Raw genomic sequence first — 53,220 nt, forward strand, 5'->3', positions numbered from 1 at the left:
TGGCCGCAGGCGTGCCGGAGGGCATCTGCAAGGTCGCGCTGACGGTCGACGCGGACGATGCGACGCTCGACGACATCCTGCGCCAAGTGCCGCTGGACATGCTGCAGCTCCACGGTGGCGAAACGCCCGAGCGGGTGGCCGAGGTCAAGGCGCGTTTCGGGTTGCCGGTGATGAAGGCGATCGGCGTGGCCGAGGCCGAGGACCTGGCCCTGATCGACACCTATTCCGACGTCGCCGACCAGCTTCTGATCGACGCCAAGCCGCCCCGCAACGCGCCGCTACCGGGCGGCAACGGGCTGTCCTTCGACTGGCGCCTGCTGGCCGGGCGCAAGTACTGGCGCAAGCCCTGGATGCTGGCGGGTGGCCTGACCCCCGAAAATGTGGCCGAGGCGGTCGCCATGACGGGCGCGCGGCAGGTCGATGTGTCCTCCGGCGTCGAAACCGTCCCCGGGGTGAAGGATGCCGCGCTGATCCACGCCTTTCTCGACGCTTTGCACGCACACGCGACCTGACGCCGCAACACGGGCGCGTGAACGCGTTGCAACACCCCGCGCCATTCTGATCCGCCTGCCGGGGCCTCCCGTAATTACCGGTATCTGAACATACAGGAGGACAACATGTTTCGTCGCAATTTTCTGAGCGTCATCGGCGCTGCCCTGATCGCGGGCGCCAGCACCGCCCCGGCCCAGGCCGCAGACATGGACATCGTCGATACCGCGGTGGCCAATGGCTCGTTCAACACGCTGGTCGCGGCTGTTCAGGCGGCAGGCCTGGTCGACACGCTCAAGGGCCCGGGTCCGTTCACCGTGTTCGCCCCGACCGACGAAGCCTTTGCGGCGCTGCCTGCAGGCACCGTCGACACCCTGCTGAAGCCGGAAAACAAGGACCAGCTCGTTGCCGTTCTGACCTACCATGTCGTCCCCGGCAAGGTGATGGCGGCTGACGTGTCCGGCAAGCAGATGGGCGTCAAGACCGTCAACGGTCAGGAAGCCGAGGTCAACGGCTTGAGCGGCGTCACCATCGACGGTGCCACGGTTGTCGCAGCCGATGTCGAAGCCACCAACGGTGTCATCCACGTGATCGACGCGGTCATCCTTCCCGACTGAGACCGCCTCACATGATCTATCAGAACGCCGCGCACCCTCGCGCGGCGTTCGCGTTTTTCAGGCCCAAGCTCGGCGAGGGGCGCCTACTTTTGCCATGGCAATTCGGGCCGCTGCCCCATATGAACAAGCCTGTGACAGAACGGGGACGCACCATGGCCAACGATCTTTTCAACTCCTTCATGACCGGCCCGGATGAAAACGGCCGTTTCGGCAAGTTCGGCGGGCGGTTCGTCAGTGAAACGCTGATGCCGCTGATCCTGTCGCTGGAAGAGGAATACGAAAAGGCCAAGACCGATGACAGTTTCTGGGCCGAGATGCACGATCTCTGGACCCACTATGTCGGGCGCCCCAGCCCTCTCTACTACGCCGAACGGCTGACGCAGCATCTCGGGGGGGCGAAAATCTACCTCAAGCGCGACGAGCTGAACCACACCGGCGCGCACAAGATCAACAACGTGCTGGGCCAGATCATCCTGGCGCGGCGCATGGGCAAGACCCGCATCATCGCCGAAACCGGGGCCGGGCAGCATGGCGTGGCCACCGCCACGGTCTGTGCCAAGTTCGGGCTGAAATGTGTGGTCTACATGGGTGCGCATGACGTCAAGCGCCAGGCGCCCAACGTGTTCCGCATGCGCCTGCTGGGCGCCGAGGTGATCCCCGTGACGTCCGGGCGCGGCACGCTCAAGGACGCGATGAACGACGCGCTGCGCGACTGGGTGACCAATGTGCGCGACACCTTCTACTGCATCGGCACGGTGGCCGGACCGCACCCCTATCCGGCGATGGTACGGGACTTCCAGAGCATCATCGGCAAGGAAGCCAAGGAGCAGATGCAGGCTGCCGAGGGCCGTCTGCCCGACACGATCATCGCCGCCATCGGCGGTGGCTCCAACGCGATGGGCCTGTTCTACCCGTTCCTCGACGACACGTCGGTCAACATCATCGGCGTCGAAGCCGGCGGCAAGGGTGTCGATGATCGGATGGAGCATTGCGCCTCGCTCACCGGCGGCCGGCCGGGCGTGCTGCACGGCAACCGAACCTATCTGTTGCAGGATGATGACGGGCAGATCCTCGAAGGCTTCAGCATCTCGGCCGGACTCGACTATCCCGGTATCGGCCCCGAGCATTCCTGGCTGCACGAGATCGGCCGCGCGAAATATGTCAGCATCACCGATGTCGAGGCGCTGGAAGCGTTCCAATTGTGTTGCGAGCAGGAAGGCATCATTCCCGCGCTCGAACCCAGTCACGCGCTGGCCCATGTGATGAAGATCGCTCCCGAACTGCCGGCGGATCACCTGATCTGCATGAACATGTGCGGACGTGGGGACAAGGACATCTTCACCGTCGCCCGCGCGCTTGGCTTTGACATGTCCGACGCGGACTGATCCGTCAGGCGGTGGCCGGTCGCCGCCGCCGCGCCCGTCCGAGGCCGAGCGTCAGGATCAAGGCACTGGCCAGCAGACCGAGTGCGGGCGGCACAGGCACCGCTGCTACGGGCGAGATCGACAGGATGGTCGCGTCAATGGATTGCGGTCGGTTGCCCTCGTCCGTCTTGTAAACCTCGAGATAGGCATATTCGAACGTATCGGGGAAGGTCAGCGGCAGGTCGGTGCGGCCCTTGAACCAGTCCTTCGCCGCTATGTTCAATGCCAGGTGCCAGCCGTTGGGATCTTCGGACAGGAAACTCTGTGCATAGAGGATGTCCGTTCCGCCCGTGCTCGCGATGCCGGTCACCCGATTGTCGAAGGTCCGACGGTAGCCCTGATCCGTCCAGATGGTGAAACTCTCCAGCCCCGGATCGAAGAGGTGGTCGCCTCCAAAGCGTTGCGAGGGCGTCAGCGAATAGGTCATGCGCCCGTGGAGCGTGCCGCCGACCGGCACCTTGGCGCTCTGCGCTGCGGGACGCAGAGTGGCGAAGTCGATGCGAGCCGTGAAGTCGAACGCCAGCGACGCGGCGGCGACCATCTGTGCCCAGCCCAGCCAAAGACCCAGAACAAGTGCCAGTCTGACCATCACGCCCTCCCGAAAGCTGGGATTCTAGCGTGGGAGGGCCGTAAAGTCACTCTGCAAGGTGGGACAGTCCGCAACCGTGCAGGCGGACGCAGGGGGCCGATCCCCGCTTGACCCGTGCGCGCATGCCGCTACGATTTTTCTCACGAAAGGAACCTGCATGCGGCGACTGATACTGTCCCTGTGTCTGATCTGGGCGGCGCTGCCCGCCGCCGCGCAAACGCCCGAGGACACCGTCCGCTGGATCTATACGTCGATGGCGCAGACCGGCGCGCCGCAGGAGCGCGGGCTGTGGTACCTGTCCCGCCCCGAGCGGCGCGAGCAGTTCTTCACCCGCCGACAGGTCGCGTTCATCATCGCCAATGACAGCCACGGCGACGATCTCGCGACCGCCTGCATCGATTTCGACCCGGCCATTCCCGGCAACGACTATGACGGCGCCGAGATCCTGCGCACGCTCAGCCTCAGCAGTACGGGCGACGCCACGCGGCAGACCGTGACGGCGCAGTTCACGACGTTCGGCCAGCCCGCGCAGATCGTTTATGATTTCATCGTGGAGGAGGGGTTCTGGAAAATCGACGACATCGCCGGGCCGGGCTGGCGGGTGTCGCAAATGCCCTGTGCGCCCAAGTCGGCCGCGGCCCCCGCGGCGCGAAGCGCGTTCTGTTACCTGAATGGCTCGGACACGCTGCGGCTCGAACTGCTGGCCGATGGCGCGGCGCGGGTCGACATGCAGAGCTGGCAGGCCAACGGACATTCCTGTTCGGTCAATGGCCGGGCCGACGCGACGGAGGGCGGTTGGATGATGCAGGCCGAGGAGGGCTGCCGGCTTTTCGTGACCGTCACGCAGGAGCAGGGTATCCGCCTGTCCGACCCGGAGTGGTATTGCAAGCGCTGGATGTGTGGACAGCGCGCCGTGATCGACGGGCTGACCTTTCCGCGCAGCAGCCAGATCGATTGTGCACAGATGCCGCCGATGAACTGATCGGCAAAGGTTCTAGTTCGCGTGCAGTGCGTGGCTCTGCAGCACGTCCAGCGGCACGATGTCCAGCGCCCGCTGATGTGTCGCGGCGAGGTTCACACGCGGCGCGCAACCTTCGTCATGGGCCTGCAGGAAGCGCGCGGCACAGAGGCACCAGTGATCCCCCGCCTTCAGTCCCGCGAAATTGAACTCGGGCCGGGGCGTGGACAGGTCGTTGCCGACATATTTGGAAAACGCCAGGAACTCGTCGGTCATCACCGCGCAGACCGTGTGGCTGCCGTGATCGGCGGCGCAGGTGTTGCAATGGCCATCCCGGAAGAAGCCCGTCACCGGGTCGGTCGAACAGGGCGCCAGCGGCGCGCCCAGGACGTTGATGCTATCTTCCGGTTCCATCTCTCCCCACTTTCTAAAGACTCTGCGCGATCCGGCGGAACATCGCGGTGTTGGCGTCGTCCACCCCATCGTCGCGGAACCGGCGATCGGCGGCTGTGACGACGATCACCACGTCGCTCGCCTGATCAATATAGATGTATTGTCCGTAGATGCCACGGGCGAGGAACTCGCCGTCATGCGCGCCCTTGGGGATCCACCACTGGTAGCCATAGGCGATCCGCCCCGGTTCGGTCGGGGCGCTGGCAGCGGTGGACTCGGCGATCCACGCGGATGGCACCACCTGCCGCCCGCCATATGCGCCGTCCTGCAGGATCATCTGCCCGAACCGCGCATAGTCGCGCGTGGTGAAGTTCAGCCCACCGAGCACGAAGGCGGTTCCGGTGCCGTCGGTCAGGTAGAAGCCGTCATGGTCCTGCCCGAGCGGCGCGATGATCTTCTCGGCCAGCAAGTCGGCCACCGGCCGTCCGGTTGCGCCGCGGATCACCATCCCGATCACATGGGTGTCGATCGAGACGTATTTCCAGGCCTCCCCGGGCGCGGCGAAGGTTTCGGTGAAGCTGGCGGTGAAGTCATCCAGCGTGCCACCCAGCGCGACGACCCGGCCCATCCGGTTGATGTCGGAAGACTTGTCCAGGTAATCCTCGTCGAACACGACGCCGCTGGCCATGTTCAGCACGTTGCGGATGCTGGCGCCGTCATAGGCTGAGCCTACCAGCGTGGGCGCGTAGCGCGTCACCGGGTCGTCCAGCGACTCGATCGCGCCCTCCTCCAGCAACACGCCGAACAGCGCCGACAGGTAGCTCTTGGCCAGCGACCACGAAATCCGCCGGTCATCCGGGCCGGTGCCGAGGAAGTATTCCTCGTAGCGGATCTCTCCGTCCTTCATCACCAACAGCGAGGTCATCGCGCGCGCCTCGATCCATTGCGCCGTGCCCTCGGGCAACTCGGTTTCCGGCCCGTAGGACAACTCGCTGGTGGCCAGCGGACCGCGCGGCACCGGCACGGTCAGGAAGGCGCGGTCCATGTGCGAGAAATTCTGCACGATCTTCTCGGCGGAGAACAACGAGTTCACCGCCATCAGCCGGGTCAGTTCCTCGCGTTTCCAGACGCCGATGGCCACCGCTGCCAGAACCAGCGCCAGCAGGATCCGCCCCAGCCATTTTCCGACATTTCGCATTCGTGGTCTCCATTACTGTCGGGCACGACAATGCCCGTCATCGGCTTCGGGGCAACCCCATACGTCACGGTAGGTTCGGCGCGTTCCATTTGACCCAGCGACCGTGGAAATCGATCCGCCCGAGAGACAAGCGCAGATCGCCCGGCCAGAGCCTGAGCGACAGCGCCGCGCCCTCGCCGCCGTCGTTCTCCATCCCCAGCCAGGCCAGCGGGGTTTCGGCGGTAGCGCGTGCCCCGGCGGCTTCGATCAGCGCGGTGCCCCGCGCCTGGGCCAGGGGTGGGAAATACTGCCAGGCGACGGTGTGATAGATCAGGTGCAGCTGGCCCGGGCGATCCGTCGCAAGCCGCCGCTCCAGCCAGTCGGCCGCATCACCCTTGTCGACCTCAGCGTCCTGCACCGCGATCGCGGCGCGGGTCAGGGCCACGCGCTCGGGCTGGTCAGGCCAGAGATAGGCCGCGAGTCGCAGCGCTTGCGCCGGGTCGCGCAGGTCGAGCGGGTTGAGGTCGACACCGCGCCGTTCGTCCACCCTCAGCGCGGACTGGGCTGGCGCTGCGCCCTGCCATTGTGGCGTGAGCGTCAGCGCCGCGTCGGGCGGCCCCAGCCGCGTTGTCCCCGCCGTCAGGGCAAAGCGGTCGAACATCAGGTTCAGCCCGCCGCTCGCGCCCAGTTCCGACAGCACGAAAGGCAGCGGGTGGCGCGCGGCGAGCAGGTGGGCCGCCGGAATCAGCGCCGCGCTGCGGCGGACCTCGTTGGTCTGGGGCGCGCGCTGCATCCAGTCGATCAGAAACGCTTCATGCGTGGCCAGCGCCTCCAGCACTGTGGCGCGGAATATCGGATCCGGCGCTGTTGCCGAAGGATAGACCGCTGCCAGGTCCGGCGCGCGTCCGGTCAGGACAAGTGCATGCAGCCCGCCGGCGATGCGCAGCGGCAGCGAGGCTCCGCCCGGCCCGACATCGCCCTTCCAGCCGGCGCAGAGCCGCCCCAGGGCGCTGTCGTCGGGCCAATCCTCGGCCAGCGCGGTCATCAGCATTTCCATGAAGGGCGAGCCGAGCGCGGCGCAACTGCGCGCTTGCTGCAGCAGCGCTGCGCGCAGGGTCATCGGAACCGGTCGACCAGCCGCTGGAGGGCGGATTTGGGTTCGGACTCCGGCTCGGGTTCGGGTTCGGGGGCGGGGGCGGGCGCAGGTTTGAGCTGTTCGGCCTTGGCTCCGCCCGAGGAGCGCGGCGGTGCAACGCGCAGGCTGACCGCGTTCATGAACCGCCCGGTATCGCCCCGGGCGAGGTCGGCAGCGCCCTCCGAAATGCCGCGCAGCAGATCGTCGAGCCAGTCGGCATCGGCCTTGTGAAAATCGTGCAGCACGTAATGCGAAACCAGGTCCTTGCGACCGGGATGCCCGATCCCCAGCCGCACCCGCTGATACGCCTCGCCGATATGGGCATGCAGCGAGCGCAGCCCGTTATGCCCGGCATGACCACCGCCGGTCTTGACGCGCAGCTTGCCGGGGGCGAGGTCCAACTCGTCATGCAACACGATCACGTCCTCGGGCGTCAGCTTGTAAAAGCGCATCGCTTCGCCGACGGACTGGCCGGAATTGTTCATGTAGGTTTCGGGCTTCAGCAGCAGCACTTTCTCGGCACCCAGCCTTCCTTCCGCCAACTGGCCCTGGAACTTGCCTTTCCACGGCGGAAATCCGTGGTCCGCTGCGATGCGGTCTACCGCCATGAAGCCGATATTGTGCCGGTTGCCGGCGTATTTCGCACCAGGATTGCCCAGTCCGACGATCAGTTTCATCTCGCGCCCCGCTGCTGCCTTGCCCGTTCATGCCCAAAAAGCCGCGTCACATCCAGACCCGACATTACGGATCCGAAGGCCAAAAACGAAAAACGGGGCCGCAGAGGGCCCCGTCGTGTTTTCGTCGTCTCGGCAGACAATCACTCTTCGACGTTGATCGCCTCGACCTCGTCCGCGGCGACTTCTTCGCCGTCATCCTCGCTCTCGGCTGCGCGCAGACCCGAGGGGGCGGACACGTTGGCGATCACGAAATCGCGGTCGATCGTGGGCTTGGAGCCCTCGGGCAGGTTCACCGACGAGATCGTCACGCTGTCACCGATGTTCAGGTCGGAGACGTCGATGGTGACGTGATCGGGAATGTCGCCCGCAGTCACGATCAGTTCGACCTCGGGACGGACCAGGGTCAGCACGCCGCCCTTCTTGAGCCCCGGCGACACCTCTTCACCGACCACTTCGACCGGGATGAACAGGTTGATCTTGGTGGTGCGGCGCAGGCGCATCAGGTCGAGATGCGTCGGCAGATCCTTGACCACATCGCGCTGCACGTCGCGGCAGATCACGCGCACGTCGTCATGGCCTTCGACCTTGAGGTTGAACAGGGTCGACTTGAAGCGCCCCTGCTTGAGGCGCGCGAACAGCGCGTTGAACGGGATGTTGATCGGCAGCGGGTCAACGTCGCCACCAAAAACGATTCCGGGAACCTTGCCGTCGCGGCGTGCCTGACGAGCGGCGCCCTTGCCTGTCCCCGTCCGTTCCTCGGCGTGAAGATCTGGGATCTCTCCGGCCATTGTATCTCTCCAAATGTAGGGGCGGGGATCCTCCAAGGCTGTATCCCCGCGTGAAGCCGCGCGTATAGACCGGAAAACCAGGCTTGAAAAGGCCGAATCGCTTGGAGTGATCGGCCTGATCCCGGACTGGCAGATACTGCGCCGCGCCCGGATGTTCGACCGTGTTCGTGCGGCCCAATGCCATTTGGGTTCGTTGAATCGCCTTTCCGTGCGAACATGCGGAACATGCTGAAGTTCGACGAAGAAACGACACGACTCCTCGAAGTCGCCTATCAGGGCGGTGACGTCAGCCGCCGCCGAAGACTGGCGTTGGATGCGTTGCACCTGTCAGAGGGAGATGTCGTCGCCGATATCGGATGCGGAAACGGGCTGCTGACTGAAGAGATCGCGCGCGCCGTCGGATCGTCGGGCCGGGTCGTCGGTATCGACCCCAGCGCGGATATGCGCGCGCCGGCCTCCCATCGGTGTGCGGCGTTTCCGACCGCCCGGGTTGTGGATGGTTCGGCGGATGCGCTCCCGTTTCAGAACGGTGAAGTGGACAAGGCCGTCGCGGTTCAAGTCCTTGAGTATCTTCCGGATATTCCGGCAGCGATTGCGGAGGTGCATCGCGTTCTTCGGACAGGCGGGCGGTTCGTCGCCATCGATGCCGGCTGCAAGACACTCGACTGGTTCTCCGAGGACGCAGACCGGATGCGCCGCGTTCAGGAGGCTTGGGATCATCACTATATCGAACCACGGGTTGCGGCGCTGTGGCCCCGGCTTGCGCGCAATGCCGGTTTCATCGCCGTCGACGTCGAGCCCTTGACCTTTTGCGACGTGACCCTGCGTCCTGACGGCATAGCGTTCATGCTCCTGAACCTGATGTCGAAATACGCTTTGCAGAACGGCCACCTGAGCGCCGAAGAGACCGCGGCGTGGTTCGACGAGCAGATCGCGCTCGCAAGGCAAGGACGGTTCTTTTTTTCGCTGACGTTCTACCTGATGAGTGCAGTCAGGGCGTAGCCACCGAAACGCCACGTCCGCGTTTCCGGCACATCCGATCCCTTTCTACCGTGCCGTTTCTGGGAGGACCCGTTGGTGCGGGCGCGGCGAATGCACGGTCAGTTCGCAAATCGGGCACCATTGCCCAAGGCGACGATCTGAACCCCCAATTGGCCGGTGCAGCAATCCCCGGACATGGGAAAGCCACCCGCTTGGGTATTTTGAAGACGGAAGAACCGTGTTCCAGGACGTGTACAAATCGGAAGAAACCGGTCGTCTCGTCACGCCCAGCGGCCGGCAAAATCCTCGGGGATCAGCAGATGCTCGCGTCCGAGTTTCTGCACATCGGTGACCCCACAGAGACCCATCGACAGGTCCAGTTCGTTGTGGATCACTTCCAGCGCCTTGGTCACGCCGGCCTCGCCCATCGCGCCGAGGCCGTAGACATAGGCGCGGCCGATATAGGTGCCCTTGGCCCCCATCGCGAGCGCCTTGAGCACGTCCTGGCCCGAGCGGATGCCGCTGTCCAGGTGCACCTCGATCTTGTCGCCGACGGCGTCGACGATCTCTTCCAGCACCCGGATCGAGCTGAGCGCGCCATCCAGTTGCCGGCCGCCATGGTTGGAGACGATGATCGCGTCGGCACCGACGTTCAGCGCCTCGCGCGCGTCGCGCACGTCGAGGATGCCCTTGATGATGAGCGGCCCGTCCCACATCTTGCGGAATTCGCGGATGCGGTCCCAGTCCAGCGCCTGGTCGAAGGATTCGTTGGTCCAGTTGCCCAGCGAGGAGGGATCCTTCACGCCCTTGGCATGGCCGACGATGTTGCCGAAGAAGCGCCGCTTGGTGCCCAGCATGCCAAGGCCCCACTGCACCTTGGTCATCATGTTGGCGACCGATTTGACGGTCAGTTTCGGCGGTGCGGACAGCCCGTTCTTGAGGTCCTTGTGGCGCTGGCCCAGCAGTTGCAGGTCGACCGTGATGACCGCGGCCGAGCACCTGGCGGCCTTGGCCCGGTCGAACAGGCGCTGCATGAAATCGTCGTCCTTGAGCGTATAGACCTGCAGCCAGAACGGCTTGGTCGTATGTTCGGCGACATCTTCGATCGAGCAGATCGACATGGTGGACAGCGTGAAGGGCACGCCGAATTTCTCGGCTGCCTTCGCTGCCTTGATCTCGCCATCGGCGCATTGCATGCCTGTCAGGCCGACAGGTGCAAGGGCCACGGGCATCGACACCTCCTGACCGATCATCCGGCTTTTGGTGCTGCGTCCCGTCATGTCGATGGCGACCCGCTGGCGCAGGCGGATATCGGCGAAATCGCTGCTGTTGTCACGGAAGGTCTGCTCGGTCCAGCTGCCGCTTTCGGCGTAGTCGTAGAACATCTTGGGCACCCGGCGACGGTAGATGCGCTTGAGGTCGTCGATATTGGTGATCACGGTCATGGTCGAAGGCTTTCCAATCAGAAGTCAGTGCAGAGTGCCAATTCGCCACGGTGCGCGCAACATGACAGTTGTCGCGGTCAGCTTTCGACGAAGGTGACGGACAGGCCCGGAAGCACGACGCCGGAGATGTGCGTGCTCCAGGTTTCGCCCGCGTGGATCGGCACGGCATCCGTCAGGGTGCCGGTCGTCACGATGTCGCCCGCTGCAAGTGGCGAGGTGGTCGGAGAGGCGGCGAGTTCATCGAGCAGGAAGCGCAACGCCTGCAACGGCCCGCCAAGGACATCGCTGCCCCGGCCTTGCAAGGAGCAGTCGCCGCCGGTCAGCGTGATTTCGAGCTGCGAGAGCGCCGCGCCGTCGTCGTGCAGCAGCGGCGCCGCGTTCTGGAACGGGCCGTGCAAAAGGGCCGCGTGCAGCCCGAAGGCGGCGGCCGTGTCCGGGGCGCGAAAGCGCCAGCCGGGGAATGGCGAGAATACCAGTTCAAAGCCATGCGCGATGCCGCTGACGCAGGACGCGAGCTCGGCAAGATTCATCTGCGCGGTGGGGGTCGTCCCGAACCGGAAGACGATTTCCGGTTCGATTCTGAGTTCGGGCAGGTCCGGCAACGCGATGCTGCCGGTGCTGTCCGGAAGCTCGTGGACACCGGCGCGATAAACCCAGCCCCAGATCGGGGCGTTGACGTTGTAGATGTCCCAGATCGTCCGGTTCGTGAAGCCGATCTTGCGACCGACCGGTTTCTCGCCACGCGCGAGGCGCATATCATGAAGATGCGCTGCGATCTCGTAACCGCGCGCGAGCGTCAGGTCGGACGCGCTGTCACTCAGCGGGGCGATCTGGCTGCCGGCGTCGAAAGCGTCAAGCAGCTGCCGCGCGGTGCCGGACGGGGCAGCACTCATGCGGAATGGGCGCCGTCCGCGAGGCTCTTGACGAAGCGGAGCACCTCTTCGGGCGACTTGCCGGCCGCGATCTGGCCGACGATGGCGGAGCCGACCACGGCGCCGTCCGCGACGCTTGCGATGGCGCGGGATTTCTCGGGCGTGTTGATGCCGAAGCCGACGATGATCGGCAGGTCGGTCTGGGCCTTGATGCGCGCGACCTCGGGTCCGACATCGTCGGCGACGGCCTCGGCCGCGCCGGTTATGCCGGTGATCGAAACGTAGTAGACGAAGCCCGACGTGTTGGTCAGCACCTTCGGCAGGCGCTTGTCGTCCGTCGTGGGGGTGGCCAGACGGATGAAGTTCAACCCTGCCGCCTGCGCCGGCAGGCAGAGTTCGGCGTCTTCCTCGGGAGGCAGGTCGACCACGATCAGCCCGTCGATCCCGGCGGCCTTGGCATCTTCGAGGAAACGGTCGACGCCACGGCTGTAGATCGGATTGTAGTATCCCATCAGCACGATCGGGGTGGTGTCGTCGCCCTTTCGGAACTCGGTGGCGAGTTCGAGCGTGCGCGCCAGGGTCATTCCGGCCTCGAGCGCGCGCTGCCCGGCGAGCTGGATCGTCGGGCCGTCGGCCATCGGGTCGGTGAAGGGCAGACCGAGTTCGATGATGTCGACACCGGCGGCGGGCAGGCCTTTCACGATGGCGAGGGAGGTGTCGTAGTCCGGATCGCCCGCCATGACATAGGAGACGAAGGCCTTGCGACCGTCGGCGGCGAGCGCGGCGAATTTGGCGTCGATACGAGACATGTTGGGGTTTCCTTCTGGCTGCGACCTGCCATGCCAAAAGCGCGACGGGAAATCAATGCGCCACGTGGGCGGAACGATCGCAAGGCAGGCCGGGGCTCTGCCCCGGACCCCGGAGTATTTGGACAAAGATGAAGCACCGGCGAGTCCGGCTTGCACGGGGCGGCATCGGCAACTAGAAGCGGCGCGAACTCTGATCGGAGGCCGGCATGGGCTTTAAAATGGGAATCGTGGGGTTGCCCAACGTGGGCAAGTCCACTCTCTTCAACGCGCTGACGCGGACCGCCGCGGCGCAGGCGGCGAACTTCCCCTTCTGCACCATCGAACCCAACGTGGGCGAGGTTGCCGTGCCGGATGCGCGGCTGGACAAGCTGGCCGGGATCGCCGGGTCGCGGCAGATCATCCCGACGCGGATGACCTTCGTCGATATCGCCGGACTTGTCCGGGGGGCTTCGAAGGGGGAAGGGTTGGGCAACCAGTTCCTTGCCAATATCCGGGAGGTCGACGCGATCGCCCATGTGCTGCGCTGCTTCGAGGATGGTGACGTGACCCATGTGGAGGGCCGGGTGGATCCGGTCGCCGATGCCGATACGATCGAGACCGAGTTGATGTTGGCGGATATCGAGAGCATCGAGAAGCGCCTGCAAGGGCTGGTGCGCAAGGTGCGTGGCGGCGACAAGGAGGCGGTGCAGCAGGAGCGGTTGCTGAAGCAGGCATTGGAGATGCTGGAGGAGGGACGCCCGGCGCGTCTGGTTCAGGTGGATGCCGAGGATGCGAAGGCCTGGAAGATGCTGCAACTGTTGACGACCAAGCCGGTTCTCTACGTGTGCAACGTGGCCGAAGAGGACGCGGCGAACGGCAACGCGCATTCGGCGCGGGTGGCGCAGATGGCGGCCGACCAGGGCAATGCACATGTGATCATCAGCGCGCGGATCGAGGAAGAGATCAGCCAGCTCGAGCCGGAGGAGGCGGAGATGTTCCTGGCGGAGATGGGGTTGGAGGAAGCCGGGCTCGACCGGCTGATCCGCGCCGGGTACGAATTGCTGCACCTTGAGACGTATTTCACGGTCGGTCCGAAGGAAGCGCGGGCCTGGACGATTCGCACCGGCACCTCGGCGCCGAAGGCGGCGGGTGTGATCCATGGCGATTTCGAGCGCGGCTTCATCCGGGCGGAGACCATCGCCTATGACGATTTCGTCGCCTGCGGGGGCGAGCAGGGCGCCAAGGAAGCGGGCAAGATGCGGGCCGAAGGCAAGGGATATGTGGTGAAGGACGGGGATGTGTTGCATTTCCTGTTCAACACCTGATCGCTGCGCGCTTCTGGAGTATGCGCTGAAATCCGCCGAAACCTGCCTTGCCGTCGCGTCTGGCCGCGGGCCGTATCCGTCGCACATGGCGCGATTTTTCCAATTTAATCAGATTTTTAGGGAGAACTCTCTTGACTGGAGGGTAACGCGGCTTCACGCGCACGTTAAGTGCCTGTTAAGGTTTTGTTAATAGAAAGAGAACATCACCTAGACCGGGGAGAGGCACACAGATCAAAGGCGAATCGTGCCCGGATGAAATTATGAATGTGCTCATTGTAGAAAGCAGGCCTGAACTCGGTACTCTGTGGCAGCGCCACCTCGTGCGCCAGGGGGCCGATGTCACCCTCGTCCACAGCCAGGAAGCGGCGATCATGGCTCTCTATTCCGAGAGTTTCGAGATCATCGTTCTCGATCTCGTTCTGGAACGCGGAAGCGCCTTGGCGGTTGCTGACTTCGCCAGCTACCGCCGCCCCGAGGCGCGGGTGATCTTCGTCACGAACACCAGCTTCTTCTCCGACGGATCCATCTTCGCGCATTCACCGAATGCCTGTGCCTATCTGCAGAGCGAAACGCCGCCCGAGGATCTGGCCGCTATGGTGGAACACTACGCGGCGCTGCGCTGATCGCGCTTGTGCGGCGCGGTCCAGTCGGGCCTTGGGTTGATCGGGATGATCCGATGCGGATTAATGCTGTCGTGGCTGTAGTGATAGTGGCGCACGATATGGTTCATGTCGACCGTTTCGGCCACGCCCGGCCACTGGTATAGTTCCCGCGTATAGCCCCAGAGATTGGGGTAGTCGACCAACCGGTTCCGGTTGCATTTGAAATGCGTGTGATAGACCGCGTCGAACCGCAACAGCGTGGTGAAGAGCCTCCAGTCGGCCTCTGTGATCCTGTCGCCGGCGAGGTATCGGTGATGGGAGAGCCGCTCCTCCAGCCAGTCGAGCGATTGGAACAGCTCGATGGCCGCTTCGTCATAGGCCTCCTGCGTGGTTGCGAACCCGGCCTTGTAGACGCCGTTGTTGACGGTGTCGTAAACCCGCGCGTTGACCGTCTCGATCTCTTCCCGGAGGGCTTTCGGCCAGTAGTCATCGGTGTTGCCCGTCAGGTCGTCGAAGGCTGAATTGAACATGCGGATGATCTCGGCGCTTTCATTGGACACGATCGTTTGAGTCTGCTTGTCCCAGAGGATCGGAACGGTCACGCGGCCTGAATAGCTCGGATCGGCGCGGGTGTAGATCTGGTGTGCGAACTCGGCCCCGAACAGCGGATCGCCCGTGGCGCCGTCGAAATCCGTGCGGAAGGTCCATCCGTCATCCAGCATGTCCGGATGGACGACAGAAACGTCGATGTGATCGTCGAGCGCCTTGAGCTTGCGGAAGATCAGGCTGCGATGCGCCCAGGGGCAGGCGAGGCTGACATAGAGATGGTAGCGCCCCGAATCGGGGGTGAAGCCACCGGAGCCCGTCGGCCCCTCTGCGCCGTCCGGCGTGATCCAGTTGCGGAACCGGGACTCGGACCGTTCGAATTTACCGCCGGTCTTGTCGGTGTCGTACCACTGGTCTTTCCAGACGCCATCCACGAGCAGTCCCATCGCTTCATCCTCCTTGGTTTCATGGCCCAAGCTAGGTCTTTCGGGCGCTCCTTCCCAGAGCCGTGCCTGCGCATCCAACGTGCGGCATCGCACATGCCGCGTCGCATCGCGACAACGATCACGCCCGACGACACTGCGTTACCGAAAGTTCACTTGATTTTGGGCGACAAGATGACAGCCTGTGATCGCCGCCTTGGGGAGGGATGGAACATGTCGACCTATATCAGCGATGACATTCGTATCGAATTGAATGCCGCCCGGATCGAGGGTCTGAAGAAGCTGAGCCGATTGCGGGTGCATGTCGGCGACGATCGCTATACCGTGCTCAGGATGTGGCGCGGCGGGTTCTCGGTCGAGGCCGATACGGTTCCACCGCTGCGCGGGCTGGTCGATCTCTACGACGGCGAACGCCACCTGTGCCAATGCCTGATCATCGGATCCGAGCCGGAAGCCGGAGAACGGAGCTACGAGTTCAAGCGCAACACCGCCGCAAGCGACCGCGCCCCGCTCGACCATTTTCGCGAGGTCGACGCGCCGGTGGGGCTGCTGCCCCACTCCTGATCACTGCAGATCGGCGAAGGCGGCCTTGATCCGTGCACAGGCTTCCTCGAGCCGGTAGCGCTGTGTGGCCAGGTTGAAGCGTTCGAAATGCGCGCCGCCGGTTCCGAAGCCGGGGCCGGGCGAGGAAGCGATGCGAGCATCGTCGCGCAGGCGCGCGGTCACCTCGTCATGGCTCATGCCGGTGCCCGAGAAGTCGACCCAGGCCAGGTAGGTGGATTGCAGCGGCATCGACCAGAGGCCGGGGATCGCGTTGATCGTCGCATCGAACAGGGCCCGGTTGCTGTCGAGATGCTGCATCTGGGCACCGACCCATGCGGCGCCTTCCGGTGAATAGGCGGCCGTGATCATCCGGATCGCCAGCGCACCGGGGCCGTAATCCAGCGTGTTCAGCCGCTGCTTCATTGCGGCGCGGAGCGTGGCGTCGGGGATGATCATGTTGCCGGTGCGCTGCCCGGCGATGTTGAACGTCTTGGACGCGGCGGTCAGCGTGACCGTGCGATGGCGCGCTTCCGGGGCCGCGACATCCATCGGAATGAAACGGTTGCCGGGATAGATCAGGTCGTGGTGGATTTCGTCTGAAACAAGCGTCAGGTCGTTGCGTTCGGCGAACTCGGCGACCGCGCGCAACTCATCGGGCGTCCACAGGCGTCCCGACGGGTTTTGCGGCGAACACCAGATCAGCATCGTTTCGGCACCGGTCAGGCGGCTCTGCGCGTCGTCGAGGTCCAGCGTGTAAGTGTCGCCGTCGCGCACCAGCGGGCATTCCAGAACCTTGCGGCCGGTCTTGTTAATCTTCTTGGCGAATTCGTGATAGACCGGTGGGAAGATGACCACGCTGTCGCCTGGATCCGTCCAGACGTCGAGACACAACGCGATTGCATTGCCCAGCCCTTGCGATGTCAGGACCCAGTCCGTGTCGATGGTCCAGTCGTGGCGGGTCTTCATCCACCACTGGATGGCCTCGAAATAGGCAGGGTATTCCCAGGAATAGCCGAAAACCCCGTGATCTACCGCTTCGCGCAGCGCTGCGATCACGCAGGGGGCGGTGGCGTAGTCGGAATCGGCCGTCCACATCGCCAGCCCGTCGTCGGGAGAAACACCGAACAGGCTCTCCATCTTGTCCCACTTGCTGCTGTGGGTGCCGCGCCGGTCGATCGGGTCATCGAAATTCATTTCGGTCTCCTGTTTTCGCGCGCAAAGCTAGCCGGAAACGCGACAGGTGCAAGGGGGCGTTGCGATGGGGCGACCGATCGCCTAAATGACACGCCATGAAACGTTCGATCCTGATCCATCCCGATCCGCGTCTGAAGAAAGCCTGCGCGCCGGTGACCGACATCACCGACGACATGGCGAAGCTTGCCGACGACATGCTCGAGACGATGTACGACGCGCCGGGCATCGGTCTGGCGGCGCCGCAGGTCGGGGTGCTGAGCCGGCTGATCGTGCTGGATTGCGTCAAGGAGGAGGGCGCGGCGCCGCGCCCCACCGTGATGTTCAACCCCGAGATCACGGCTGCCTCGGACGAGACCAGCGTCTATGAGGAGGGCTGTCTCTCGATCCCCGACCAGTATGCCGAGGTGACGCGCCCGGCCGAGGTGGAGGTCACCTGGATCGACCGCGACGGCAATTCGCAGAAGGCCACGTTCGACAAGCTGTGGGCGACCTGCGTGCAGCACGAGATCGACCATCTCGACGGCAAGCTGTTCATCGACTACCTCAAGCCTTTGAAACGGCAGTTGATCACCCGCAAGATGCAGAAACTGAAGCGTGAAATGGCGCGCGCCTGATGGCGGTGCTGCCGATTCTGCGGTGGCCGGATGCGCGCCTGAACACGGTGTGTTCGCCGGTGGCGCGGCAGGAGAACCTGTCACGCCTGATCGCGGACATGTTCGACACGATGTATGACGCCTATGGCCGCGGCCTTGCCGCACCACAGGTCGGCGTGATGAAGCGGCTCTTCGTGATCGATGTGACGTGGAAGGATGGTCGGCACAGCCCGAAGGTCTTCATCAACCCGTCCGTCCTCGATCGCTCCGACACGCTGGTCGAAGGCACCGAGGCCTGTTTGTCGATTCCCGGCATCAGCACGACGATCGCCCGACCCGATTGGGTTGCGGTCAGCTGGACCGATGCGAGGGGACGCGCCTATGTCAGGCGGTTCGAGGGCGCGGCGGCACGCTGCGTGCAGCACGAGATGGACCATCTTGACGGCATCGTCACTCTGGACCGGCTCGACACCGTCGCGCGCACTCGTGCCGACCGCGCCTATGCGGCTGTGCCATGACGGTGCGGAGCTGCCTGGCCTGGCCCGACCGCCGCCTACGCACCGCCGCGGCGCCGGTCGAGGCGGTGACCGACGAGATCCGTCTCATCTGGGACGACATGATCGACACGATGGAGGCGATGCCCGGCGTCGGGCTCGCCGCGCCGCAGATCGGGATCATGCTGCGGCTTGCGGTCGTGGATGGCTCGTCCGAACGCGGACGGGCCGTGCGGCTGGCCAATCCCGAGATCCTGCACGCCTCGGTCGAGCTGCGTGCGCATGACGAGGCCAGTCCGAACCTGCCGGGCGTCTCGGCGCGCATCAGCCGCCCGCGTGCGGTGACGGTCCGATATCTGGACGAGACCGGAACGATCAATCGCCGTGACTTCGCCGGGATCGAGGCGACCAGTGTCCAGCACCAGATCGACCACCTGAACGGACGGATGTATTTCGACCATCTGTCGAGGACGAAGCGCGACATGCTGTTGCGCAAGGCGAGGAAGCTCGCGGGCTGAGACTGGCGCGGAGGACAGGCACAGTGCGTATCGTTTTCATGGGAACGCCGGCATTTTCGGTTCCGGTCCTCGATGCACTGGTGCAGGCGGGGCACGAGATCGTCGCCGTCTATTGCCAGCCGCCGCGCCCGGCCGGACGCGGCAAGAAGGAGAGGCCCAGCCCGGTGCAGGCGAGGGCCGAGTCGCTGGGTCTCGCCGTCCACCATCCGGTCACTCTGCGCACGCCCGAGGCGCAGGCTGCGTTCGTTGGGCATGACGCCGACGTGGCGGTGGTCGTGGCCTATGGGCTGATCCTGCCGCAGCCGATCCTCGATGCGCCGCGTCACGGCTGCCTGAACATCCATGCGAGCCTGTTGCCGCGCTGGCGCGGGGCGGCGCCGATCCACCGGGCGATCATGGCCGGTGACACCGAAACCGGCATCTGCATCATGCAGATGGAGGCCGGTCTGGACACCGGACCGGTGCTGCTGCGCAGGTCGATCGGGATCGGGGCGCAGGACACCACCGGCGATCTGCACGACAGGCTGGCGCAGCTGGGCGCCGAAGCGATCGTGGAGACGCTCGCGCGCCTGGGTGACCTAGCACCCGAGCCACAAGCCGAAACAGGCGTGACCTATGCCGGGAAGATCGACAAGGCCGAGGCAAAAGTCGACTGGACTCGCCCGGCCGAGGATGTGGATCGGCTGATCCGCGGTCTTTCGCCTTTCCCCGGCGCCTGGACCGAGATTGCGGGCGAACGGGTCAAGCTGCTGTCGTCATGTCTTGCCGACGCTGCGGGTGCGCCGGGCACGGTACTGGACGATACATTGACCGTGGCTTGCGGCAGTGGGGCGGTATCGCTGTTGCGGTTGCAAAGGGCGGGCAAAGCCGCGCAGGATACCGAGACGGTGTTGCGCGGGTGGCCTGTCGCGCCCGGCACCCGGTTGTAGGAGAGCCAGCATGTTCCCGACCATGATCGGTACCGTGGTGATCGCCGGGATCGTCGGTTACCTGTCGGAGAAGACGGGGTTCACGCACAATGGCTATCTGCAGTCGATCATCATTTGCATCGGCGGAGCCTTCCTGTTCTATTTCGTGCGCATCATGTTCGGGATCGGGTTTTCCTCGCCCGGGCTGAACGCGATCCTGTCCTCGATCGGGGCGCTGATCATCGTTCCGACCCATTGGCGCAGGTGACCCCATGGGCATCAGCATCATCGGACTTGTTATCATCGGCGCCGCGGCGGGTTTCCTCGCAACGCGGTTGATGCGGATCGAGGCCGACATTCCCACCACCATGTTCATCGGCATCATGGGCGCATTGATCGGCGGATTGGTCCTGCGACTCCTGGTGAGCGTCATGGGTGCGATGTCGGGCTTCGTCGGGGCCGTGCTGGGCGCGATGCTGCTCATCTGGCTCTGGCAGCGTTACCGGCGCTGACTCAGACGCGGGGCGGGCGGCTCTTGTAGACTGGCAGGCGCCAGCCGAAGGCGAGCGAGCCCGCGCGCAGCACCCAGCACACCGTTGCCGCGATCAGCAGGGAAGGGCGGGTCGCGACACCGAGATGCAGGGCAAGGATCGCGGCGGCCGATCCGGTCAATGCGGCGGTTGCGTAAAGCTCGCCCTGTTTCAGCACCAGCGGGATTTCTCCGACCACCACGTCGCGCATCAATCCGCCGAGGCATCCGGTCGCCACGCCCATCAGAACCACGATGACGCCGGGTTGGCCCAGCGACAGGGCGACGCCGGTGCCCGCGGCCACGGCGATCGACAGTGCAAAACTGTCCAGCCATAACAGCCAGCGATAACGGCTCTCGACCAGGTGCGCGGTGAAAAACACCAGGACCGCCGCCGCGACACCGATCAGGATATAGGCGGGCTGGCCGACCCAGAACACCGGATCGCGCCCCAGGATCACGTCGCGCACGGTGCCGCCGCCCACCGCCGTCAGTGCGGCGATGAAGGCGAACCCGACAAGGTCCAGTTGCGCCCGGCTCGCCACCAGCGCCCCGGTCAGCGCGAAGACGAGAACCGACGCATAGTCCAACAGCTCAAGAAAGCTCACTTGGCCGCTCCGCGTGACTTGAAGGGTGCCATGCCCGCGCGAGCCAGTTCGTCGGCGCGCTCGTTCTCGGGATGGCCTGCGTGGCCCTTGACCCACTCCCAGGTCACGTCATGACTCGCTTGCGCGGCATCCAGCCGTTGCCACAATTCGGCATTCTTGACCGATTTCTTCGCTGCGGTCTTCCAGCCGTTGCGTTTCCAGCCATGTATCCAGCTGGTGACGCCGTTCTTCACGTACTGGCTGTCGGTCACGATCGTGATGGCGCTTGGGCGGGACAGGGCTTCGAGCGCGTTGATCGCGGCGAGCAGCTCCATCCGGTTGTTGGTGGTTCCGTCCTCGCCGCCGCAGAGTTCGCGTTCCTTCACCACGCGCTCGCCGTCCATCGCGCGCATCAGGACGCCCCAGCCACCCGGGCCGGGATTGCCGGAACAGGCTCCGTCGGTATAGGCGAACAGGTCAGGCATCGGCGCGGATCACGATCCAGCCTTGCGGATGACCGGCCAAGCCGGACGCTTTGCCGGTCCAGTGATCGACCGGGGTCAGCCCGGCGGCCACCAGCATCTCGTCGAGTTCGGCCCGTTCGTAGTATTCATAGTATCGGTCCAGACGGTCACGTCCGCTGCCGCTGCCGCGTTTCATCCCGATGAAGAGGACCCCGCCCGGTTTCAGCGCGGCGGCGATACGCGCCAGGTGTCCGGGCAAATCGGCACGGGCGGCGTGCAGGAGGCTGAAATAGGCCCAGATGCCATCATAGCGGTCCCGCTCTGCGAGGTCCTCGAACCGGCCCAATCGTGCCGCTACGCCGGGGATCTGCGCGGCACGCTCGACCATTGCGGCGGAGGCGTCTATGGCCTCGGTGCTTAGCCGGGCCTCGGCCATGCGGCCTGCGTAGTGGCCCGGTCCGCAACCCAGATCGAGAACCGTTCCCCCGGGGTGACAGGCCTCGATGAACCGCACGATCATCGGATCGCGGGTCGCTTCGCGGTCCATCATGGCGGCATACTCCGCGGTCTGGCGGTCATAGACCGCGATGGTGCGTGCGTCGCTCACAGCCAGATCCCGACCGCGAGACAGGCGATGACGATCGCCGTCAGCAGGACACGCAGGCGCATCCACCAGGACGGGGTCAGCCCCCAAGTGTAAAACGCATAGTCCAGAAGCAGCAGACCCGCGAAGCCGAAGATCAGGTTCATGCCGGCGCTCACCGGCCCTCCGCCGGTCATGAAAAAGGCCCAGAGCGCGGGCAATACCGACAGGGCATAGCCGGTCGCGGCGCGCGCACCTTCGGCCTTGGTGGCAAAGCCCCAGAGCACGCCCGACATGAAGGAAAGGATCACAGAGCCGTAGAACAGCTGCACATAGGGGCCGACAAAGCGCGGACCCAGGGTTGAGGCCCCCCAGGCCTGCAGGTCGTCGTTCAGGTAGGTCGCCGCACCCCATACGAAGGGGATCAGCCCCGCGAGGCCCAGCGTCAGGGGAGCAAGGGGAATCCGTGTCATTCGGCGGCCCGCAGCACCCGCGGCACCTTGAACTCCACGTTCTCGACAGCGGTTTCGATGGTGCAGACGGTCACGTCATAGCGCGCACCGATTGCGTCGATCACCTCGTCGATCAGTTCTTCGGGCGCCGAGGCACCTGCGGTCACGCCGATGCTCGCAACTCCCTCGAGCGCGCGCCAGTCGATATCCGTCGCCCGCTGCACCAGTTGCGCGTAGGCGCACCCGGCCTTGGCACCCACCTCGACCAGCCGACGCGAGTTCGATGAATTGGGCGCGCCGACCACCAGCATCGCGTCGGCATGGGGCGCCATCGCCTTTACCGCTTCCTGCCGGTTGGTGGTGGCATAGCAGATGTCTTCCTTGTGAGGGCCGACGATCGCTGGAAACCGCGTCTTGAGCGCCGCGACGATATCGGCGGTGTCATCCACGCTGAGGGTGGTCTGCGTCACGAAGGCGATGTGTTCCGGGTCGCGCACCTGCACCGTCGCCACGTCCAGCACCGTTTCGACCAGCAGGACTTCGCCCTCGGGCAACTGGCCCATCGTGCCGACGGTCTCGGGATGGTCCTTGTGCCCGATCATGATCATCTGCAGCCCGTTCTCGGCGTGGCGTTGAGCCTCGATATGGACCTTGCTGACCAGCGGGCAGGTGGCATCGACGAAGATCATCCGGCGTTCGGCCGCTTCGGCCGGGACGGATTTCGGCACGCCGTGGGCGGAAAAGATCACTGGCCGGTCTGTGGGGCAGTCTGACAATTCCTCGACGAACACCGCGCCCTTGGCCTTGAGCCCGTCGACGACGAACTTGTTGTGCACGATCTCGTGGCGCACATAGACAGGGGCGCCCCATTTCTGGAGCGCCATTTCCACGATCTTGATCGCCCGGTCCACGCCCGCGCAGAAGCCGCGCGGCGCGGCAAGATAGAGCGTCAACGGTTGCTTTGCCATCTTCGGTCTCCCTGTGATGTGACCTAAGGCTTTGGACCGGTATCGTCCAGTCGGATGCTGCGTCACAGGGATGTGATTGGAGGTTCCAGCAGGGGAAGGTGGCACCCGACCCGCGATGACCTCAGGGAGCAAGCGATGAGAAATGTCAGTGTGGGCGTCGCGGTGCTTGTCGCCGTTGCGATTGGAGCGTTCGTCTGGGCGTCGCGCAACAGCGCGGGCGAGGGCCTGCCGTACCGGGATGCGGACGTGATCGCGCGGGGTGAGGCGATCTATGGCGCAGAATGCGCCGCCTGCCACGGGGCCAACCTTGAAGGACAGGGCGACTGGCGCGTGCGTGATGCCGATGGCTATCTCCCGGCGCCGCCGCATGACGAGACGGGGCACACCTGGCATCATCCTGACAGCCAGTTGATCGCGATCACGATGTTGGGAACCGAGCAGATCGTCGGTGGCGGCTATCGCAGCAACATGCGGGGATTTCGGGATGTTTTGAGCCGGGACGAGATCATTGCCGTACTGGCCTATATCAAGAGCACGTGGCCGCCCGAGGTGATCGATGCCCACGATCGCATCAATGCCGATGCGCAGGGCTGAAACGGAAGGTGGAAACGCCCGGTCTTCCGGGCGTTTCCTTGTCTTTTCGCGTCACTGGCCGCCGGCGGCGGCCACGCTGCGTGGTTCCTGCACCGCGTCGCGGGGCGGGCGACCAATCACGTCGCGCAGTTCTTCGAGTTCGATGAAGTTGTCCGCCTGGCGGCGCAGCTCATCCGAGATCATCGGGGGCTGGCTGCGGATCGTCGATACAACCGACACGCGAACACCTTGGCGTTGCAGGCTGGCGACCAGCGGGCGGAAATCGCCGTCGCCGGAAAACAGCACGATATGATCGACACGCGGTGCCAGTTCCATGGCATCCACGGTCAACTCGATATCCATGTTGCCCTTTACCTTCCGGCGTCCCATGCTGTCGGTGTATTCCTTGGCCGGCTTGGTCACCATGGTGAACCCGTTGTAGTGCAGCCAGTCGACGAGCGGACGGATCGGCGAATATTCGTCATTCTCGAGCAACGCCGTATAATAGAATGCGCGCAGCATTTTTCCGCGCCGCATGAATTCCTGGCGCAACAACTTGTAGTCGATATCAAAACCCAACGCTTTTGCCGCTGCATAAAGATTCGAACCATCGATGAACAGCGCGAGCCGTTCGTCTTTGTAAAACATCGAATTGTCCTTCCGGTACGACGCCCCGTCGGAGTTCCGTGAGTGAGTGCTTAAATTGACGGTGCGCTAGCAGTAAAATAGGTGAAACATACCCCACCGCAAGTAGCACATTTTTATGAAACAGGGTCAAAAATGATGGAATCTCGGTCAAGAGCGGTCATTGCACTTGGCGGAAATCTGCCATTTCAGGATGCCCTTACGACAACTTCGCTCATCGGAGCGGTCCGTCGACTGTCCTGCCCCGAGGTCATGATTCGCGCGGTGAGCCGGTTCTACGCCACGCCCTGTTTTCCGCCCGGTGCGGGGCCGGATTACGTCAACGCCGCCGTGCTTGTCGCAACACTGCTGTCGCCCGCTGCACTCTTGCAAAGGTTGCATGAGATCGAAGCGGTGTATGGGCGCGAACGTGTCCAGCGCTGGGGCATGCGGACGCTCGATCTCGACCTGCTGACCTGGGAAGACGCTGTGCTGCCGGACCGAAAGACCCATGAAGTCTGGCGTGACTTGCCGCCCGCGGAGCAGGTCGGCGCGGTTCCGGACGGACTCGTGCTGCCCCATCCGAGACTTCAGGACCGGGCCTTCGCCCTGGTGCCGCTTTGCGACGTTCTGCCGGACTGGACACACCCGGTTCTGAACCGGTCCGCCCGGGCGCTTTGCGATGCCTTGCCGCGCGATCAGGTCGACTCCGTTCGCCCCCTCTAGAAAGGGCAGGACCAGCGGATCACACCTTGTCAAGCGATGGATTCGCGTCTAGAACCGCGTTTTCTGATCCGAACGAACAGATGGAGTGCCCGATGGCCCGCGTAACGGTAGAAGACTGCGTCGACAAGGTTCCGAACCGATTCGAACTGGTGATGCTGGCCGCTCACCGGGCGCGCGAAATCTCCGCCGGCGCCGCGATCACGGTCGACCGCGACAACGACAAGAACCCCGTCGTGTCCCTGCGCGAGATCGCGGAAGAAACCCAGCGCGCCGACGATCTGCGCGAACGCCTGATCGAAAGCAACCAGAGCCAGATCGAAGTCGACGAGCCCGAAGAGGACAGCATGGCGCTCCTGATGGGAACCGAAGCGGACAAGCCGGCCGAGGACGACATGTCCGAAGAAATGCTTCTGCGCCAGTTGATGGAGGCGCAGGGTCAGGGCTGAAACCGCCACGACCCTTCGAGGTGCGGACCGGATGATTGCAGTTGATGATCTGATTGCGCTGGTCCGCAACTACAACCCGAAAACCAATGCGGAACGCATCGCGTCGGCCTATGCCTACGGGATGCAGATGCACGAGGGCCAGTTCCGGCATTCGGGCGAGCCCTATTTCTCGCATCCCGTTGCGGTGGCCGCGATCCTGACCGAGCAACGGCTGGACGATGCGACGATCATCACGGCGCTTCTGCACGACACGATCGAGGACACCAAGGCCTCCTATCGCGAGGTCGAGTCCCGCTTCGGGACCGAGGTCGCGGAACTCGTCGACGGCGTCACCAAGCTGACCAACCTGCAACTGTCGAGCACCGAGACAAAACAGGCCGAGAATTTCCGCAAGCTGTTCATGGCCATGTCCAAGGATCTGCGGGTGATCCTCGTGAAGCTGGCGGACCGGCTGCACAACATGCGCACGATCAAGTCGATGCGGCCGGAAAAGCAGGTCCAGAAAGCGCGCGAAACGATGGATATCTATGCGCCGCTGGCCGGGCGCATGGGGATGCAATGGATGCGCGAGGAGTTGGAGGACCTGAGCTTCCGCGTGCTGAACCCGGAAGGCCGGCAATCTATCATCCGGCGGTTCATCACATTGCAGCGCGAAACCGGCGACGTGATCCACCGTATCACCGGCGACATGCGGCATGAGTTGGAAAAGGCAGGGATCGAAGCGGAGGTCTTCGGCCGTGCCAAGAAGCCCTATTCGATCTGGCGCAAGATGCAGGAGAAGGAGCAGGGGTTCTCGCGCCTGTCCGACATCTACGGCTTCCGTATCATTACCGCGAGCGAGGAGGATTGCTACCGCACGCTCGGCGCGATCCACCAGCGCTGGCGCGCGGTGCCGGGCCGGTTCAAGGACTACATCAGCCAACCCAAGACGAACGGTTACCGGTCGATCCATACCACCGTGTCAGGACGTGACGGAAAACGGGTCGAAGTGCAGATCCGCACCCGCCAGATGCATGACGTCGCCGAAACCGGCGTCGCCGCGCATTGGTCCTATCGCGACGGGGTGCGCAGCGAAAACCCGTTCGCGGTCGATCCGGCGAAGTGGATCTCCGGGCTGACCGAACAATTCGACGCCGAGGAGGACCACGAGGATTTCCTCGAGGCGGTCAAGCTCGAGATGTATTCGGACCAGGTCTTCTGCTTCACGCCCAAGGGCGACGTGGTCAAGCTGCCGCGCGGCGCCACCCCGATCGACTATGCCTATGCGATCCATACCCGGATCGGCGGCTCCTGTGTCGGCGCCAAGGTAGACGGTTTGCGCGTGCCGCTCTGGACGCGGCTGAAGAACGGGCAATCGGTCGAGATCATCACCGCCGAAGGACAGACGCCGCAGACCAGCTGGCTGGACATCGCGACCACCGGAAAGGCCCGCACCGCAATCCGCCGCGCCCTGCGAGAGCTCGACCGGGAACGGTTCGTCAAGCTGGGACAGGAACTGGCGCGCGCCGCCTTCGAACATGTCGGCCGCAAGGCGACAGACAAGGCGTTGTCCACGGCCGCCAAGCACCTGCGCCTGCGCGATCGCAAGGAGTTGCTGGCGCGGCTTGGCAGCGCCGAACTGACCGCGCATGACGTGGTGCAGGCGGTCTATCCCGATCTCGCGCCGGATCAGGGGGACCAGATATCGCCGCGCCGTGCCGTGATCGGCCTGTCGCCGGGCCAATCCTTTGAAAGGGCGCCCTGTTGCCAGCCGCTGCCCGGCGAACGCATCGTGGGCATCACCTTCCGCGGCAAGGGTGTGGTTGTCCACGCGATCGACTGCGACAAGCTGAGCGAGTACGAGGATCAGCCCGAACGCTGGATCGACCTGCATTGGCACAGCGGGACGCACCCGGCGGTCTACGGCGCGACGCTGGACCTGACGATCGGGAACGACGCCGGCGTCCTGGGACGTATTTGCACATTGATCGGTGAAAAAAAGGCCAATATCAGCGACCTTGAGTTCATCGACCGGAAACCGGATTTTTACCGGCTGGTCGTCAAGGTCGAGCTGCGCGATGTCGAGCAGCTGCTGTCCCTGATGCTGGCGCTCGAGGCCGACAGCGATGTCGCGGCGGTGGAACGCTATCGAGAAAAGGCCAAGGTTCGCGCCTCGGTCAGTTGAGTTGGACCGGGACAGTAGAGGACGCTCCCTTGGTATTCAGACGCCGTGACCGACGCCCGATGCTGCGCGCCACAGCGGATTTCCTGTATCCCAAGGGCGGCTGGACCCGCGCGTTTCACTATATCAAGCACCGCGTCAGGCGCTTGCCCGACACGCCCGAACGGATCGCGCGCGGCATCTGGGCCGGAGTGTTCACGACCTTCACGCCTTTCTACACCGTGCATTTCCTGGTTGCTTTCCTGATCGCGCGGCTGCTGCGCGGCAACATCCTGGCGGCGTTGATGGCTACCTTCTTCGGCAATCCGCTGACCTACGTGCCGATCGGCTTCGTGTCGCTGAAGACCGGTCATTTCCTGCTGGGCGACACGATCGAAGAGCAGGCGGCGCGCTCGTTCGGCGGCAAGTTCGTCGACGCGGGCGGCGACCTCAAGAACAATTTCCTGGCCCTGTTCACCGATCGCGAGCCCGATTGGCACGGACTCAGCGTGTTCTATGACGAGGTCTTCCTGCCCTACCTTGTGGGTGGCATCATCCCGGGCGCCATCACCGCGACTGTCTGCTATTTTCTGAGTGTACCGCTGATCCGCGCCTATCAGAACCGGCGCAAGAAGATCATCAAGAAGAAATTCGACGCGATCCGCAAAAAAGCCGAAGCGAAGGCTGACGGCGTGGCCAAAGCGGACTAGTGTCACACGAGACACCTTGACGGAATCCGACCATGACAGACCATCGACTGCGCCTTGGCGTGAACATCGACCATGTGGCGACCGTGCGCAACGCGCGCGGCGGCGATACGCCCGATCCGCTGCGGGCCGCGCGGATCGCAGAGGCGGCGGGGGCCGATGGCATCACGGCGCATCTGCGCGAAGACCGGCGCCACATCAGCGATGCCGATATCGACGGGCTGATGGACGTGCTGAGCATCCCGCTCAACTTCGAGATGGCCGCGACCGCGGAAATGCAGACCATCGCGCTGCGCCACAAGCCACACGCGGTCTGCATCGTGCCGGAGAAACGCGAGGAACGCACAACAGAAGGCGGGCTGGAGGTCGCGCGCGAGGAAAACCGCCTTGCTCATTTCATAGCGCCGCTGCGCGAGGCCGGATGCCGGGTGTCGATTTTCATCGCTGCGGACAAGCGCCAGATCGAGGCCGCGCACCGGATCGGAGCGGAGGTGATCGAACTGCATACCGGCGCCTATTGCGACGCGCACCATGAGGGCCGGCACGAGGACCGCGACCGCGAACTGGAGGCGCTGCGCGAGATGTCGACCTTCGCCCACGGTCTGGGTCTTGAGGTGCACGCCGGGCATGGTCTCACCTATGACACGGTGCAGCCGGTCGCGGCCTTTCCCGAGGTGCGCGAGCTCAACATCGGTCACTTCCTGATCGGCGAGGCGATCTTTCGCGGACTTGAACCCGCGATCTCTGAAATGCGCCGCCTGATGGACACGGCCCGGTCCTGAACGAAGCGTGGGCGCGATGATTCTGGGCATCGGCACGGACCTGGCCAATATCGACCGGATCCAGAACACGTTGGACCGGTTCGGCGACCGCTTTCGCAACCGCGTTTTCACTGACGTCGAGCAGCGCAAGGCCGAGCGTCGCCGTGATGTCGCCGGCACCTACGCCAAGCGGTGGGCCGCCAAGGAGGCGTGCTCCAAGGCGCTTGGCACCGGGTTGCGCATGGGTATCGCCTGGAAGGACATGGCGGTCAGCAACCTGCGCACCGGACAGCCGGTGATGCATGTCACGGGCTGGGCCGCAGAGCGCCTCGCAGAGATGACACCGGCAGGGTACGAGGCGATCATTCATGTCACTCTGACAGACGATCACCCCTGGGCGCAGGCCTTCGTGGTAATCGAGGCCCGCCCCGTGGCCGACCTACCGTGACTGCGCCTTGACACTGACCAAACCGGCCCGCATGTAGCGCCCAAACCAGCAAGACCGGAGAGCCGAATGGCCGATGACGCCAAAAAGGGAAACGCGATCGTCGAAACGATCAAGACCATCGTCTATGCCCTGCTGATTGCCGGCGTCTTTCGCACGCTGTTCTTCCAGCCGTTCTGGATTCCCTCCGGGTCCATGAAGGAAACGCTGTTGATCGGCGATTTCCTTTTCGTCAACAAGATGGCCTATGGCTATTCCTATGCGTCCTGCCCCAGCGTCATCATGCCCGGCATCGGTATCAACATCGACGCCGAGGACATCTGCGGCATGTTCCGCGGCGACAACAGCCGCCTTTTCGGCTCCGAGCCCGAGCGGGGCGATGTCGTCGTGTTCCGCCACCCCGTCACCGGGCGCGATTTCATCAAGCGTGTCGTGGGACTGCCCGGTGACCGCATCCAGATGCGCCAGGGTGTCCTGTCGATCAATGACGTTCCGGTCGAACTGACGCCGGATGGGGTGTTCACCGAAACCTTCGAACCGCAGGGTCCGCAGGGAACGCGCCCGCGCTGCGCCAACGGTCCGGTCGGACAGGGCGGCGCCTGTGAAAAGCTCCGCTTCATCGAAACCTTCCCCGAAGGTGGTTCGCACATCGTGCTCGACATCGGACCGCAGAGCATGGACGATACCGGGGTCTATATGGTGCCCGAGGGACATTTCTTCTTCATGGGGGACAACCGCGACAATTCGAGCGACAGCCGTCTGCCCCAGAGCGCCGGCGGCGTCGGCTTCGTGCCGTTCGAAAACCTCATCGGCCGGGCGGATCGCGTGATGTTCAGCTCCGCTGGTCGCTCGATGCTGTTTTTCTGGACCTGGCGTGGCGACCGGTTCTTCAAGGCGGTGGAGTGAAACTCTCGGCCGAGCTTCAGGCGTTCCAGCGCCGGATCGGCCACGAGTTCACCCGGCCCGACCTGCTGGTGCGGGCGTTGACCCACGGGTCGGTGTCCTCGCAGACCCGTCCGGACAACCAGAGGCTCGAATTCCTCGGCGATCGTGTGCTTGGCCTGGTGATGGCGACGGCGCTTCTGGAGCGTGACAAGTCGGCCAGCGAAGGGCAACTGGCGCCCCGGTTCAACGCTCTGGTGCGCAAGGAAACCTGTGCCGACGTTGCGCGCGATATCGACCTGGGCGCGGTGCTCAAGCTGGGCCGATCCGAGATGCTGTCGGGCGGGCGGCGCAAGCAGGCGCTGTTGGGCGACGCGATCGAGGCCGTGATAGCCGCCGTCTACAAGGATGGCGGGTTCGAGGCCGCTCAGGCGATGATCCTGCGCCTCTGGGGCAAACGGATCGATCTGGTCGACGCGGATGCGCGCGATCCAAAGACCGCTTTGCAGGAATGGGCGCAGGCGCGCGGCGAAACCCCGCCCGCCTATGTCGAGCTTGAACGGTCGGGTCCGGATCACGCCCCGGTCTTTACGATGGCGGCACGCCTGCAGAGCGGTACCGAGGCCCGCGCAAGCGCGAAATCCAAGCGCCTCGCCGAACAGCGCGCAGCCGCAATGCTGCTACAACAACTGGAGGACGACGCATGAGCCGCGCCGGATTCGTCGCCCTGATCGGAGAGCCGAACGCAGGCAAGTCGACCCTGTTGAACCGAATGGTCGGGGCCAAGGTCTCGATCGTCACTCACAAGGTGCAGACCACACGGGCCCGCATTCGCGGTGTGGCGATGGAGGGCGAGACGCAGATCGTCTTCGTCGATACACCGGGCCTGTTCCAGCCGCGCCGTCGGCTGGACCGCGCCATGGTCGCGGCCGCCTGGGGCGGTGTGGCCGATGCGGACTGTGTTGTCCTGCTGATCGAAGCGCATCGTGGTGTCACCGAGGGCGTCGAGCGGATTCTCGAGGGTCTCGGCGAAAGCCACAAGGTGGCACTGGCGATCAACAAGATCGACCGTGTCAAGGCCGAGGTCCTGCTCGCGCTCAGCAAGGACATGAACGATCGGTTCGCCTTCGCCGAAACCTTCATGATCTCGGCCGAAAAGGGCCACGGGGTCGAAGCGCTGCGTAAATGGCTCGCGCAGGAAATGCCGGAAGGCCCGTGGCTCTATCCCGAGGACCAGATCGCCGACCTCCCGATGCGCATGATCGCAGCAGAAATGACGCGCGAGAAACTCACCCTGCGCCTGCACCAGGAATTGCCCTACCAGATGACGGTGGAAACCGAGGCCTGGGAGGAACGCAAGGACGGTTCGGCACGGATCGACCAGGTGATCTACGTCGTCCGCGATGGCCACAAGGGGATCGTTCTTGGCCACAAGGGCGAGACGATCAAAGCGGTCTCGAAGGCCGCCCGCGAGGAGATCGCCGCGTTTCTCGGACGCAAGGTGCATCTCTTCCTGCAGGTCAAGGTGCGGCCGAACTGGCTGGAAGAGGCCGAACGCTTTTCGGAAATGGGACTGGATTTCAAGGACGGAGACGGGTGACCGGATTGCCTCGCTTCATCTTCGTCCAAGTACTCCCGCCGGAGGCGTCCGCCCCAACCGCTCTCGCCGCACCCCGCCGCTGCACCCCATGACGCGCCTTACCGCGTCCTTCTGGGTGCAGGCCTACCTGACACGACTGCGCCTCTCGGACATTCCGGCCTTCGTGGTCCATCACGGGGACGACGTCGCCGGTGCGGTGCTGGTCAAGCTCAACACGCTCGACGGGCAGGCGCGGGCGTTTCAGCGCAGTTTCGACCTGCAGACTGGGGCGCGCCGCTGGATCGAACTGCTCGGCGGGATCGAGGGTGAGGTCGACGCCGCCATCGCGCGGCAACGCGGTTTCGATCCCGATCTCTGGGTGATCGAAGTCGAAGATCGTGGCGGGCGGCATTTGCTTGACGAGCCCGGTCTGGACTAGGGTGAGGCGGTCAAACACAGCGACAGGGCAGCTCTGATCCATGGATTGGCGCGATCACGGAATTCTTCTGACGTCTCGCCAACATGGCGAAACCTCGGCCATCATCGACGTGTTCACCCGCCGTCATGGTCGCCATTCCGGTGTCGTGCGCGGTGGCACCAGCCGCAAGATCGCGCCGATCCTGCAGCCGGGCGCCCAACTCGACCTGGCCTGGCGTGCGCGGCTCGAAGATCACCTCGGTACCTACCAGGTCGAACCGCTGCGCAGCCGCGCCGCCGCCGCGCTGTCCGGTCGGCTGGCACTGGCCGGGTTGAATGCGGTGACGGCGCTGCTTAGCTTTTGCCTGCCCGAGCGCGAGGCCCATTCCGATCTCTACCAGCGCAGCGAGCAACTGCTCGACCTGCTCGGGCAGGACGATATCTGGCCCTTGGCCTATTTGCGCTGGGAACTCGCCTTGCTGCAGGACTTGGGCTTCGGGATCGATCTTTCCGCCTGCGCCGCAACCGGTGCAACCGAGGAGCTGGTCTATGTCTCGCCCAGGTCCGGGCGGGCGGTGTCACGCGCGGGGGCAGGTGAATGGGCGGACCGCATGCTGCCGCTGCCGCCGGTCATGCGCGGCGAAGGTCTGGCCCCGGATGAAGAGATCGCCATCGCGCTCGGGACGACCGGCCATTTCCTAAAACACAGGCTCGCCCCGGCCCTTGGCCATGCTCAGGTGCCCGAGGCACGCGGCCGGTTTATCGATGTGTTCAGCCGTCGGCTCTGAACACCATTTCGCCTCCGGAATCATTGCGCAAGATCAGGACATCGCCGGACACTTCCGATTGCGTCATGCCGGCCAGCGCGGAAAGAACCGTGGCATCAGCGCGACAGGGCGGCGTGCTTCGTGGAACAGGTCGGATTTCAAACCATGGGTAGGGCGCGGCCAGTTCGCCGGCGAACTCACCGCAGGCGGTTCGCCCCTGTATCTGTCCAGCCGCGGCGAAGGTCAGCAAGAGAGGCGGAGGTCGGGTGTCGCCTTTCACTTCGACGAGGCGCCAAACCCGGTGGTCCGCCCCATACGCGGTGAGTGTTTCATCGCCGGCGCAGCCCGTCAGCGGGAGACACGCCAAACCTGTCAGGGCGCGCCGCAATGCGACTCTGACCGCGCAAGGGGCGATCTTATCCCAGCAAGCGACGGGCGATGACTTGCGCCTGGATTTCGGCGGCGCCTTCGAAAATGTTGAGGATCCGGGCGTCGCAGAGCACGCGGCTGATCTTGTATTCCAGTGCAAACCCGTTGCCCCCATGAATCTGCAGGCCGTTGTCGGCCGCAGCCCAGGCGACGCGGGCGCCAAGCAGCTTGGCCATCCCGGCCTCGAGATCACAGCGCCGGCCCTCGTCCTTCTCGGTGGCGCTGAAATAGGTCAGCTGCCGCGCGACCATGATCTCGACCGCCATCATCGCCAGCTTGCCCGACACACGCGGGAAGTTGATCAGCGACTTGCCGAACTGCTTGCGGTCGATCGCGTATTGCATCGAGATGTCGAGCGCCGACTGCGCAACGCCGATTGCGCGCGCGGCAGTCTGGATGCGGGCGGATTCGAACGTCTCCATCAGCTGCTTGAAGCCCTTGCCCTCCTCGCCGCCGAGCAGGTTCTCGCCCTTGACGTGGAAGTTGTCAAAGCCCAGCTCGTATTCCTTCATGCCGCGATAGCCCAGAACCTCGATCTCGCCCCCGGTCATGCCTTCGGTCGGAAAGGGGACGTCGTCCGTGCCGGGAGTCTTTTCGGCCAGGAACATCGACAAGCCGCGATGGTCGGTGCTGTCGGGATCGGTGCGCGCCAGCAACGTCATCACATGGGTGCGCGCGGCATGGGTGATCCATGTCTTGTTGCCGGTGACGCGGTAGTCTTCGCCATCCTTGACCGCGCGGGTGCGCAGGGATCCGAGGTCGGACCCGGTATTGGGTTCGGTAAAGACGGCAGTTGGCAGGGTCTCGGCGCTGGCCAGCCGCCGAAGCCACTTCTCTTTTTGGGCGTCGGTGCCGCCGCAAAGGATGAGTTCGGCCGCGATTTCAGAGCGTGTTCCGAGCGAGCCGACGCCGATATAACCGCGTGACAGTTCTTCGGACACGACGCACATTGATGCCTTGGACAGGCCAAGACCGCCGTATTCCTCGGGGATGGTCAGGCCGAACACGCCCATCTCGGCCAGTTCCTCGATGATTTCCATCGGGATCAGTTCGTCCTTGAGATGCCAGTCATGGGCAAAGGGTTCGACCTTCTCAACAGCATAGCGGCGGAACTGTTCGCGGATCATCTCGAGCTCTTCTTCGAGCCCAGAGGCACCGACCGTTATGTTGGCCGAGTGTTCTTGCATCAACTCGACAAGGCGGCTCCGTGCGGCCTGGCTGTTGCCGTTTTGCGTCAGGGTCATGATTTCCGGTGTCATCATCCCGCGCATGTCGTCCTGGCTCAGCCCGATATCCTGGGCGCGCAGGATTTCGCCCTGGCTCATCGGGATGCCGCCGTAGATCTGCCAGAGATACTCGCCGAACGCGATCTGGTGGATCAGTTGTTCGGTCTCGCCGAACTTGCCCTGCTCGCTCAGGCGTTCCGCCCAGCCCTGCATCTGACGCAGGCTCTGTGCGTACGTGGCCAGCCAGGCCAGGCCGTGCGCGGCGGTCTGATGCGCTTCGATCAGGGCACCAGAGACACGCCCCCCCTCGCTGACCATGTCGCGCACGCGGTTGCGCGCGATGTCCAGAATGCCGTCGACCGGAGCCACGGCCGCGCCGGTCAACGTCAGGAGATCCGGCAGGATCACGGTTTTTGCACCTTTGGTCGCCACTGTCACATCCTGTCCGTCATGAGCCATGAATCACATCCTTCTCTGCTTGCCCCGGTCCTAGTCACTTCGCAGGTGCAGCGCAACTTAAATACGGCATTGATGCTCCAAAAGACCAATTGTTGCGCGTCGCTTTTCTTGCTGCATCCGCGTAGGGCGATGGTAAGAGACGTTTATGGCATCTCTCTTTACCCTTTTATCTCCGTCAGAGCTAGCGCTGGCCTTCGCCGTGACCACTCTTGCCGGGCTGGTCAAGGGGCTGGTCGGTTTCGCGATGCCGATGATCACGATGTCGGGGCTGGGCATGTTTCTCGCGCCCGAGCTTGCGTTGGCGGGCTTGATCCTGCCGACTGTCGTCGCCAACGGGCTACAGGCCCTGCGCCAAGGGCCACGGGCAGCGCTGGGATCGGTGCGCCGGTTCCGGGTGTTCCTGTTGGTCGGGCTCGTCTTCCTGCTTGCGAGTTCGCAGCTTGTCCGGGTGTTGCCGGATGCGACGTTGCTGTTGCTGATCGGCATTCCGATCACGCTGTTCTCTCTGATGCAATTGATCGGCCTGCGCTTTTCCCTGGCCGCGCCAAGCCGGGCGATCGAAGCCGCCGTCGGTGCCGTTGCCGGGTTCATCGGCGGGTTGTCGGGGATCTGGGGGCCGCCGACAGTGGCCTATCTGACCGCTCTGAACACGCCCAAGGCGGACCAGATGCGCATCCAGGGCGTGATCTACGGCATGGGCGCGGTGGCTTTGCTCGGCGCGCATGTGGGGTCGGGTGTGATGCGGGTCGAGACTCTGCCGTTCTCGTTGGTGCTGATCCCGCCCGCGCTTTTGGGGATGTGGCTGGGCGGGCGTTTTCAGGATCGTATCGATCAGGAGACCTTCCGCCGCGCCACGCTGGCTGTGTTGCTCTTGGCGGGCCTGAACCTCGTCCGGCGTGGCCTGATCGGGTAGAGAAAAAAGGCCCCGAAGTTTTCCGGGACCTGATTGTTGCCGCGACGAGATCGTGTTCAGCCGATGGCTGCGGCTTTCACGTCCTCATCGATATAGGGCAAGTACTGCTCGAAATTGGTGGCGAACATCTCGACGAGTTCCGCGGCCTGCTTGTCATAGGCCAGCGGGTCGTCCCAGGTGCGGCGAGGGTCCAGCAGAACCTCGGCAACGCCCGGCGCGCTGACCGGAACCTCGAAGCCGAAATTCGCGTCCTTGCGGAACTCGACCTCGGAGAGCGAGCCATCCAGCGCTGCCGTCAACAGCGCGCGGGTCGCCTTGATCGGCATCCGCGAGCCGGTGCCATAGGCGCCGCCGGTCCAGCCTGTATTGACCAGCCAGCAGGTTGCGCCATGGGTGGCGATCTTCTCGCGCAGCAGGTTGCCATAGACTTCGGGTCGACGCGGCATGAACGGCGCGCCGAAACAGGTGGAGAATGTCGGCTGGGATGTCGTCACGCCTCGCTCGGTGCCGGCCATTTTCGAGGTGAAGCCCGACAGGAAGTGATACATCGCCTGCGCCGGGGTCAGCCGAGCGATCGGGGGCAGAACACCGAACGCGTCGCAGGTCAGCATGATGATGTTCTTGGGATTGCCCGCAATGCCGGTTTCCGACGCGTTCGAGATATAGTGCAGCGGATAGGCGCAGCGCATGTTCGCCGTCAGGCTGTCATCCTCGAAGTCGAGCGCGCGGGTTTCCTCGTCATAGACCATGTTCTCGATCACAGTGCCGAACTTGGTGGTCGTGGCGTAGATTTCGGGCTCCGCCTCGGGGCTGAGATGGATGGTCTTGGCATAGCAGCCACCTTCGAAGTTGAAGATGCCGCGATCGGACCAGCCATGTTCGTCATCGCCGATCAGGACGCGGTCGGGGTCTGCCGACAGCGTGGTCTTGCCGGTGCCCGAGAGGCCAAAGAAGATAGCCGAATCCACCGGGTTGCCCTTGGCGTGGTTGGCCGAGCAATGCATCGGCATCACGTTCTTCTCGGGCAGCAGGTAGTTCATCATCGAGAAGATCGATTTCTTGTTTTCGCCCGCGTATTCGGTGCTCGCCACCAGGATCAGCTTGCGGTCGAAATTCATCGCGATGACGGTTTCGCTGCGGCAGCCGTGCCGCTCGGGGTCGGCCTTGAAGGATGGGCAGTTGATGACGGTGTATTCGGCGACGAACCTGTCCAGTTCCTCGCGTTCAGGGCGGCGGAACATGTGACGGATGAACAGGTTGTGCCATGCCAGTTCAGTCACCAGGCGCACATTCAGTCGATGCACCGGGTCGGCGCCGACGAACATGTCCTGAACGAAGTATTCGCGCGATTTCATGTGCGCGATCATGTCGTCATAGAGCCTGTCGAACGCGTCGGGCGTCATTGGCGCGTTGTTGTCCCACCAGATCGTGTCCTCTGTCGTGGCCGTGCGGACGACGTGCTTGTCCTTGGGAGATCGACCGGTGAATTTGCCGGTTTCGACCATGAATGAACCGCCCTGACCCAGAGAGCCTTCGCCGAGGCGCAGCGCCGCTTCGATGATGGCGGGTTCGAGAAGGTTGTAGTGGACATTCTCCACGCCTTCGATCCCTTGATCTTGCAGGCGGAAATTCGGGTTTACCCGTCCGGATGTCATGAGGTCGTTTCTCCTGTGTGGGGCCTCGTCTGGCAGGGTCCGCGCAGGCGGCGAGCCCGGTCAGGCACCTTTGCCAGCGGCTTTAACATGAGGCTTCGTGAAGTGAACAGGGCGCTTCATCGCAGTTAGCGCAACCAAGGCTGATTTTAGCGCAACCATGAAAATGCGACCTTCATAGGCGTGCCGGGATCGGAGCGAGTTCAGGCATTAATAACCCTTTCTTGCCCTAATCGTCGCCGAGCGTTCCGGTGATTCGCGGCTTTGCCGTTTCCCGGTGTTTCGCGTCCGCACTGCGGACAAGCCAAGTTAGACAAGAGGTTTTCGATGTCAAAGATTGCATTGGTTGACGACGACAGGAACATCCTAACCTCCGTCTCGATGACACTGGAGGCGGAAGGGTTCGAGGTCGAAACCTATAATGACGGGCAGTCCGCGTTGGACGCGTTCAACAAGAAACTGCCCGACATGGCCGTGCTCGACATCAAGATGCCGCGCATGGACGGCATGGACCTGTTGCAGCGCCTCAGACAGAAGAGCCAGATGCCGGTGATCTTCCTGACCTCCAAGGATGACGAGATCGACGAGGTGCTTGGCCTGCGAATGGGGGCCGACGATTACGTCAAAAAGCCGTTCTCGCAGCGCCTTCTGGTAGAGCGGATCCGCGCACTCCTGCGCCGGCAGGACGCCGTTTCGGGCGATATCGAAGGTGCGGGCCCCGAGTCCAAGGTGCTGGAGCGCGGCGCCCTGAAGATGGACCCGTTGCGCCACGCTGTCAGTTGGAAGGGGCAGGACGTCTCGCTGACTGTAACTGAATTCCTGCTGCTTCAGGCCCTGGCCCAACGACCGGGCTTCGTGAAGAGCCGCGACCAGCTCATGGACGTCGCCTATGACGATCAGGTTTATGTCGACGACCGCACGATAGACAGCCATATCAAGCGTTTGCGCAAGAAGATGCGCAATGCCGACGAGAGCTTCTCGGCGATCGAAACGCTTTACGGAATCGGTTATCGCTACAACGAAGAATAGAGCGATCTGATGAGCAGTGCCGACGTGACCGTGGCGGCCGCCACCGATGTGCCATCGGCAGCTGGCGTTGCGACCGCGCAAGGACCGCGGCACGACCGTCTCGGGGGGGCGCCGCGTCGGATGAGGTCGCTGCGCGCGTCTCCGCTGACCCGCAAGATCATCATGTTCAACCTGATCGCGTTGAATGTTCTCGTCGCTGGTATCCTCTATCTCAACGGCACCCGCGAAAGTCTTGTTCTGCAACGCGCCAGTGCGCTGGTCGGCGAGGCCGAACTGATCGCGAACGTATTCGAGGCACGATTGACCAATGCGGCGCGAGTCGCCGACGATCTGGGCACAACGGATGCGCTGAAGGGACTGAGGCTCAGGAACGGTGTCGATGTCTATGTCTTTGACCATGACGCAAGGCTGGTCGCGCATACGCGCGGAACCAACCAGAGCCGCGCGCTGAACTCGCTGGACAGAAGTGATGCAGGCGGCACGCCGATCAACGATGCGCTTGCCTCAATCTGGCGCACGCTGTCCACGATCGTCACGCCCGATTCCGACCAATCTCATCGCGAGGTGGCAGAGCAACTGCAAACCCTCGTTCCTGACGCAGTCGCACAGGGCACCCAGGTGAAAACCGGGCTGGATACCGCGGGCGGCACGGTGATTTCCGCCCTCACGCCGATCCTGCGTGATGGTTTCGCTGCGGGGGTCGTTGCCGTCGCCAGCCCATCGGGAGAGATCGATGCGCTGGTGCGCGGGGAGCGTGAACGGGTTCTCGAGATGTTCGTCGTGGCCGCACTCGTCTCGGTCGGCCTGAGTCTAGTGTTGTCCTCGACCATCGCCAATCCGCTTGCCGATCTGGCCGAGGCGGCGGAGTTGGGGCGTGAGCGCAACACCCGCGACACACGTCCGGGCAGGATCCGCATTCCCGACCTGTCGGAGCGATCCGATGAAATCGGACGACTGTCGCGCGCGCTTCGGGGCATGGTGGCGGCCCTCTACAACCGGATCGAGGGCAACGAGCAATTCGCTGCCGACGTCGCGCATGAAATCAAGAACCCCTTGGCGAGCCTGCAATCCGCCGTCGGCACCCTGCGCGTGGTCAAACGGGACGACCAGCGCGACAAGTTGCTCGATATCATCGCGCATGACGTCCGCCGGCTCGATCGGCTGGTCAGTGACATCTCGAACGCGTCGCGGCTCGATGCCGAACTGGTGAAGGAGGAGGAGCAGACCTTCGATCTGCTCGCCATGCTTGGCAATATCAACCGGTATCTGGGAGAAGATGCCCGCTCCAAAGGGATTACGTACCTGACGGATCTCCCCAAGACGCCGATCATGATCCAAGGGCTGGAGGCACGCCTCGCCCAGGTTTTCGTCAACCTGATCGGGAACGCGATATCCTTCTGCGAGGAAGGCGATGCGATCCGGGTTTGGGTCCGCCGGAGGGACAGCCGGGTGCTGGTCGTTGTCGAGGACACAGGCCCGGGTGTGCCGGAACAGGCCTTGTCCAAGATATTCAAACGCTTCTACTCGCAACGGCCGGAAGAGCATTTCGGCAACAACTCGGGGCTCGGACTTGCAATTTCCAAGCAGATCGTCGAAGCCCATGGCGGTGTGATCTGGGCGGAAAACATCCGCCCCACGGCAGCCGACATCACGTCCGATCCACTCGGGGCCCGGTTCGTGGTGGGATTGCCGATCTGACGGGACACAACCGGAGGCCGAAATGCGGACCCATCACAGCCAGACGGTACACGGAACCTGCGTGGCTCTGTGCGGACGTGGCCTCCTGCTTATCGGTGCATCAGGCAGTGGCAAGTCGTCGCTGGCCTTGTCTCTGATGGCGATGGGCGCCACCTTGGTGTCCGATGACAGGGTCGTTCTCAAATCGGAGGAAGGCATGATGACCGCGACGGCTCCTACCGGCATCGAAGGCCTTATCGAGGCACGCGGGGTGGGTATCCTGACGGCCAAGTCACTGGAAAGCGTGTCCGTCGCGGCCGTGGTCGATATGGACAGGGTGGAAGCCGCGCGCCTGCCCGCAGCGCGGCAAACCTCGTATCTCGGCACGTCGATTCCGCTGCTGCACAAGGTCGACGCGCCGCATTTCGCGGCCGCGCTGCTGCAGTTCCTCAAATCCGGACGGCACGCGCCGACATGACGGGCCTGCCTCTTGTCCCCTCACAATTGGTGCTGGTCACCGGCCCGTCTGGCGCGGGCAGATCGACTTCAATCAATGTGCTCGAAGACCTCGGCTTTGAGTCGATCGACAATCTTCCCTTCCATCTGCTTCCGAAGCTGTTGGAAGGGCCGGGGCCGCAACGACCGCTGGCGCTTGGCGTGGATACGCGCAACCGGGATTTCTCAACTGCAGCGCTGACCGATCTCATCGGAGACCTGGCCGGGCAGGCCGAGACCGAATTGACCGTGCTGTATCTTGATTGTCGCAGCGATGTCCTGCTGCGCCGCTTCTCGGAAACCCGGCGCCGTCATCCGCTTGCACCTGCCGAGAGTCCGGAAATTGGCGTCGGGCGCGAACTCGACCTGCTGGCGCCGATCCGGGACTTGGCGGATATCCTGATCGACACCTCGGAACTGAACGTGCATCAGCTGCGAGCCGAGATCGAACGTTGGCTCGCGCCCGGAGGACGCACACCGCTTGCGCTGTCGGTTCAGTCGTTCTCCTACAAGCGGGGGCTGCCGCGCGGGATCGACATGGTGTTCGATTGCCGTTTCCTGTCCAATCCCTATTGGACGCCACCGCTGCGTGTTCTCGACGGTCGTGATGAGCGCGTCAGGGCGCACGTGATGTCGGATCCGCGCTTCGCGCCCTTCTTCGACCGGGTGCTGGACCTGACGTTGTTGCTTCTTCCTGCCTATGTCGACGAGGGCAAGTCCCATTTCTCGATCGCGTTCGGTTGCACCGGAGGCCAGCATCGTTCCGTGGTTCTGGCCGAAACGCTGGCGAAGGCCCTTGCGGAGCATGGACAGCAAGTGTCAATTAGGCACCGTGAGCTGACGAGCCACAACACTGACGAGAGGCCGGGGTGATCGGAGTCGTAATCGTGGCGCATGGCGGGTTGGCCAGAGAGTACCTGGCCGCGATCGAGCATGTCGTCGGAGTGCAACCGGGGATACGCGCCATCGCGATAGAACCCGACCACGACCGCTCGGCCAAGCAGAGCGAGATAACCACAGCAGCGAACGCGGTGGATTCGGGCGATGGAGTCGTCATCGTCACGGACCTGTTCGGCGGATCTCCCTCGAATTTGAGCCTGCAGGCCTGCGCGCCCGACAACCGCCGGATCCTCTACGGCGCGAACCTCCCTATGTTGATCAAGCTGGCGAAAAGTCGCCAATTGCCGGTTTCCGACGCCGTCAGGGCGGCGATGGAAGCGGGCAAGAAGTACATCAACTCACAGAATATAAGCTCTGACCAAGGCGGCTCGACGGAATGACCCACCGAAGACTGAAGATCGTGAATGAGAAGGGTCTGCATGCCCGTGCCTCGGCAAAGCTCGTGGAGGTCGTCGAGGGCTTTGACGCGCGCGCCGAGGTCTCGCGCGACGGCATGTCGGCCTCGGGGGACAGCATCATGGGCCTTTTGATGTTGGCAGCATCCAAAGGAACCAGTATTGACGTTCAGACCACCGGACCGGACGCCGAGGCGCTGGCGGATGCGCTTGAGGCTCTGGTCGCGGACAGGTTCGGCGAAGGCGTCTGACCACGCCGAACGGCAAGAGATACGGGAAAAGGCCATTGGCGGACACCGCACAGGACAGCAGACCGGGCGTCGCCGCGGAGCCGGAGACCTCACGCGGCGAGGTCTATGATCGGCGTACGCTGACCTATGCCAATTCGTTCGACGATCCCTGGACGGCGTTCGCGATCCGGGCGATCGAATGGTTCACCGGCAAGATCACGATCTTGCGCATGGTCAGCCGGTTCGAGAAGACCAACGAACAGTATCGCGGCCAGAAGTTCTGGCGCGGCGCGCTGAACGTGATGGGCATCGACCTTTTGACGCCGCCTGAGCAGCTAGACCACATTCCCAAGGAGGGACCTGTCGTCGTGGTGGCCAACCACCCGCACGGAATGGTCGATGGCATGATTTTCGCCGACCTGATCGGCCGCGTGAGACAGGACTATCGGATCCTGACGCGCTCCGTGCTGACCGGTCTGGACGAAGCCGCGACATCCTTCATGATCCCGGTGCCGTTCCCGCACGATCCCGAAGCGCAACGAAAGATGGTCGAGATGCGCGCCAACGCGATGGCGCATCTGCAGAACGGCGGTGTCGTCGCGCTGTTCCCGTCGGGTGTCGTCATGTCGTCGGACAGCTGGTTCGGTCCGGCCATCGAACGGGAATGGAATGTCTTCACCGCAAAGATGATCCGACGCTCGGGCGCCAAGGTCGTGCCGATCTATTTCCCGGGCAATAACTCCCGCGCCTACCAGATCGCAAACCGGATCTCTCCGGTGCTGCGCCAGGGGCTGTTGCTGCATGAGATCGTTCGCTCGTGCAACAAGCCGCAGGCGCCTGTCGTGGGCCCGCCAATCAGCGACGCGGACATGAAGCGGCTGGAAACCGACCCGCGTGGCTTCATGGCATGGCTGCGTGAGCATACGCTGAACCTGAAATCACAGGTCGATTGACCGGACACGACAAGGGCGTCTCTCAAGGGCTTTGAGACGACCGGGGCGTCAGCGGGTCGGAACGGGTACCTCTCCCCGATAGTCGTAAAACCCGCGCTGCGTCTTGCGGCCAAGCCAGCCGGCCTCGACATACTTGGTCAGCAGCGGACAGGGACGGTATTTCGTGTCGGCCAGACCGTCATGCAGCACGTTCATGATCGCAAGGCAGGTGTCCAGACCGATGAAGTCGGCCAGCTCGAGCGGACCCATCGGATGGTTCGCACCCAGCTTCATCGACTGGTCGATCGACTGCACGTTCCCCACGCCCTCATAGAGCGTATAGACCGCCTCGTTGATCATCGGCATCAGGATGCGATTGACGATGAAGCCCGGGAAATCCTCGGCGCTGGCGGCAGTCTTGCCCAGCCGGTCCACCACCTCGCGGCAGGCCGTGTAGGTCGGCTCGTCCGTGGCGATGCCCCGGATCAGTTCCACCAGTTGCATTACCGGAACCGGGTTCATGAAATGGAACCCCATGAACCGTTCCGGCCTGTCTGTGCGGCTGGCCAGCCTGGTAATCGAGATCGACGAAGTATTCGACGTCAGGATCGTGTGCGGTTGCAAATGCGGTTGCAGGTCCTCGAAAATCGCCTGTTTCACGCTTTCTCGTTCGGTGGCGGCTTCGATGACCAGATCGCTTGCGCCGAGGTCCGACAGCGCGAGCGTCGTGCCGATACGCTTCATCGCCGCCGTCATATCGGCCTCGGCGATCTTGCCGCGCGACACCTGCCGCGCCATGTTGCCGTCGATTCCGGCCAAGGCCGCGTCAAGCGCCTCCTGGCTGATGTCGGTCATCAGCACGTCATACCCGGCCAGCGCCATGACATGCGCGATCCCGTTGCCCATCTGGCCCGCTCCGATCACGCCGATTGTCTGAATGCTCATGAATGCGCCTTTCGCCTTTTGTTGCCTGATCTTACCGGTGCCGCACGGGCCGCGACAAGGGGGTGCGGCCGCAACAGTTTGCGTCAAATGCACAAGTTAGCCGAATCGCAAGGATTCGACGTCACCTTCGATGTCGGGTGAATACAAATACTGGTGGGTATGATGAGTTTCGAGGTCCCAAGCGCACGCGCGCTTGATGATGTTCCCTGTCGTTATGGCGAGTCGAGGTTGCTGGTGCGGGGGCCGCAACGTGATCTGGGGGTGCCCTATTTCGCTTTCTTGGGCAGCAGCGACACCTATGGCAAGTTCGTGCATCGGCCGTTTCCCGCGCTTCTCGAAGAGCAAGTATCAACAACCTGCGTCAACCTCGGTTGCGCGAATGCGGGGGTTGATGCATTTCTCAACGATGCCGAATTGATCCGTGTCGCCGGGGCCGCAAGGGCGGTCGTCGTACAAGTGATGGGAGCACAGAACCTGTCAAACCGGTTCTACCGGGTGCATCCGCGTCGCAATGACCGGTTCCTCGAGCCGACCGCCCTGTTGAGCAGGGTCTATCCCGAAGTCGATTTCACGGAGTTCAACTTCAACAAGCACATGCTGACCGCATTGTGCGCCCTGTCGCCCGACCGATTTGCCGCGATCCGGAGCGAACTGCGCGAGGCGTGGGTTGGTCGCATGAACTTGCTGATCGAGTCGCTGAAAGCACCTGTGCTGCTGCTCTGGCTGCGCCGTGAGCAGTCGGGCGCGGAGGCGGGGTCCGGTCAACTGGGGTCTGATCCGTTGATGATCACTCGCGACATGCTGGACAGCCTGGCGCCACATTGCGCCGACGTGATCGATCTGCAAGTTCAGCCGGCAGGTATCACGGGGGAAGCCGCCATGATGGTGCATGGCCCGCTTCAGGCCCCTGTGGCCGAAAGCTCGATCGGGCCGGATACGCATATGCTGATCGCCGATCGATTGGCCGAGGCCCTGCGCGACCACGCATGAAAAAGGCCCGCCAATCGGCGGACCTTTCGTGCAATGCAGGCTGTGTCGTGCCTTAGAGTTTCTCGGTCAGTTCCGGTACGGCGGTGAACAGATCCGCAACGAGTCCGAAATCGGCGACCTGGAAGATCGGTGCCTCTTCGTCCTTGTTGATCGCGACGATGACCTTGCTGTCCTTCATGCCGGCGAGGTGCTGGATCGCTCCGGAGATGCCGACCGCGATGTAGAGATCGGGCGCGACGACCTTGCCGGTCTGACCGACCTGCCAGTCGTTCGGGGCATACCCGGAGTCAACCGCAGCGCGCGAGGCACCAACAGCAGCTCCAAGCTTGTCCGCCAGTTTCTCGATCAGGGCGAAATCGTCCTCGGACCCGACGCCGCGACCGCCGGACACGACGACACCGGCGCTGGTCAGTTCAGGACGATCGCTTTCGGCGACCTTGTCCTCGACCCAGGACGACAGGCCGGGATCGGCCACCGCGCTGATGGTCTCGATGGGGGCCGCGGCGCCTTCGCCTGCGGCGTCGAAGGTCGACGTGCGGAACGAGATGACCTTCTTGGCGTCGCTCGACTTGACCGTCTGGATCGCGTTGCCGGCATAGATCGGGCGTTCGAACGTGTCGGCATCGACCACGCCGGATGCGTCGGAAATGACCATCACATCAAGCAGCGCGGCGACGCGGGGCAGGACGTTCTTGGCATCCGTGGTCGCCGGCGCAACGATATGATCGTAATCACCCGCCAGGCTGACGATCAGCGCCGCGGTGGCTTCTGCCAGCCGGTGACCCAGCGACGGATCCTCTGCGACCAGCACCTTGGAGACGCCTTCGATCTTGGCGGCGGCTTCGCCTGCGGCGGCGGCCGATGCACCACAGCACAGGGCGGTCACGTCGCCCAGCTTGGCAGCCGCGGTCACGGCCTTGGCCGTTGCATCCATGGCCAGTTCGCCATTGTTGACTTCTGCGAGAAGAAGAACAGCCATCACACAGCCCCCACTTCCTTGAGTTTCGCTACCAGCTCGTCCACCGAGCCGACCTTGATTCCGGCAGCCCGTGCGGAGGGTTCCGAGGTTCCGACGACCTGCAGCCGCGGCGAGACGTCGACGCCGTAATCTTCGGGCGTCTTTTCATCCAGCGGCTTCTTCTTGGCCTTCATGATGTTGGGCAGCGAGGCATACCGCGGTTCGTTCAGACGCAGGTCGACTGTGACGATCGCCGGCATCTTGACCTTGATGGTCTGAAGACCGCCATCGACCTCGCGGGTCACGATCGCGTGGTCGCCGTCCAGTTCCAGTTCGGAAGCGAAGGTACCCTGCGACCAGCCGAGCAGGGCGCTCAGCATCTGGCCGGTGGCGTTCATGTCATTGTCGATCGCCTGTTTGCCGCACAGGACGAGGCCTGGCTGCTCTTCCTCGATCACCGCTTTCAGGATCTTGGCAACGGCCAGGGGTTCGATATCGGTGTGCACGTCGTCGGTTGCCACGACCAGGATCGCCCGGTCGGCCCCCATCGCCAGAGCGGTCCGCAGGGTTTCCTGGCTTTGCTTGACGCCGATCGAGACAGCGACGATCTCGTCGGCCTTGCCGGCCTCCTTCAGGCGGATCGCCTCTTCCACGGCGATTTCGTCGAACGGGTTCATCGACATTTTCACGTTGGCCAGATCGACACCGCTTCCGTCCGCTTTCACACGCACTTTCACGTTGTAGTCGATCACGCGCTTGACAGGCACCAGTACCTTCATCTGCGGTTCTCTCCTCAACACAACCCGAGCCGGTCTTCGACTCGGTTTCTAACGTTCCCGACGGTGATAGCCGTGGACGGACATTGAAAACAGGGCAAAATCGTCACATCATTCGCGTCAGACGTCGCGTTTTTCCTCTCACCCAGCATTTTCGGTCGGTGAAAGCCGCCCATTTCCGGCCTGTCCCATCACCGGTTCGCGCCCGGCACCCAGAGCACATCGTCCTTGCCACCATTGTTGGCGGTACGGGCCGCGACGAAGAACCAGTCGCTCAGACGGTTCAGGTACTTGACTGCTGCCTGATTGACCGTCTCCAGCGTCGCGAGCTCGACGGTGAGCCGTTCGGCGCGGCGCGCCACCGTGCGGCAGATATGCAGATGGGCGGCCAATGCGTTGCCTCCGGGCAGGATAAAACTGCGGAGTGGTTCGAGACCTGCGTTCATCGCGTCGATTTCCCTTTCGAGCCGTTCGACCTGGCTGTCGATCACGCGCAGCGGCGGATACTCCGCGTCGCTGTCCTGCTCCATGTCCGGGCGGCACAGATCGGCGCCGAGATCGAAAAGGTCGTTCTGGATGCGGGAGAGGGCAGCATCGACCTCGCCGTCGGCATGCAACCGGGCCACGCCGACGCAGGAGTTCAATTCGTCCGATGTGCCATAGGCGGTGACCCGCAGCGCGTGCTTGGCGACGCGCGTGCCGTTTCCGAGGGCGGTCTCTCCCGCGTCTCCGGTCTTGGTGTAGATCTTGTTGAGCACCACCATGGTCATTGCCCTCCGCTGCCACGCAACCAGATGTAGAGCAGGATCAGGACGACGGCGATCGCCTGCGCAAGGATCCGGAGCTGCATCATCTTGTTGCCGTATTTCTGGTTGAACGCCCCGCCCTTGGCGAAGCCGCCGATTCCGATCATCAGGACGACGACGACGGCGCAAACCGCAAGTATGATCACAAGAAACAGCGGATCGCCCATTTTTCCCTCGTCTCGGTTGGTTCGGTTTCGGCCTAGGCCGAGACCTAGCGTTTCCGGCTTCGAAAGCGAACCGCTTTTTCAGATTCGGGCCACGATACGGTCTATCATCCGACTCGACAGGATGCGTTTGAGGTATCCGCCGATATAGGTCGCGGTGGTCACGTAGTAGCGCGGATTCGGGTTGCTGCTGTCCAGCGCGCGGATCAATTTTCCTGTCACCGCGCTGGCGGGCAATTCGAACCGGTCAGGTCCGGTGCCGTTGTACATGCGCGGGATAAGACGGGCTTCGTAGTCGGCGCGGCGTGGCGCGGACTTCCAGTCGATGTAACGTTCGAAATAGGGAATGCCCTTTTCACGGAACATCGTGGTGATTGGACCTGGTTCGATCAGAACCACGTGGATGCCGGTGCCGCGCAATTCGACCCGCATGGTGTCGCTCAGCCCTTCGAGCGCGTGCTTCGTCGCTGTGTAGGCGCCCCGCCAGGGGATCGCGACAAGGCCGAGACCGGAAGAGCATTGCGCGATGTGTCCGTATCCCTGCCGGCGCATCACCGGAATGACCTGCCGCGTAAGATCATGCCATCCGAACAGATTGGCTTCGAAGATCGCGCGCAGACCCTCGGTCGGAAGGTCCTCGACCAGTCCGGCCAGTTGGTGCGCACCATTGTTGAAGAGCGCATCCAGCGTGCCCCCGGTGGCGGCCAGCACCTGGGCGAGCCCCTGCCGGATGCTGTGGGCGTCACAATAATCGACTCTCGGGCTGTCGAAACCTTCGGCGATGAGGCGGTCGCAATCCTTTTGCTGTCGACAGGCAGCGAATACGCGCCAGTCTCGGTCGCGCAGGGTTCTGGCCGCGTCAAGCCCGATGCCCGAAGAGCAGCCGGTGATCAGGATGGATTTCTGCATCTGGCCGCGCGCCCCGCTCCGGTTTCCCGGGCGATCTATGCCCGCCGTGTTCGCGACGCGCAAGCTGGGGCTTTGGCAAAATGCAGTTTACCGGTCGGCCTTGCTGACCAGCGAGGCGGAGATCCATCCAAGCTGCTGTTCCGGCAGCGTGCGCAAGCGCAGCCAGCCGGTGCCGCTTTCGCTGAGCACTTCGACCGATTGGCCGATGTTGAGCCGCGCGACCACGGGATAGATCGTTCCCGGTCCATCGCGCATGTTGACCCGCGTGCCGATGATCTCGCGCAGATCGCGGTCAGGTTCGGTGGGGGTCGCAGAAGGCTGTTCTTCAACGGCCTCCCGGTCCGGCTTCGGTGCAGCCTGGCGCAGACCGGAAGAGCCCAGTTCTAGCGAGACCAGTTGCAGCGGGTCGGAGCCGCCCGAGTCCGGCAGCAGAGACAGGCCTTGGGTCAGGCTGGCGCGGACTTCCGCGATTTCTGCTCCGGTCGCTGGGCTGTCTTCGGTTTCGACTGGCTTGGCGACGGTTTCGGTCACGGGACCCGCCGCGACCTTTTCGACCCTTGGCGCTTTCGTGGTGGTCGCCTTGGCCTCGACGGGCGCGATCCGGATCGGCTGTTGCGTCTCCCGCGCCTCGACGAGTATGGGTGCCGGTGGTTCCGGTGGCCGGAAATCGGCACCGCCGCTCATTTCATAGAACACGACGGCCAGAATGATGAAACTCGGCAAAATCAAGCGCATCGAAGCGATCCCCGGCAAACACCCACGAATTCATGATAAACAAACGGACGATTCGAAACACGCCCCTCCCGCGGGATTCTTCTGCGGGTTTGTCTTCTGTGTTGCGTTACCAAATTCTGCAACCGCCGCTTTACCCGCGTCTTCGGTCGGCGTATCACATCATCTATGAGCGATCTGGTTGACGACCCCAACATGAAGCCCACGAGCGGAGGCGAAGCGGTCTCTGAACCGTTGCGCCGGGCGATCGGCGAGCGCTACCTCACGTATGCGTTATCGACCATCATGCACCGTGCCCTGCCGGATGCGCGCGACGGTCTGAAGCCCGTGCATCGCCGAATTCTCTATGCGATGCGCGAACTCAAGCTGTCCAGCAGCGGCGGATTCCGCAAGTCAGCGAAGATTTCCGGCGACGTCATGGGCAACTATCACCCGCATGGCGATGCGGCGATCTATGACGCGATGGCCCGACTGGCGCAGGATTTCAACGTCCGATATCCGCTCGTCGACGGGCAGGGCAACTTCGGCAATATCGACGGCGACAACCCTGCGGCCAGCCGATACACCGAAGCGCGAATGACCATCGTCGCAGAGGCGCTTCTGGAAGGGCTGAACGAGGATGCGGTCGATTTCCGCGACAATTACGACGGCACGCTGCGGGAACCGGTCGTGCTGCCAGCCCAGTTTCCGCATCTTCTGGCGAACGGCTCGTCGGGCATTGCGGTCGGCATGGCCACCAACATCCCGCCGCACAACATCGCCGAGCTGTGCGACGCCTGCCTGCATCTGATCAAGACACCAGATGCCCGAGACGACACGTTGTTGAAATACGTGCCGGGCCCGGATTTTCCCACCGGCGGCGTGATTGTCGAGCCGCCCGAAAACATCGCCACCGCCTATCGTACGGGTCGCGGCTCGTTCCGGTTGCGCTGCAAGTACGAGGTCGAGGATCTGGGCCGAGGCCAGTGGCAGATCGTGGTCACCGAAATCCCCTATCAGGTGCAGAAATCCAGGCTGATCGAGAAGATCGCCGAACTGATCCAAACCAAGAAGATCCCGATCCTCGCGGATATTCGCGACGAGAGCGCCGACGATATCCGCATGATCATCGAGCCGCGATCCAAGAATGTGGATCCCGAAGTTCTGATGGGAATGCTCTACCGCAACTCCGATCTCGAAGTGCGTTTCAGCCTGAACATGAACGTGCTCATCGATGGGGTTACGCCCAAGGTCTGCAGCCTCAAGGAGGTGCTGCGCGCCTTCCTCGACCACCGGCAGGAGGTCCTGCTGCGCCGCAGCCGGCACCGGCTGGCCAAGATCGACCACCGGCTGGAGGTTCTCGAAGGTTTCATCACCGCGTTCCTGAATCTTGATCGCGTGATCGACATCATCCGCTATGACGACGATCCCAAGGCGGCGATGATGCGCGAGGATTGGTCGCGTGATTTCATCCGCGCGACCTCGGAGGCGGATTACGTCACGCCGCCGCCGGGCGAGGGGGAACTGTCCGAAGTCCAGGTCGACGCGATCCTCAACATGCGCCTGCGGTCCTTGCGGCGTTTGGAAGAAATGGAACTGCGTCGCGAATATGACGAGCTGTTGCGCGAACGCCAGGACATCGAGGACCTGCTGGACAGCGAAGACCTGCAATGGGCGCGCATCGCGGAGCAGTTGAAAGAGACCAAGAAGACCTTCGGCAAGGACTATGAAGGCGGTGCCCGGCGGACCCGGCTTGAAGAGGCGGGCGAGGTCGAGGAGGTGCCGCTGGAAGCCATGATCGACCGCGAACCGATCACCGTGGTCTGTTCGCAGATGGGTTGGATCCGGGCGATGACCGGGCATATCGACCTGAACCGCGAGCTGAAGTTCAAGGATGGCGATGGGCCTCGATTCATCTTCCATGCCGAAACCACCGATCGGCTGCTGGTTTTCGGCAGCAACGGGCGGTTCTACACGCTGTCCGCCGCGAGCCTTCCCGGCGGGCGCGGCATGGGCGAACCACTGCGCCTGATGGTCGATCTGCCGAACGAGGCCGAGATCGTCGACCTGTTCATCCACCGTCCGGATCGCAAACTGCTGGTCGCGTCCTCTGCGGGAAACGGTTTCGTCGTTCCGGAAGCGGACGTCGTGGCGCAAACCCGGACGGGCAAGCAGGTGCTGAACCTGGGTGACGCGGCGCGCGCGCAGGTGTGCCGTCCGATGCTGGGTGATCACGTCGCGATCGTCTCGCAGAACGGCAAGTTCCTGGTCTTCCCGGCCAGCGAACTTCCCGAGATGACCCGTGGCAAGGGTGTGCGCCTGCAAAAGTACAACATGGCGCGAGGCAAGCAGGGATCGCTCGAGCTCGATGGCGGCTTGTCAGACCTGACCACATTCGATTGGGCCGAGGGTCTCAGCTGGGAGATGGGCGGCGGCAAGACGCGGCATGAACCGGACATGACGGAATGGCTGGGCAAGCGTGCCGGGGTCGGCAAGCGCCCGCCCTACGGCTTCCCGCGCGACAACAAGTTCACCTGATCCGAAAACGCTCGCGCGGATGTGACGCAATGCTGCGCTTTCTGCCGAGCCAAGGTTTGCGTCCGTGGCGCCTCTGGTCTATTCGGGGGCGAATTGAGGTAAACGAGAGAGCACGATGATCCGCATTCTAGCCTTGCTGACGGGGCTTTCCCTGCTCGCCGCCTGCAACACCGGACCGCAGGACAGGACCCCGTCTTCACTGGGCGAGTTCAAGCTCGGGCACAATATCGTTGTCGCGGACAAGATGCGCCAGGGTCCGATCTCGCGCGATGCGACGGCCGAGGAATGGGAAGAAACGATCAAGACCGCCGTCCAGCAACGCTTTGGCGGCTTTGACGGCGATCAGCTCTACCATTTCGGGATCAGCGTCGAAGGCTACATGCTGGCGCCGGAGGGTTTCATATACAACCCGCGGTCGATGCTGATCATCAACGTGACTGTCTGGGACGATGCCGCCGGCAAGAAGCTGAACGACGAGGTGTACCAGATTACGGTCGTCGAGGATTCCACCGTCACGACCTTCTTCAAGGGCTCGGGCCGGGAGCGCAGCAAGCAGGAGCAGATGGACGGGCTGACCGCCAATGCGCTGGACCAGTTGGGCGACTGGTTGGAAGAGCGGCACAAGAACGACGGCTGGTTCGATCCAAAGCCTGAAACCACGTCGCAAACCGCCGTTGAGGTCAGCCGGAATTCGGCCCTATTTCAATAGGCTTCGCCGGTAGAACACGGCTTGATTTTCCGGGCCGAACCTCATATGTCGCGCGCGCATTCGACGTAAATCCGGGTCACTGGACCCCTCAAAACCAAAAAGGCGCCTTAAGATGGGTAAGGAAAAGTTTGAGCGTACCAAGCCGCATGTGAACATCGGCACGATTGGTCACGTTGACCACGGCAAGACGACGCTGACGGCTGCGATCACGAAGTATTTCGGCGATTT

At 63.5% G+C, this 53,220-nt stretch carries 65 protein-coding genes (1 of these 65 running past the window's edge); 38 read left to right on the plus strand and 27 right to left on the minus strand.

The window, feature by feature from the left end:
- The 3 genes from JF290_RS13995 to trpB all read left to right on the plus strand — a co-directional run.
- Nucleotides 1-512, plus strand: partial view of a phosphoribosylanthranilate isomerase gene (locus JF290_RS13995; RefSeq protein WP_199025512.1) — the 3' portion only. The gene continues 145 nt to the left of window position 1, outside the view; the window shows 512 of its 657 coding nt (coding positions 146-657); the start codon falls outside the window, past its left edge; it ends in the stop codon at nt 510-512.
- 105 nt (nt 513-617) lie between these two features.
- Entirely contained in the window at nt 618-1,106 is a 489-nt protein-coding gene (locus JF290_RS14000; protein WP_199025513.1) for a fasciclin domain-containing protein, read from the plus strand.
- A 152-nt stretch (nt 1,107-1,258) separates the two neighbouring features.
- Nucleotides 1,259-2,491 (plus strand): tryptophan synthase subunit beta, encoded by a 1,233-nt coding sequence (gene trpB / locus JF290_RS14005; RefSeq protein ID WP_199025514.1) that lies wholly within the window; start codon nt 1,259-1,261, stop codon nt 2,489-2,491.
- Between the two features lie 4 nt (nt 2,492-2,495).
- On the opposite strand, the gene JF290_RS14010 is transcribed toward trpB, so the two are convergent.
- The gene (locus tag JF290_RS14010) at nt 2,496-3,119 is read right to left on the minus strand and encodes a hypothetical protein (RefSeq protein WP_199025515.1); all 624 of its coding nucleotides are present in this window, start codon (nt 3,117-3,119) and stop codon (nt 2,496-2,498) included.
- Nucleotides 3,120-3,276: 157 nt separating this feature from the next.
- On the opposite strand from JF290_RS14010, the gene JF290_RS14015 reads away from it, so the two are divergent.
- The gene (locus JF290_RS14015; protein WP_199025516.1) at nt 3,277-4,101 is read left to right on the plus strand and encodes a hypothetical protein; all 825 of its coding nucleotides are present in this window, start codon (nt 3,277-3,279) and stop codon (nt 4,099-4,101) included.
- 12 nt (nt 4,102-4,113) lie between these two features.
- On the opposite strand, the gene JF290_RS14020 is transcribed toward JF290_RS14015, so the two are convergent.
- The 5 genes from JF290_RS14020 to JF290_RS14040 form a co-directional block, all read right to left on the minus strand.
- Nucleotides 4,114-4,491: a DUF2237 family protein gene (locus JF290_RS14020; protein ID WP_199025517.1), complete on the minus strand. Its 378-nt coding sequence runs from the start codon at nt 4,489-4,491 to the stop codon at nt 4,114-4,116.
- A gap of 13 nt (nt 4,492-4,504) precedes the next feature.
- Nucleotides 4,505-5,668, minus strand: a complete 1,164-nt coding sequence (locus tag JF290_RS14025; RefSeq protein ID WP_199025518.1) for a serine hydrolase domain-containing protein — start codon at nt 5,666-5,668, stop codon at nt 4,505-4,507.
- A gap of 64 nt (nt 5,669-5,732) precedes the next feature.
- Nucleotides 5,733-6,767 (minus strand): DUF2332 domain-containing protein, encoded by a 1,035-nt coding sequence (locus JF290_RS14030; protein WP_199025519.1) that lies wholly within the window; start codon nt 6,765-6,767, stop codon nt 5,733-5,735.
- Nucleotides 6,764-7,459 carry an aminoacyl-tRNA hydrolase gene (pth, locus tag JF290_RS14035; protein WP_199025520.1) on the minus strand — a complete coding sequence of 232 codons (696 nt, stop codon included), beginning with the start codon at nt 7,457-7,459 and terminating at the stop codon, nt 6,764-6,766. The genes JF290_RS14030 and pth overlap by 4 nt, the downstream gene beginning before the upstream one ends.
- A gap of 140 nt (nt 7,460-7,599) precedes the next feature.
- The gene (locus JF290_RS14040; RefSeq protein WP_199025521.1) at nt 7,600-8,247 is read right to left on the minus strand and encodes a 50S ribosomal protein L25/general stress protein Ctc; all 648 of its coding nucleotides are present in this window, start codon (nt 8,245-8,247) and stop codon (nt 7,600-7,602) included.
- A gap of 216 nt (nt 8,248-8,463) precedes the next feature.
- Between JF290_RS14040 and JF290_RS14045 the strand changes: the two genes are divergently transcribed.
- Nucleotides 8,464-9,249, plus strand: coding sequence for a methyltransferase domain-containing protein (locus JF290_RS14045; protein WP_199025522.1), 786 nt, complete (start codon nt 8,464-8,466; stop codon nt 9,247-9,249).
- A gap of 260 nt (nt 9,250-9,509) precedes the next feature.
- Here the strand turns inward: JF290_RS14045 and JF290_RS14050 are convergent, their stop codons facing one another.
- The 3 genes from JF290_RS14050 to trpA form a co-directional block, all read right to left on the minus strand.
- Complete coding sequence (locus tag JF290_RS14050; protein WP_199025523.1) at nt 9,510-10,673, minus strand: alpha-hydroxy acid oxidase; 1,164 nt, start codon at nt 10,671-10,673, stop codon at nt 9,510-9,512.
- Between the two features lie 77 nt (nt 10,674-10,750).
- The gene (locus tag JF290_RS14055; RefSeq protein WP_199025524.1) at nt 10,751-11,566 is read right to left on the minus strand and encodes a 2-keto-4-pentenoate hydratase; all 816 of its coding nucleotides are present in this window, start codon (nt 11,564-11,566) and stop codon (nt 10,751-10,753) included.
- A complete protein-coding gene (trpA, locus tag JF290_RS14060; protein WP_199025525.1) occupies nt 11,563-12,354 on the minus strand; it encodes a tryptophan synthase subunit alpha in 792 nt (263 codons plus the stop codon). The genes JF290_RS14055 and trpA overlap by 4 nt, the downstream gene beginning before the upstream one ends.
- Before the next feature lie 206 nt (nt 12,355-12,560).
- Between trpA and ychF the strand changes: the two genes are divergently transcribed.
- Both ychF and JF290_RS14070 read left to right on the plus strand, forming a co-directional pair.
- Nucleotides 12,561-13,658, plus strand: a complete 1,098-nt coding sequence (gene ychF, locus JF290_RS14065; protein ID WP_199025526.1) for a redox-regulated ATPase YchF — start codon at nt 12,561-12,563, stop codon at nt 13,656-13,658.
- Between the two features lie 260 nt (nt 13,659-13,918).
- Entirely contained in the window at nt 13,919-14,281 is a 363-nt protein-coding gene (locus JF290_RS14070) for a response regulator transcription factor (RefSeq protein WP_199025527.1), read from the plus strand.
- Here the strand turns inward: JF290_RS14070 and JF290_RS14075 are convergent.
- Complete coding sequence (locus tag JF290_RS14075; protein WP_199025528.1) at nt 14,263-15,252, minus strand: glutathione S-transferase family protein; 990 nt, start codon at nt 15,250-15,252, stop codon at nt 14,263-14,265. The genes JF290_RS14070 and JF290_RS14075 overlap by 19 nt on opposite strands.
- A 210-nt stretch (nt 15,253-15,462) precedes the next feature.
- Here JF290_RS14075 and JF290_RS14080 point away from each other — a divergent pair, with 210 nt between their 5' ends.
- The gene (locus JF290_RS14080; protein ID WP_199025529.1) at nt 15,463-15,813 is read left to right on the plus strand and encodes a hypothetical protein; all 351 of its coding nucleotides are present in this window, start codon (nt 15,463-15,465) and stop codon (nt 15,811-15,813) included.
- On the opposite strand, the gene JF290_RS14085 is transcribed toward JF290_RS14080, so the two are convergent.
- Nucleotides 15,814-16,986 carry a MalY/PatB family protein gene (locus JF290_RS14085; RefSeq protein WP_199025530.1) on the minus strand — a complete coding sequence of 391 codons (1,173 nt, stop codon included), beginning with the start codon at nt 16,984-16,986 and terminating at the stop codon, nt 15,814-15,816.
- 95 nt (nt 16,987-17,081) lie between these two features.
- Between JF290_RS14085 and def (JF290_RS14090) the strand changes: the two genes are divergently transcribed.
- From def (JF290_RS14090) to JF290_RS14115, 6 genes are read left to right on the plus strand one after another with little or no spacing between them, the layout of a single operon-like run.
- Nucleotides 17,082-17,600, plus strand: coding sequence for a peptide deformylase (gene def / locus JF290_RS14090; protein ID WP_199025531.1), 519 nt, complete (start codon nt 17,082-17,084; stop codon nt 17,598-17,600).
- Nucleotides 17,600-18,097: a peptide deformylase gene (gene def, locus JF290_RS14095; RefSeq protein ID WP_199025532.1), complete on the plus strand. Its 498-nt coding sequence runs from the start codon at nt 17,600-17,602 to the stop codon at nt 18,095-18,097. Before def (JF290_RS14090) ends, def (JF290_RS14095) begins: the two co-directional genes overlap by 1 nt.
- Nucleotides 18,094-18,591: a peptide deformylase gene (gene def, locus JF290_RS14100; RefSeq protein WP_199025533.1), complete on the plus strand. Its 498-nt coding sequence runs from the start codon at nt 18,094-18,096 to the stop codon at nt 18,589-18,591. The genes def (JF290_RS14095) and def (JF290_RS14100) overlap by 4 nt, the downstream gene beginning before the upstream one ends.
- A 23-nt stretch (nt 18,592-18,614) precedes the next feature.
- Complete coding sequence (gene fmt / locus JF290_RS14105; protein WP_199025534.1) at nt 18,615-19,520, plus strand: methionyl-tRNA formyltransferase; 906 nt, start codon at nt 18,615-18,617, stop codon at nt 19,518-19,520.
- 10 nt (nt 19,521-19,530) lie between these two features.
- A complete protein-coding gene (locus JF290_RS14110) occupies nt 19,531-19,767 on the plus strand; it encodes a hypothetical protein (protein WP_199025535.1) in 237 nt (78 codons plus the stop codon).
- A 4-nt stretch (nt 19,768-19,771) separates the two neighbouring features.
- On the plus strand, nt 19,772-20,011 hold the full coding sequence (locus tag JF290_RS14115; protein ID WP_233155378.1) for a GlsB/YeaQ/YmgE family stress response membrane protein: 240 nt from the start codon (nt 19,772-19,774) through the stop codon (nt 20,009-20,011).
- Nucleotide 20,012: 1 nt separating this feature from the next.
- On the opposite strand, the gene JF290_RS14120 is transcribed toward JF290_RS14115, so the two are convergent.
- The 5 genes from JF290_RS14120 to ispH are packed head-to-tail and all read right to left on the minus strand — an operon-like array spanning nt 20,013 to nt 23,082.
- Nucleotides 20,013-20,636, minus strand: coding sequence for a trimeric intracellular cation channel family protein (locus JF290_RS14120; RefSeq protein WP_199025536.1), 624 nt, complete (start codon nt 20,634-20,636; stop codon nt 20,013-20,015).
- Nucleotides 20,633-21,100 (minus strand): ribonuclease HI, encoded by a 468-nt coding sequence (gene rnhA / locus JF290_RS14125; RefSeq protein ID WP_199025537.1) that lies wholly within the window; start codon nt 21,098-21,100, stop codon nt 20,633-20,635. The genes JF290_RS14120 and rnhA overlap by 4 nt, the downstream gene beginning before the upstream one ends.
- Complete coding sequence (locus tag JF290_RS14130; protein WP_199025538.1) at nt 21,093-21,686, minus strand: class I SAM-dependent methyltransferase; 594 nt, start codon at nt 21,684-21,686, stop codon at nt 21,093-21,095. Before JF290_RS14130 ends, rnhA begins: the two co-directional genes overlap by 8 nt.
- Entirely contained in the window at nt 21,683-22,135 is a 453-nt protein-coding gene (locus tag JF290_RS14135; protein ID WP_199025539.1) for a DUF3429 domain-containing protein, read from the minus strand. The genes JF290_RS14130 and JF290_RS14135 overlap by 4 nt, the downstream gene beginning before the upstream one ends.
- A complete protein-coding gene (gene ispH, locus JF290_RS14140) occupies nt 22,132-23,082 on the minus strand; it encodes a 4-hydroxy-3-methylbut-2-enyl diphosphate reductase (protein ID WP_199025540.1) in 951 nt (316 codons plus the stop codon). Before ispH ends, JF290_RS14135 begins: the two co-directional genes overlap by 4 nt.
- A gap of 135 nt (nt 23,083-23,217) precedes the next feature.
- Here ispH and JF290_RS14145 point away from each other — a divergent pair, with 135 nt between their 5' ends.
- Entirely contained in the window at nt 23,218-23,676 is a 459-nt protein-coding gene (locus JF290_RS14145) for a c-type cytochrome (RefSeq protein WP_199025541.1), read from the plus strand.
- A 51-nt stretch (nt 23,677-23,727) separates the two neighbouring features.
- Here the strand turns inward: JF290_RS14145 and JF290_RS14150 are convergent, their stop codons facing one another.
- Nucleotides 23,728-24,303, minus strand: coding sequence for a LabA-like NYN domain-containing protein (locus JF290_RS14150; protein WP_199025542.1), 576 nt, complete (start codon nt 24,301-24,303; stop codon nt 23,728-23,730).
- A 135-nt stretch (nt 24,304-24,438) separates the two neighbouring features.
- On the opposite strand from JF290_RS14150, the gene folK reads away from it, so the two are divergent.
- From folK to recO, 11 genes are all read left to right on the plus strand, one after another.
- Entirely contained in the window at nt 24,439-25,005 is a 567-nt protein-coding gene (folK, locus tag JF290_RS14155; RefSeq protein WP_328701261.1) for a 2-amino-4-hydroxy-6-hydroxymethyldihydropteridine diphosphokinase, read from the plus strand.
- A gap of 92 nt (nt 25,006-25,097) precedes the next feature.
- Nucleotides 25,098-25,451 (plus strand): DNA-directed RNA polymerase subunit omega, encoded by a 354-nt coding sequence (gene rpoZ / locus JF290_RS14160; RefSeq protein WP_199025544.1) that lies wholly within the window; start codon nt 25,098-25,100, stop codon nt 25,449-25,451.
- A 31-nt stretch (nt 25,452-25,482) separates the two neighbouring features.
- Nucleotides 25,483-27,615 carry a RelA/SpoT family protein gene (locus JF290_RS14165; protein WP_199025545.1) on the plus strand — a complete coding sequence of 711 codons (2,133 nt, stop codon included), beginning with the start codon at nt 25,483-25,485 and terminating at the stop codon, nt 27,613-27,615.
- A gap of 29 nt (nt 27,616-27,644) precedes the next feature.
- Nucleotides 27,645-28,301: a DUF2062 domain-containing protein gene (locus JF290_RS14170; RefSeq protein ID WP_199025546.1), complete on the plus strand. Its 657-nt coding sequence runs from the start codon at nt 27,645-27,647 to the stop codon at nt 28,299-28,301.
- A gap of 32 nt (nt 28,302-28,333) precedes the next feature.
- Nucleotides 28,334-29,080, plus strand: coding sequence for a pyridoxine 5'-phosphate synthase (locus JF290_RS14175; protein WP_199025547.1), 747 nt, complete (start codon nt 28,334-28,336; stop codon nt 29,078-29,080).
- A gap of 16 nt (nt 29,081-29,096) precedes the next feature.
- Nucleotides 29,097-29,507: a holo-ACP synthase gene (gene acpS, locus JF290_RS14180; RefSeq protein WP_199025548.1), complete on the plus strand. Its 411-nt coding sequence runs from the start codon at nt 29,097-29,099 to the stop codon at nt 29,505-29,507.
- Nucleotides 29,508-29,573: 66 nt separating this feature from the next.
- Nucleotides 29,574-30,410, plus strand: coding sequence for a signal peptidase I (gene lepB / locus JF290_RS14185; RefSeq protein ID WP_199025549.1), 837 nt, complete (start codon nt 29,574-29,576; stop codon nt 30,408-30,410).
- Nucleotides 30,407-31,093: a ribonuclease III gene (gene rnc, locus JF290_RS14190; protein WP_199025550.1), complete on the plus strand. Its 687-nt coding sequence runs from the start codon at nt 30,407-30,409 to the stop codon at nt 31,091-31,093. The genes lepB and rnc overlap by 4 nt, the downstream gene beginning before the upstream one ends.
- On the plus strand, nt 31,090-31,986 hold the full coding sequence (gene era / locus JF290_RS14195; protein WP_199025551.1) for a GTPase Era: 897 nt from the start codon (nt 31,090-31,092) through the stop codon (nt 31,984-31,986). The genes rnc and era overlap by 4 nt, the downstream gene beginning before the upstream one ends.
- An 88-nt stretch (nt 31,987-32,074) precedes the next feature.
- Nucleotides 32,075-32,404: a DUF1491 family protein gene (locus JF290_RS14200; RefSeq protein WP_199025552.1), complete on the plus strand. Its 330-nt coding sequence runs from the start codon at nt 32,075-32,077 to the stop codon at nt 32,402-32,404.
- A gap of 40 nt (nt 32,405-32,444) precedes the next feature.
- Nucleotides 32,445-33,170: a DNA repair protein RecO gene (gene recO, locus JF290_RS14205; protein ID WP_199025553.1), complete on the plus strand. Its 726-nt coding sequence runs from the start codon at nt 32,445-32,447 to the stop codon at nt 33,168-33,170.
- On the opposite strand, the gene JF290_RS19740 is transcribed toward recO, so the two are convergent.
- A complete protein-coding gene (locus JF290_RS19740) occupies nt 33,154-33,678 on the minus strand; it encodes an META domain-containing protein (protein WP_268912018.1) in 525 nt (174 codons plus the stop codon). The two genes, recO and JF290_RS19740, sit on opposite strands and share 17 nt — an antisense overlap.
- Nucleotides 33,566-35,263: an acyl-CoA dehydrogenase family protein gene (locus JF290_RS14215; RefSeq protein ID WP_199025555.1), complete on the minus strand. Its 1,698-nt coding sequence runs from the start codon at nt 35,261-35,263 to the stop codon at nt 33,566-33,568. Before JF290_RS14215 ends, JF290_RS19740 begins: the two co-directional genes overlap by 113 nt.
- A gap of 145 nt (nt 35,264-35,408) precedes the next feature.
- Here JF290_RS14215 and JF290_RS14220 point away from each other — a divergent pair, with 145 nt between their 5' ends.
- Entirely contained in the window at nt 35,409-36,176 is a 768-nt protein-coding gene (locus tag JF290_RS14220) for a sulfite exporter TauE/SafE family protein (protein ID WP_199025556.1), read from the plus strand.
- Between the two features lie 56 nt (nt 36,177-36,232).
- On the opposite strand, the gene JF290_RS14225 is transcribed toward JF290_RS14220, so the two are convergent.
- Nucleotides 36,233-37,831, minus strand: a complete 1,599-nt coding sequence (locus JF290_RS14225; RefSeq protein WP_199025557.1) for a phosphoenolpyruvate carboxykinase — start codon at nt 37,829-37,831, stop codon at nt 36,233-36,235.
- A gap of 324 nt (nt 37,832-38,155) precedes the next feature.
- Between JF290_RS14225 and JF290_RS14230 the strand changes: the two genes are divergently transcribed.
- From JF290_RS14230 to JF290_RS14260, 7 genes are read left to right on the plus strand one after another with little or no spacing between them, the layout of a single operon-like run.
- Complete coding sequence (locus JF290_RS14230; RefSeq protein ID WP_199025558.1) at nt 38,156-38,857, plus strand: response regulator transcription factor; 702 nt, start codon at nt 38,156-38,158, stop codon at nt 38,855-38,857.
- Between the two features lie 9 nt (nt 38,858-38,866).
- The gene (locus JF290_RS14235; RefSeq protein ID WP_199025559.1) at nt 38,867-40,555 is read left to right on the plus strand and encodes a sensor histidine kinase; all 1,689 of its coding nucleotides are present in this window, start codon (nt 38,867-38,869) and stop codon (nt 40,553-40,555) included.
- A gap of 22 nt (nt 40,556-40,577) precedes the next feature.
- On the plus strand, nt 40,578-41,012 hold the full coding sequence (locus tag JF290_RS14240) for an HPr kinase/phosphorylase (protein WP_199025560.1): 435 nt from the start codon (nt 40,578-40,580) through the stop codon (nt 41,010-41,012).
- Complete coding sequence (gene rapZ, locus JF290_RS14245) at nt 41,009-41,902, plus strand: RNase adapter RapZ (protein WP_199025561.1); 894 nt, start codon at nt 41,009-41,011, stop codon at nt 41,900-41,902. The genes JF290_RS14240 and rapZ overlap by 4 nt, the downstream gene beginning before the upstream one ends.
- Nucleotides 41,899-42,309, plus strand: coding sequence for a PTS sugar transporter subunit IIA (locus JF290_RS14250; protein ID WP_199025562.1), 411 nt, complete (start codon nt 41,899-41,901; stop codon nt 42,307-42,309). The genes rapZ and JF290_RS14250 overlap by 4 nt, the downstream gene beginning before the upstream one ends.
- Nucleotides 42,306-42,575 (plus strand): HPr family phosphocarrier protein, encoded by a 270-nt coding sequence (locus tag JF290_RS14255; protein ID WP_199025563.1) that lies wholly within the window; start codon nt 42,306-42,308, stop codon nt 42,573-42,575. Before JF290_RS14250 ends, JF290_RS14255 begins: the two co-directional genes overlap by 4 nt.
- 35 nt (nt 42,576-42,610) lie before the next feature.
- Nucleotides 42,611-43,507 (plus strand): lysophospholipid acyltransferase family protein, encoded by an 897-nt coding sequence (locus JF290_RS14260; RefSeq protein ID WP_199025564.1) that lies wholly within the window; start codon nt 42,611-42,613, stop codon nt 43,505-43,507.
- A 48-nt stretch (nt 43,508-43,555) separates the two neighbouring features.
- Here JF290_RS14260 and JF290_RS14265 read toward each other — a convergent pair whose 3' ends face one another.
- Nucleotides 43,556-44,431, minus strand: a complete 876-nt coding sequence (locus JF290_RS14265; RefSeq protein WP_199025565.1) for a 3-hydroxybutyryl-CoA dehydrogenase — start codon at nt 44,429-44,431, stop codon at nt 43,556-43,558.
- 162 nt (nt 44,432-44,593) lie between these two features.
- Here JF290_RS14265 and JF290_RS14270 point away from each other — a divergent pair, with 162 nt between their 5' ends.
- Nucleotides 44,594-45,421: a DUF6473 family protein gene (locus tag JF290_RS14270; RefSeq protein ID WP_199025566.1), complete on the plus strand. Its 828-nt coding sequence runs from the start codon at nt 44,594-44,596 to the stop codon at nt 45,419-45,421.
- Nucleotides 45,422-45,473: 52 nt separating this feature from the next.
- Here the strand turns inward: JF290_RS14270 and JF290_RS14275 are convergent, their stop codons facing one another.
- The 6 genes from JF290_RS14275 to JF290_RS14300 form a co-directional block, all read right to left on the minus strand.
- The gene (locus tag JF290_RS14275; RefSeq protein ID WP_199025567.1) at nt 45,474-46,400 is read right to left on the minus strand and encodes an electron transfer flavoprotein subunit alpha/FixB family protein; all 927 of its coding nucleotides are present in this window, start codon (nt 46,398-46,400) and stop codon (nt 45,474-45,476) included.
- Entirely contained in the window at nt 46,400-47,158 is a 759-nt protein-coding gene (locus tag JF290_RS14280) for an electron transfer flavoprotein subunit beta/FixA family protein (RefSeq protein WP_199025568.1), read from the minus strand. The genes JF290_RS14275 and JF290_RS14280 overlap by 1 nt, the downstream gene beginning before the upstream one ends.
- A gap of 188 nt (nt 47,159-47,346) precedes the next feature.
- Nucleotides 47,347-47,919 (minus strand): cob(I)yrinic acid a,c-diamide adenosyltransferase, encoded by a 573-nt coding sequence (locus JF290_RS14285; RefSeq protein WP_199025569.1) that lies wholly within the window; start codon nt 47,917-47,919, stop codon nt 47,347-47,349.
- A 2-nt stretch (nt 47,920-47,921) separates the two neighbouring features.
- Nucleotides 47,922-48,128 (minus strand): twin transmembrane helix small protein, encoded by a 207-nt coding sequence (locus tag JF290_RS14290; protein WP_199025570.1) that lies wholly within the window; start codon nt 48,126-48,128, stop codon nt 47,922-47,924.
- A gap of 78 nt (nt 48,129-48,206) precedes the next feature.
- Nucleotides 48,207-49,034, minus strand: coding sequence for an SDR family NAD(P)-dependent oxidoreductase (locus tag JF290_RS14295; RefSeq protein WP_199025571.1), 828 nt, complete (start codon nt 49,032-49,034; stop codon nt 48,207-48,209).
- An 87-nt stretch (nt 49,035-49,121) separates the two neighbouring features.
- The gene (locus JF290_RS14300; RefSeq protein ID WP_233155382.1) at nt 49,122-49,769 is read right to left on the minus strand and encodes an SH3 domain-containing protein; all 648 of its coding nucleotides are present in this window, start codon (nt 49,767-49,769) and stop codon (nt 49,122-49,124) included.
- A 165-nt stretch (nt 49,770-49,934) separates the two neighbouring features.
- Between JF290_RS14300 and JF290_RS14305 the strand changes: the two genes are divergently transcribed.
- The 3 genes from JF290_RS14305 to JF290_RS14315 form a co-directional block, all read left to right on the plus strand.
- The gene (locus tag JF290_RS14305) at nt 49,935-52,283 is read left to right on the plus strand and encodes a DNA topoisomerase IV subunit A (protein WP_199025572.1); all 2,349 of its coding nucleotides are present in this window, start codon (nt 49,935-49,937) and stop codon (nt 52,281-52,283) included.
- Between the two features lie 115 nt (nt 52,284-52,398).
- Nucleotides 52,399-52,992: a hypothetical protein gene (locus JF290_RS14310; protein WP_199025573.1), complete on the plus strand. Its 594-nt coding sequence runs from the start codon at nt 52,399-52,401 to the stop codon at nt 52,990-52,992.
- Between the two features lie 112 nt (nt 52,993-53,104).
- The coding region (locus JF290_RS14315) for a GTP-binding protein (protein ID WP_199025574.1) at nt 53,105-53,220 on the plus strand (116 nt) is incomplete at its 3' end.

The organism is Sedimentitalea arenosa (genome assembly GCF_016428585.1).
In the GTDB taxonomy this organism is placed as follows: Bacteria; Pseudomonadota; Alphaproteobacteria; order Rhodobacterales; family Rhodobacteraceae; genus Sedimentitalea; species Sedimentitalea arenosa.

Excerpts from the sequence above, each read along its gene's own strand:
- JF290_RS14000 (WP_199025513.1), top strand. The coding sequence starts at position 618 with ATGTTTCGTCGCAATTTTCTGAGCGTCATCGGCGCTGCCCTGATCGCG.
- trpB (WP_199025514.1), top strand. The coding sequence starts at position 1,259 with ATGGCCAACGATCTTTTCAACTCCTTCATGACCGGCCCGGATGAAAAC.
- JF290_RS14010 (WP_199025515.1), bottom strand. The coding sequence starts at position 3,119 with ATGGTCAGACTGGCACTTGTTCTGGGTCTTTGGCTGGGCTGGGCACAG.
- JF290_RS14015 (WP_199025516.1), top strand. The coding sequence starts at position 3,277 with ATGCGGCGACTGATACTGTCCCTGTGTCTGATCTGGGCGGCGCTGCCC.
- JF290_RS14020 (WP_199025517.1), bottom strand. The coding sequence starts at position 4,491 with ATGGAACCGGAAGATAGCATCAACGTCCTGGGCGCGCCGCTGGCGCCC.
- JF290_RS14025 (WP_199025518.1), bottom strand. The coding sequence starts at position 5,668 with ATGCGAAATGTCGGAAAATGGCTGGGGCGGATCCTGCTGGCGCTGGTT.
- JF290_RS14030 (WP_199025519.1), bottom strand. The coding sequence starts at position 6,767 with ATGACCCTGCGCGCAGCGCTGCTGCAGCAAGCGCGCAGTTGCGCCGCG.
- pth (WP_199025520.1), bottom strand. The coding sequence starts at position 7,459 with ATGAAACTGATCGTCGGACTGGGCAATCCTGGTGCGAAATACGCCGGC.
- JF290_RS14040 (WP_199025521.1), bottom strand. The coding sequence starts at position 8,247 with ATGGCCGGAGAGATCCCAGATCTTCACGCCGAGGAACGGACGGGGACA.
- JF290_RS14045 (WP_199025522.1), top strand. The coding sequence starts at position 8,464 with ATGCGGAACATGCTGAAGTTCGACGAAGAAACGACACGACTCCTCGAA.
- JF290_RS14050 (WP_199025523.1), bottom strand. The coding sequence starts at position 10,673 with ATGACCGTGATCACCAATATCGACGACCTCAAGCGCATCTACCGTCGC.
- JF290_RS14055 (WP_199025524.1), bottom strand. The coding sequence starts at position 11,566 with ATGAGTGCTGCCCCGTCCGGCACCGCGCGGCAGCTGCTTGACGCTTTC.
- trpA (WP_199025525.1), bottom strand. The coding sequence starts at position 12,354 with ATGTCTCGTATCGACGCCAAATTCGCCGCGCTCGCCGCCGACGGTCGC.
- ychF (WP_199025526.1), top strand. The coding sequence starts at position 12,561 with ATGGGCTTTAAAATGGGAATCGTGGGGTTGCCCAACGTGGGCAAGTCC.
- JF290_RS14070 (WP_199025527.1), top strand. The coding sequence starts at position 13,919 with ATGAATGTGCTCATTGTAGAAAGCAGGCCTGAACTCGGTACTCTGTGG.
- JF290_RS14075 (WP_199025528.1), bottom strand. The coding sequence starts at position 15,252 with ATGGGACTGCTCGTGGATGGCGTCTGGAAAGACCAGTGGTACGACACC.
- JF290_RS14080 (WP_199025529.1), top strand. The coding sequence starts at position 15,463 with ATGTCGACCTATATCAGCGATGACATTCGTATCGAATTGAATGCCGCC.
- JF290_RS14085 (WP_199025530.1), bottom strand. The coding sequence starts at position 16,986 with ATGAATTTCGATGACCCGATCGACCGGCGCGGCACCCACAGCAGCAAG.
- def (WP_199025531.1), top strand. The coding sequence starts at position 17,082 with ATGAAACGTTCGATCCTGATCCATCCCGATCCGCGTCTGAAGAAAGCC.
- def (WP_199025532.1), top strand. The coding sequence starts at position 17,600 with ATGGCGGTGCTGCCGATTCTGCGGTGGCCGGATGCGCGCCTGAACACG.
- def (WP_199025533.1), top strand. The coding sequence starts at position 18,094 with ATGACGGTGCGGAGCTGCCTGGCCTGGCCCGACCGCCGCCTACGCACC.
- JF290_RS14110 (WP_199025535.1), top strand. The coding sequence starts at position 19,531 with ATGTTCCCGACCATGATCGGTACCGTGGTGATCGCCGGGATCGTCGGT.
- JF290_RS14115 (WP_233155378.1), top strand. The coding sequence starts at position 19,772 with ATGGGCATCAGCATCATCGGACTTGTTATCATCGGCGCCGCGGCGGGT.
- rnhA (WP_199025537.1), bottom strand. The coding sequence starts at position 21,100 with ATGCCTGACCTGTTCGCCTATACCGACGGAGCCTGTTCCGGCAATCCC.
- JF290_RS14135 (WP_199025539.1), bottom strand. The coding sequence starts at position 22,135 with ATGACACGGATTCCCCTTGCTCCCCTGACGCTGGGCCTCGCGGGGCTG.
- ispH (WP_199025540.1), bottom strand. The coding sequence starts at position 23,082 with ATGGCAAAGCAACCGTTGACGCTCTATCTTGCCGCGCCGCGCGGCTTC.
- JF290_RS14145 (WP_199025541.1), top strand. The coding sequence starts at position 23,218 with ATGAGAAATGTCAGTGTGGGCGTCGCGGTGCTTGTCGCCGTTGCGATT.
- JF290_RS14150 (WP_199025542.1), bottom strand. The coding sequence starts at position 24,303 with ATGTTTTACAAAGACGAACGGCTCGCGCTGTTCATCGATGGTTCGAAT.
- folK (WP_328701261.1), top strand. The coding sequence starts at position 24,439 with ATGGAATCTCGGTCAAGAGCGGTCATTGCACTTGGCGGAAATCTGCCA.
- rpoZ (WP_199025544.1), top strand. The coding sequence starts at position 25,098 with ATGGCCCGCGTAACGGTAGAAGACTGCGTCGACAAGGTTCCGAACCGA.
- JF290_RS14165 (WP_199025545.1), top strand. The coding sequence starts at position 25,483 with ATGATTGCAGTTGATGATCTGATTGCGCTGGTCCGCAACTACAACCCG.
- JF290_RS14175 (WP_199025547.1), top strand. The coding sequence starts at position 28,334 with ATGACAGACCATCGACTGCGCCTTGGCGTGAACATCGACCATGTGGCG.
- acpS (WP_199025548.1), top strand. The coding sequence starts at position 29,097 with ATGATTCTGGGCATCGGCACGGACCTGGCCAATATCGACCGGATCCAG.
- lepB (WP_199025549.1), top strand. The coding sequence starts at position 29,574 with ATGGCCGATGACGCCAAAAAGGGAAACGCGATCGTCGAAACGATCAAG.
- era (WP_199025551.1), top strand. The coding sequence starts at position 31,090 with ATGAGCCGCGCCGGATTCGTCGCCCTGATCGGAGAGCCGAACGCAGGC.
- JF290_RS14200 (WP_199025552.1), top strand. The coding sequence starts at position 32,075 with ATGACGCGCCTTACCGCGTCCTTCTGGGTGCAGGCCTACCTGACACGA.
- recO (WP_199025553.1), top strand. The coding sequence starts at position 32,445 with ATGGATTGGCGCGATCACGGAATTCTTCTGACGTCTCGCCAACATGGC.
- JF290_RS14215 (WP_199025555.1), bottom strand. The coding sequence starts at position 35,263 with ATGGCTCATGACGGACAGGATGTGACAGTGGCGACCAAAGGTGCAAAA.
- JF290_RS14220 (WP_199025556.1), top strand. The coding sequence starts at position 35,409 with ATGGCATCTCTCTTTACCCTTTTATCTCCGTCAGAGCTAGCGCTGGCC.
- JF290_RS14225 (WP_199025557.1), bottom strand. The coding sequence starts at position 37,831 with ATGACATCCGGACGGGTAAACCCGAATTTCCGCCTGCAAGATCAAGGG.
- JF290_RS14230 (WP_199025558.1), top strand. The coding sequence starts at position 38,156 with ATGTCAAAGATTGCATTGGTTGACGACGACAGGAACATCCTAACCTCC.
- JF290_RS14235 (WP_199025559.1), top strand. The coding sequence starts at position 38,867 with ATGAGCAGTGCCGACGTGACCGTGGCGGCCGCCACCGATGTGCCATCG.
- JF290_RS14240 (WP_199025560.1), top strand. The coding sequence starts at position 40,578 with ATGCGGACCCATCACAGCCAGACGGTACACGGAACCTGCGTGGCTCTG.
- rapZ (WP_199025561.1), top strand. The coding sequence starts at position 41,009 with ATGACGGGCCTGCCTCTTGTCCCCTCACAATTGGTGCTGGTCACCGGC.
- JF290_RS14255 (WP_199025563.1), top strand. The coding sequence starts at position 42,306 with ATGACCCACCGAAGACTGAAGATCGTGAATGAGAAGGGTCTGCATGCC.
- JF290_RS14265 (WP_199025565.1), bottom strand. The coding sequence starts at position 44,431 with ATGAGCATTCAGACAATCGGCGTGATCGGAGCGGGCCAGATGGGCAAC.
- JF290_RS14270 (WP_199025566.1), top strand. The coding sequence starts at position 44,594 with ATGAGTTTCGAGGTCCCAAGCGCACGCGCGCTTGATGATGTTCCCTGT.
- JF290_RS14275 (WP_199025567.1), bottom strand. The coding sequence starts at position 46,400 with ATGGCTGTTCTTCTTCTCGCAGAAGTCAACAATGGCGAACTGGCCATG.
- JF290_RS14280 (WP_199025568.1), bottom strand. The coding sequence starts at position 47,158 with ATGAAGGTACTGGTGCCTGTCAAGCGCGTGATCGACTACAACGTGAAA.
- JF290_RS14285 (WP_199025569.1), bottom strand. The coding sequence starts at position 47,919 with ATGGTGGTGCTCAACAAGATCTACACCAAGACCGGAGACGCGGGAGAG.
- JF290_RS14290 (WP_199025570.1), bottom strand. The coding sequence starts at position 48,128 with ATGGGCGATCCGCTGTTTCTTGTGATCATACTTGCGGTTTGCGCCGTC.
- JF290_RS14295 (WP_199025571.1), bottom strand. The coding sequence starts at position 49,034 with ATGCAGAAATCCATCCTGATCACCGGCTGCTCTTCGGGCATCGGGCTT.
- JF290_RS14300 (WP_233155382.1), bottom strand. The coding sequence starts at position 49,769 with ATGCGCTTGATTTTGCCGAGTTTCATCATTCTGGCCGTCGTGTTCTAT.
- JF290_RS14305 (WP_199025572.1), top strand. The coding sequence starts at position 49,935 with ATGAGCGATCTGGTTGACGACCCCAACATGAAGCCCACGAGCGGAGGC.
- JF290_RS14310 (WP_199025573.1), top strand. The coding sequence starts at position 52,399 with ATGATCCGCATTCTAGCCTTGCTGACGGGGCTTTCCCTGCTCGCCGCC.